The 41921-nt window shown below is 67.8% G+C and carries 49 protein-coding genes and 1 tRNA gene; 17 read left to right on the top strand and 33 right to left on the bottom strand.

Translation table 11 applies throughout. The features are described from left to right. Nucleotides 1-219, top strand: a 219-nt coding sequence (locus B3D50_RS12140; RefSeq protein WP_286951464.1) for an SPOR domain-containing protein, incomplete at its 5' end; no start/stop codon positions are given. 2 nt (nucleotides 220-221) lie between these two features. On the opposite strand, the gene B3D50_RS12135 is transcribed toward B3D50_RS12140, so the two are convergent. Then, complete coding sequence (locus B3D50_RS12135) at nucleotides 222-794, bottom strand: DUF2239 family protein (protein ID WP_286951463.1); 573 nt, start codon at nucleotides 792-794, stop codon at nucleotides 222-224. A gap of 73 nt (nucleotides 795-867) precedes the next feature. Then, nucleotides 868-1224: a phage holin family protein gene (locus B3D50_RS12130; RefSeq protein WP_088411423.1), complete on the bottom strand. Its 357-nt coding sequence runs from the start codon at nucleotides 1222-1224 to the stop codon at nucleotides 868-870. A gap of 113 nt (nucleotides 1225-1337) precedes the next feature. Between B3D50_RS12130 and B3D50_RS12125 the strand changes: the two genes are divergently transcribed. Next, nucleotides 1338-1775, top strand: a complete 438-nt coding sequence (locus B3D50_RS12125; protein ID WP_269300191.1) for an HIT family protein — start codon at nucleotides 1338-1340, stop codon at nucleotides 1773-1775. A 4-nt stretch (nucleotides 1776-1779) separates the two neighbouring features. Here the strand turns inward: B3D50_RS12125 and B3D50_RS12120 are convergent, their stop codons facing one another. Beyond that, a complete protein-coding gene (locus B3D50_RS12120) occupies nucleotides 1780-2130 on the bottom strand; it encodes a DMT family protein (protein ID WP_269300190.1) in 351 nt (116 codons plus the stop codon). Between the two features lie 51 nt (nucleotides 2131-2181). Here B3D50_RS12120 and B3D50_RS12115 point away from each other — a divergent pair. The 4 genes from B3D50_RS12115 to B3D50_RS12100 all read left to right on the top strand — a co-directional run bounded on the left by B3D50_RS12115 (nucleotide 2182) and on the right by B3D50_RS12100 (nucleotide 4259). Further along, nucleotides 2182-2257, top strand: a tRNA-Thr gene (locus tag B3D50_RS12115). 245 nt (nucleotides 2258-2502) lie between these two features. Next, nucleotides 2503-2907 (top strand): GNAT family N-acetyltransferase, encoded by a 405-nt coding sequence (locus B3D50_RS12110; RefSeq protein WP_286951457.1) that lies wholly within the window; start codon nucleotides 2503-2505, stop codon nucleotides 2905-2907. Nucleotides 2908-3014: 107 nt separating this feature from the next. Then, nucleotides 3015-3641 carry a TetR family transcriptional regulator gene (locus tag B3D50_RS12105; protein WP_286951455.1) on the top strand — a complete coding sequence of 209 codons (627 nt, stop codon included), beginning with the start codon at nucleotides 3015-3017 and terminating at the stop codon, nucleotides 3639-3641. 78 nt (nucleotides 3642-3719) lie between these two features. Further along, nucleotides 3720-4259 (top strand): c-type cytochrome, encoded by a 540-nt coding sequence (locus B3D50_RS12100; protein WP_286951453.1) that lies wholly within the window; start codon nucleotides 3720-3722, stop codon nucleotides 4257-4259. 162 nt (nucleotides 4260-4421) lie between these two features. Here the strand turns inward: B3D50_RS12100 and B3D50_RS12095 are convergent, their stop codons facing one another. The 4 genes from B3D50_RS12095 to B3D50_RS12080 form a co-directional block, all read right to left on the bottom strand. After that, on the bottom strand, nucleotides 4422-7658 hold the full coding sequence (locus B3D50_RS12095; RefSeq protein WP_286951467.1) for an efflux RND transporter permease subunit: 3237 nt from the start codon (nucleotides 7656-7658) through the stop codon (nucleotides 4422-4424). Next, the gene (locus B3D50_RS12090; protein WP_286951451.1) at nucleotides 7658-8806 is read right to left on the bottom strand and encodes an efflux RND transporter periplasmic adaptor subunit; all 1149 of its coding nucleotides are present in this window, start codon (nucleotides 8804-8806) and stop codon (nucleotides 7658-7660) included. Before B3D50_RS12090 ends, B3D50_RS12095 begins: the two co-directional genes overlap by 1 nt. 110 nt (nucleotides 8807-8916) lie before the next feature. Next, a complete protein-coding gene (locus B3D50_RS12085; protein WP_286951449.1) occupies nucleotides 8917-9642 on the bottom strand; it encodes a hypothetical protein in 726 nt (241 codons plus the stop codon). Nucleotides 9643-9692: 50 nt separating this feature from the next. After that, nucleotides 9693-10454, bottom strand: coding sequence for a class II aldolase/adducin family protein (locus B3D50_RS12080; protein WP_269300184.1), 762 nt, complete (start codon nucleotides 10452-10454; stop codon nucleotides 9693-9695). Between the two features lie 171 nt (nucleotides 10455-10625). Between B3D50_RS12080 and B3D50_RS12075 the strand changes: the two genes are divergently transcribed. The 3 genes from B3D50_RS12075 to B3D50_RS12065 are packed head-to-tail and all read left to right on the top strand — an operon-like array spanning nucleotide 10626 to nucleotide 13094. After that, complete coding sequence (locus B3D50_RS12075; protein WP_269300183.1) at nucleotides 10626-11732, top strand: DUF2336 domain-containing protein; 1107 nt, start codon at nucleotides 10626-10628, stop codon at nucleotides 11730-11732. Between the two features lie 31 nt (nucleotides 11733-11763). Continuing rightward, nucleotides 11764-12543, top strand: coding sequence for an NAD kinase (locus tag B3D50_RS12070; protein ID WP_003164423.1), 780 nt, complete (start codon nucleotides 11764-11766; stop codon nucleotides 12541-12543). A gap of 53 nt (nucleotides 12544-12596) precedes the next feature. Further along, nucleotides 12597-13094 carry a hypothetical protein gene (locus B3D50_RS12065; RefSeq protein WP_003164422.1) on the top strand — a complete coding sequence of 166 codons (498 nt, stop codon included), beginning with the start codon at nucleotides 12597-12599 and terminating at the stop codon, nucleotides 13092-13094. Nucleotides 13095-13119: 25 nt separating this feature from the next. Here B3D50_RS12065 and B3D50_RS12060 read toward each other — a convergent pair whose 3' ends face one another. Beyond that, a complete protein-coding gene (locus B3D50_RS12060) occupies nucleotides 13120-14262 on the bottom strand; it encodes a DUF2336 domain-containing protein (RefSeq protein ID WP_286951444.1) in 1143 nt (380 codons plus the stop codon). 89 nt (nucleotides 14263-14351) lie between these two features. Beyond that, entirely contained in the window at nucleotides 14352-15158 is an 807-nt protein-coding gene (locus tag B3D50_RS12055; protein ID WP_286951442.1) for a transglycosylase SLT domain-containing protein, read from the bottom strand. 149 nt (nucleotides 15159-15307) lie between these two features. Here B3D50_RS12055 and B3D50_RS12050 point away from each other — a divergent pair, with 149 nt between their 5' ends. Next, a complete protein-coding gene (locus B3D50_RS12050) occupies nucleotides 15308-16039 on the top strand; it encodes an energy transducer TonB family protein (RefSeq protein ID WP_286951440.1) in 732 nt (243 codons plus the stop codon). On the opposite strand, the gene B3D50_RS12045 is transcribed toward B3D50_RS12050, so the two are convergent. Both B3D50_RS12045 and B3D50_RS12040 read right to left on the bottom strand, forming a co-directional pair. Beyond that, entirely contained in the window at nucleotides 16036-17058 is a 1023-nt protein-coding gene (locus tag B3D50_RS12045; protein WP_286951438.1) for an NAD(P)/FAD-dependent oxidoreductase, read from the bottom strand. The genes B3D50_RS12050 and B3D50_RS12045 overlap by 4 nt on opposite strands. A gap of 52 nt (nucleotides 17059-17110) precedes the next feature. After that, nucleotides 17111-18955 carry a phosphoenolpyruvate carboxykinase (GTP) gene (locus B3D50_RS12040; RefSeq protein WP_286951436.1) on the bottom strand — a complete coding sequence of 615 codons (1845 nt, stop codon included), beginning with the start codon at nucleotides 18953-18955 and terminating at the stop codon, nucleotides 17111-17113. Between the two features lie 210 nt (nucleotides 18956-19165). Here B3D50_RS12040 and B3D50_RS12035 point away from each other — a divergent pair, with 210 nt between their 5' ends. After that, on the top strand, nucleotides 19166-19801 hold the full coding sequence (locus B3D50_RS12035) for a DUF938 domain-containing protein (protein ID WP_286951434.1): 636 nt from the start codon (nucleotides 19166-19168) through the stop codon (nucleotides 19799-19801). Here the strand turns inward: B3D50_RS12035 and B3D50_RS12030 are convergent. Further along, the gene (locus B3D50_RS12030; RefSeq protein ID WP_286951432.1) at nucleotides 19798-20289 is read right to left on the bottom strand and encodes a hypothetical protein; all 492 of its coding nucleotides are present in this window, start codon (nucleotides 20287-20289) and stop codon (nucleotides 19798-19800) included. The genes B3D50_RS12035 and B3D50_RS12030 overlap by 4 nt on opposite strands. Before the next feature lie 309 nt (nucleotides 20290-20598). Here B3D50_RS12030 and B3D50_RS12025 point away from each other — a divergent pair, with 309 nt between their 5' ends. Continuing rightward, nucleotides 20599-21357, top strand: a complete 759-nt coding sequence (locus B3D50_RS12025) for a pseudouridine synthase (protein WP_286951431.1) — start codon at nucleotides 20599-20601, stop codon at nucleotides 21355-21357. A gap of 6 nt (nucleotides 21358-21363) precedes the next feature. On the opposite strand, the gene B3D50_RS12020 is transcribed toward B3D50_RS12025, so the two are convergent. Genes B3D50_RS12020 through crcB form a run of 5 tightly spaced genes read right to left on the bottom strand, consistent with a single transcriptional unit; the run spans nucleotide 21364 to nucleotide 25715 of the window. After that, the gene (locus tag B3D50_RS12020; protein ID WP_286951428.1) at nucleotides 21364-22125 is read right to left on the bottom strand and encodes an ATP12 family chaperone protein; all 762 of its coding nucleotides are present in this window, start codon (nucleotides 22123-22125) and stop codon (nucleotides 21364-21366) included. A gap of 9 nt (nucleotides 22126-22134) precedes the next feature. Continuing rightward, the gene (locus B3D50_RS12015) at nucleotides 22135-22821 is read right to left on the bottom strand and encodes an HAD-IA family hydrolase (protein WP_286951426.1); all 687 of its coding nucleotides are present in this window, start codon (nucleotides 22819-22821) and stop codon (nucleotides 22135-22137) included. 1 nt (nucleotide 22822) lies between these two features. Next, nucleotides 22823-24328, bottom strand: a complete 1506-nt coding sequence (locus B3D50_RS12010) for a putative 2OG-Fe(II) oxygenase (RefSeq protein WP_286951425.1) — start codon at nucleotides 24326-24328, stop codon at nucleotides 22823-22825. Continuing rightward, the gene (locus B3D50_RS12005; protein WP_286951423.1) at nucleotides 24325-25320 is read right to left on the bottom strand and encodes an RluA family pseudouridine synthase; all 996 of its coding nucleotides are present in this window, start codon (nucleotides 25318-25320) and stop codon (nucleotides 24325-24327) included. Before B3D50_RS12005 ends, B3D50_RS12010 begins: the two co-directional genes overlap by 4 nt. Next, nucleotides 25317-25715 (bottom strand): fluoride efflux transporter CrcB, encoded by a 399-nt coding sequence (gene crcB, locus B3D50_RS12000; RefSeq protein WP_269300172.1) that lies wholly within the window; start codon nucleotides 25713-25715, stop codon nucleotides 25317-25319. Before crcB ends, B3D50_RS12005 begins: the two co-directional genes overlap by 4 nt. A gap of 43 nt (nucleotides 25716-25758) precedes the next feature. Here crcB and B3D50_RS11995 point away from each other — a divergent pair, with 43 nt between their 5' ends. Next, nucleotides 25759-26196 carry a DUF2214 family protein gene (locus B3D50_RS11995; RefSeq protein WP_286951421.1) on the top strand — a complete coding sequence of 146 codons (438 nt, stop codon included), beginning with the start codon at nucleotides 25759-25761 and terminating at the stop codon, nucleotides 26194-26196. A gap of 3 nt (nucleotides 26197-26199) precedes the next feature. Here the strand turns inward: B3D50_RS11995 and B3D50_RS11990 are convergent, their stop codons facing one another. From B3D50_RS11990 to B3D50_RS11975, 4 genes are all read right to left on the bottom strand, one after another. Beyond that, a complete protein-coding gene (locus tag B3D50_RS11990) occupies nucleotides 26200-26694 on the bottom strand; it encodes a CC0125/CC1285 family lipoprotein (protein ID WP_040345024.1) in 495 nt (164 codons plus the stop codon). Nucleotides 26695-26772: 78 nt separating this feature from the next. Next, nucleotides 26773-27498, bottom strand: a complete 726-nt coding sequence (locus B3D50_RS11985) for an RluA family pseudouridine synthase (protein WP_286951418.1) — start codon at nucleotides 27496-27498, stop codon at nucleotides 26773-26775. A 57-nt stretch (nucleotides 27499-27555) separates the two neighbouring features. Continuing rightward, nucleotides 27556-27996, bottom strand: a complete 441-nt coding sequence (locus tag B3D50_RS11980) for a hypothetical protein (RefSeq protein WP_286951416.1) — start codon at nucleotides 27994-27996, stop codon at nucleotides 27556-27558. Nucleotides 27997-28057: 61 nt separating this feature from the next. Continuing rightward, on the bottom strand, nucleotides 28058-29368 hold the full coding sequence (locus B3D50_RS11975) for a replication-associated recombination protein A (RefSeq protein WP_286951414.1): 1311 nt from the start codon (nucleotides 29366-29368) through the stop codon (nucleotides 28058-28060). 69 nt (nucleotides 29369-29437) lie between these two features. On the opposite strand from B3D50_RS11975, the gene B3D50_RS11970 reads away from it, so the two are divergent. Next, nucleotides 29438-29857 carry a VOC family protein gene (locus B3D50_RS11970; RefSeq protein WP_003164400.1) on the top strand — a complete coding sequence of 140 codons (420 nt, stop codon included), beginning with the start codon at nucleotides 29438-29440 and terminating at the stop codon, nucleotides 29855-29857. Nucleotides 29858-29884: 27 nt separating this feature from the next. On the opposite strand, the gene B3D50_RS11965 is transcribed toward B3D50_RS11970, so the two are convergent. Together B3D50_RS11965 and B3D50_RS11960 are read right to left on the bottom strand one after the other, a co-directional pair. Then, on the bottom strand, nucleotides 29885-31273 hold the full coding sequence (locus B3D50_RS11965) for a Do family serine endopeptidase (protein WP_286951411.1): 1389 nt from the start codon (nucleotides 31271-31273) through the stop codon (nucleotides 29885-29887). Between the two features lie 95 nt (nucleotides 31274-31368). Continuing rightward, entirely contained in the window at nucleotides 31369-32673 is a 1305-nt protein-coding gene (locus B3D50_RS11960) for a TCR/Tet family MFS transporter (protein ID WP_286951409.1), read from the bottom strand. A 99-nt stretch (nucleotides 32674-32772) separates the two neighbouring features. On the opposite strand from B3D50_RS11960, the gene B3D50_RS11955 reads away from it, so the two are divergent. Further along, entirely contained in the window at nucleotides 32773-33099 is a 327-nt protein-coding gene (locus B3D50_RS11955) for a GIY-YIG nuclease family protein (RefSeq protein WP_286951406.1), read from the top strand. A gap of 66 nt (nucleotides 33100-33165) precedes the next feature. On the opposite strand, the gene B3D50_RS11950 is transcribed toward B3D50_RS11955, so the two are convergent. After that, nucleotides 33166-34401, bottom strand: coding sequence for an ectonucleotide pyrophosphatase/phosphodiesterase (locus B3D50_RS11950; protein ID WP_286951404.1), 1236 nt, complete (start codon nucleotides 34399-34401; stop codon nucleotides 33166-33168). A gap of 103 nt (nucleotides 34402-34504) precedes the next feature. On the opposite strand from B3D50_RS11950, the gene B3D50_RS11945 reads away from it, so the two are divergent. Both B3D50_RS11945 and B3D50_RS11940 read left to right on the top strand, forming a co-directional pair. Continuing rightward, the gene (locus tag B3D50_RS11945; protein WP_088411402.1) at nucleotides 34505-35404 is read left to right on the top strand and encodes an ABC transporter ATP-binding protein; all 900 of its coding nucleotides are present in this window, start codon (nucleotides 34505-34507) and stop codon (nucleotides 35402-35404) included. Next, on the top strand, nucleotides 35401-36264 hold the full coding sequence (locus B3D50_RS11940; RefSeq protein WP_286951401.1) for a hypothetical protein: 864 nt from the start codon (nucleotides 35401-35403) through the stop codon (nucleotides 36262-36264). Before B3D50_RS11945 ends, B3D50_RS11940 begins: the two co-directional genes overlap by 4 nt. 7 nt (nucleotides 36265-36271) lie before the next feature. Here the strand turns inward: B3D50_RS11940 and B3D50_RS11935 are convergent, their stop codons facing one another. The 9 genes from B3D50_RS11935 to B3D50_RS11895 all read right to left on the bottom strand — a co-directional run. Next, a complete protein-coding gene (locus B3D50_RS11935) occupies nucleotides 36272-36751 on the bottom strand; it encodes a GNAT family N-acetyltransferase (RefSeq protein ID WP_286951399.1) in 480 nt (159 codons plus the stop codon). Continuing rightward, a complete protein-coding gene (locus B3D50_RS11930; RefSeq protein ID WP_286951397.1) occupies nucleotides 36748-37125 on the bottom strand; it encodes a DUF4180 domain-containing protein in 378 nt (125 codons plus the stop codon). The genes B3D50_RS11935 and B3D50_RS11930 overlap by 4 nt, the downstream gene beginning before the upstream one ends. Before the next feature lie 85 nt (nucleotides 37126-37210). Next, nucleotides 37211-37630, bottom strand: a complete 420-nt coding sequence (gene rplQ, locus B3D50_RS11925; RefSeq protein ID WP_003164392.1) for a 50S ribosomal protein L17 — start codon at nucleotides 37628-37630, stop codon at nucleotides 37211-37213. A gap of 114 nt (nucleotides 37631-37744) precedes the next feature. After that, entirely contained in the window at nucleotides 37745-38764 is a 1020-nt protein-coding gene (locus B3D50_RS11920; RefSeq protein ID WP_003164391.1) for a DNA-directed RNA polymerase subunit alpha, read from the bottom strand. Nucleotides 38765-38852: 88 nt separating this feature from the next. Further along, the gene (rpsK, locus tag B3D50_RS11915; RefSeq protein WP_003164390.1) at nucleotides 38853-39242 is read right to left on the bottom strand and encodes a 30S ribosomal protein S11; all 390 of its coding nucleotides are present in this window, start codon (nucleotides 39240-39242) and stop codon (nucleotides 38853-38855) included. A 16-nt stretch (nucleotides 39243-39258) separates the two neighbouring features. Continuing rightward, nucleotides 39259-39627, bottom strand: a complete 369-nt coding sequence (rpsM, locus tag B3D50_RS11910; RefSeq protein WP_003164389.1) for a 30S ribosomal protein S13 — start codon at nucleotides 39625-39627, stop codon at nucleotides 39259-39261. A gap of 141 nt (nucleotides 39628-39768) precedes the next feature. Continuing rightward, nucleotides 39769-40461 carry an energy transducer TonB gene (locus tag B3D50_RS11905; RefSeq protein WP_286951392.1) on the bottom strand — a complete coding sequence of 231 codons (693 nt, stop codon included), beginning with the start codon at nucleotides 40459-40461 and terminating at the stop codon, nucleotides 39769-39771. Nucleotides 40462-40545: 84 nt separating this feature from the next. Continuing rightward, on the bottom strand, nucleotides 40546-41109 hold the full coding sequence (locus B3D50_RS11900) for an adenylate kinase (RefSeq protein WP_003164388.1): 564 nt from the start codon (nucleotides 41107-41109) through the stop codon (nucleotides 40546-40548). Between the two features lie 26 nt (nucleotides 41110-41135). Then, nucleotides 41136-41921, bottom strand: a 786-nt coding sequence (locus tag B3D50_RS11895) for a preprotein translocase subunit SecY (RefSeq protein WP_286951389.1), incomplete at its 5' end; no start/stop codon positions are given.

Raw genomic sequence — 41921 nt, 5'->3', positions numbered from 1 at the left:
CAGGTCGGCGCCTTCCGCGAGGAAGCCGTCGCCCGCGACTGGCTGAACGACATCAGCCGCCGCTTCCGCACCCAGTTCTCAAGCGCCCAGCGCGACGTGCAGACGGCGAACGGCTGGTATCGGTCGCGCTTCACCGGCATGAGCCAGCAGTCGGCCGAGGCGGCGTGCGAGGCCCTGTCAGAGCGTCGCGTCACCTGCATGGTGATCCGCCCCAGCTGACCTCAGCGTCCCTGGCCGTTGCGCCAGCCAGGCTCGGCCAGACGCCGAGCGTAATCACGCACGTCCACGGGCCAGGCTTCCGTCCGGGCGTCGAACGCCGTCCAGTCGCCTGCGAACAGCATCCGCACGGCCTCTTCATAGTCCGGCAGATCGCCCGCCACGGCGGTCATGAAGCGATAGGCAGCCTCACGGCTGCGACGCATCCGATCCGGCGCCTCCGCCTCGCGAAGGGCGGTTTCGACCAGTTTGCGCAAGGCGACCGACGCCCCGCCCGGCTGGGACGCCAGCCAGTCCCAATGGCGAGGCAGCAGGGTGACTTCCCGCGCGGTCACGCCCAGCTTGGGCCGCCCCGGCCCGCGCTTCTCAGGTTCGGGCTGCGACGGCTCGGGCGGCAGTCGCGCCAGCACCGCCGCAAGATCGCCGCGCAAATCCAGGTCCACCGGCTGCGCATCCTCATCCCGAAAGACCAGAACCGCTCGTCCGGAATCGTGCGCGGCCTTCACCGCACCTGCGACCTGAGCCAACGGCCCAGTCGTGATCATCGTATGGCCGTCGAAGGCCGTGCACAGAGTCATAATCCGTCCTCGCTTTGTTGAGGACGGAATTACCCGGATGATATTATCGCGTCAATATCATCCGGGTAATTTATTATCTCCGCTCGTCCATGCCGCCGAACAGGGCGCCGGCGATCCAGCTGACCACGCCGGTGACGATGGCCGCGCCGATCCCCGCCCACAGGCCATCGACGACGAAGCCGCCCAGGAACATGGCCGTCAGCCCGATCATGGCGGCGTTCACCACCAGCAGAAACAGGCCGAAGGTGACGATGGTCAAAGGCAGCGTCAGGATCACCATCAGCGGCCGCACGAAGGCGTTGACCACGCCCAGGATGACCGCCGCCGCGATCAGCGAGCCGGTCGAGGTGAACTCCACCCCCGGCACCAGCTTGGCCGAGGCCCACAGACCGATCGCCGTGACCACGGCCTGAACAATGAAACCCAGCATGACGCCTCCAACTGAAGAACCTTGACCATATAAGCGCATATCGCGGCGTTCCGCTCCGTGCGCCGCACGAGATCGCCTGCTAGGCTGGCCGCCCTACCCCGAAGGAGACCCCCATGAGCCTTCACGGCGCCTACGACCCGGACAACATCTTCGCCAAGATCCTGCGCGGCGACATGCCCAGCGTGAAGGTGTGGGAGGACGACGACGTCCTGGCCTTCATGGACGTCTTTCCCCAGTCCGAGGGGCACGTCCTGGTCGTGTCCAAGACCTCGACCGCCCGCAACATCCTGGAGATCGAACCCGAAACCCTGGCCAAGCTGACCGCCGCCGTCCAGCGCACGGCCCGGGCGGTCGAAAAGGCGCTGAAGCCCGAAGGCCTCAGCCTGATGCAGTTCAACGGCGACGCGGGCGGCCAGACGGTCTTCCACCTGCATTTCCACATCGTGCCGCGCTGGGCCGATCGCCCGATGAAGGGCCATGGCCACGCCCCCATGGCCGACGCCGAACAGCTGAAAGCCCTGGCCCAGAAGATCGCGGCAGCCCTGGACTGACCGCCTACAGCGGTCCCTTGAAGATGAAGAAGGCGCCGCCGGCGATCAGGGCGAAGCCGATCAGGTGGTTCACCGTCAGCTTCTCCCCCAGATACATCACCGAGAAGATCGCGAAGACCAGCAGAGTGATCACCTCCTGCATGGTCTTCAACTCGGCCGCCGAATAGACCTGATGGCCGATGCGATTGGCGGGCACGGCCAGCCAGTATTCGAAGAAGGCGATCCCCCAACTGATCAGGACCACGATCCACAGCGGCTTGGCCCCGAATTTCAGGTGGCCGTACCAGGCGAAGGTCATGAAGACGTTGGACAGCGCCAGCATGACGACGGGCGCGAGATAGGGCAGCGAGGGCATTCGATCAGTGTGCTTGCGTCAAAGAGATTCCGCCAGCATAAGGCGGGCCACGCCGGTTTAGCTCAGCTGGTAGAGCAGCGGTTTTGTAAACCGAAGGTCGCGGGTTCGATCCCTGCAACCGGCACCACCCTCTCCCGATCAGACCGGGAATGGTCAGGCCCGCGCGTCGCGAGATGCGACGCCGTTATCCGCATCAACAGATCGCGGTTCCTTACGCCGTCATCCGCCGGCCTGCCCGGGCTCTCAAGCGTTCGGCGTCCATACGTCGCAGGGCGAAGCAAGGAGAGGCTTTGCAATATGCCGCTCATGTCTCCTGAAAATGAAATCTCTTTCCGCCGCATCACCTCTGAAAATGTCAGCGAAGTCTGCGAGTTGAGCGAAACCTTGTCGCCGGCGCAGCGCGCTGTAGTCGCCGACAACGGCGTGTCCATCGCCGAGGGTTTCTGTTCCGAAGCGACATGGCTTCGGGCGATCTACCTGGACGAAACCCTCGTCGGCCTGGTCATGGTCAACGACGGCGACGAGTGGGACGACGGCATCGACTGCGACGGCCCCTATCTGTGGCGTCTGATGATCGCAGGCCCGCACCAGGGCGCGGGCGTCGGCCGCCGGGTCGTCGAACTGGTGAAGCAGCGCCTGCGCCGACGCGGCTATGCCACCCTCTACACCAGCTACGGCCTGGGCGAAGGCAGTCCCCAGGGCTTCTATAGCCGCCTGGGGTTCGTACCCACGGGCGGATATTTCGGCGACGAGGTCGAGGTCTGCGCTACCCTTTAGGGCCCCTCGCGCCCCGAGTCGCGCTTGTCGCAGAGGATGGAAGCCGCTAGGCCTTCGCCTTCTCCCCTTTCCGGCCCGTAGCCACCGCAACTTCGGCCGCCTCCCTCATGTCCGAGACGACCAACAAGCTGGGTCACAGGATCCGCACACGGGGCGCCCGCACCCGGCGCGCCCTGCTGGACGCTCTGCGCAGACTGCTGAACAGCAAGCATCTGGGCGAAATCCGTCCCGCAGACGTGGCGGCGGCGGCGGGGGTGTCGGCGCCGACCTTCTACACCTACTTCGCTTCGGTCGAGGAAGGCCTGCTGCTGCTGTGCGAAGAGGCGGGCGAGGACTTTCAGCGGCTGGCTGCGCACATCCACGCCGACTGGTCCGGCGAGCGCGCCTTCGAGGCCGCCCGCGCCTATGTGCTGGAGGTTCTGGGCCTGTGGAGCGACCACGGACCGGTGCTGCGGGTCGAGCACATGCTGGCCGACATGGGCGAGCCCGCCTTCGCCGAGAGCCGCATCCGCCGCCTGCGTCGCCTGCACCTGGCGCTGGAGCGTCGCATCGCCCAGGCCCACGCCGGCGGCCTGCATCCCGAGGGGCTCAATCCCCGCCTGACCTCCTATGAGACAGCGAACCTGGTGGAATCCGTCGCGGCGGGTTTCGAACTGATGCGCCGCGCCGATACGCCGGAAGCCATCATCGACACCACCGCCCACATCGTGGTGAAGCTGACCACCGGGCGCTGACGCCCTCGCTTGGACAAGCTGTCCATTGCGACGGGGCCCTCATGGGCTAAAGCATGACCGTCGGCCAAGGAGTGCGTCATGTTCCGTCTTTCGTCCTTCCCCACGATCCGCCGCGCGTCCGGTCCGGCCGTCGTGCTGGCCGCCGCGCTAACAGGCTCTCTGGGCCTCACAGCCTGCGGCCAGGGCGCCGAAGGTTCGGGAACGGGCGCGGCCGAAGCCCCCAAGCCCCCCGCGCCGACCGAGGCCGAGAAAGCGGCCCTGCTGGCCTCCCTGCCCGCCCCTTATGACCAGGCGGATCTGGAGAACGGCCGCCGCGCCTTCGCCCGCTGTCGTTCGTGCCACACCATCACGCCGGGCGGGCCGAACATGACGGGCCCCAACCTCTATGGCGTGTTCGGCAGCGAGGCGGGCGCGCGGGATAAGTACAGCTATTCCCACGCCATGCGGACGGCGGACTTCACCTGGGACGCCGAAACCCTGGACCATTGGCTGCAGAACCCGCGCACCTTCCTGCCCGGCAATAAGATGAGCTTCGCCGGCCTGCCCGACGCCACGGACCGTCGCGACGTGATCGCCTTCCTGAAGGTCGAGACCGGGTTCAAGCCGACTGGCGAATGAGCAACGCCTAGCCTTCTCCCCTTGCGGGAGAAGGTGGCCGAGCGGAGCGAGGTCGGATGAGGGGTTGCGGGACGTCTGACGCGCGTCCCTTCATCTGAGGTCGCAAGACCCCTCATCCGTCTGCCTTCGGTAGCCACCTTCTCCCACAAGGGGAGAAGGAAACTACTCCGCCGGGCTCATGTCCGGTTCGAGGCCGTCGCGCTTCTCCTGCGCTTCCCACTCCTCGATCTTGCGGGCGGTGTATTCCGGCGACTTGGTGAAGCGCGCCAGCACGCCGTAGATCACCGGCACCACGAACAGAGTCAGCACCGTCGCGAACATCGCGCCGGTAAAGATCACCACGCCGATGGTCTGACGGCTGCCCGCCCCCGCCCCTTGCCACAGCACCAGCGGCAGGGCGCCGAAGGCGGTGGCGATCGAGGTCATGATGATCGGCCGCAGACGCAGCGACGAGGACTCGATGATCGCCTCGCGGATGGTCCGGCCCTGGTCGCGCAGCTGGTTGGCGAACTCGACGATCAGGATGCCGTTCTTGGCGGCCACGCCGATCAGGATGATCAGGCCGATCTGGCTGTAGATGTTCAGGCTGGAACCCGCCATCAACAGACCGAACAGCCCGCCCGCCGCCGCCAGCGGCACCGTCAGCATGATGACCGCCGGGGTGATCCAGCTCTCGAACTGGGCCGCCAGCACCAAGAAGACCAGCAGCAAGGCCAGGGCGAAGGCCCAGCCCACGGCGCTGCCCGCCTCCTGCTGGTCGCGGGCGGCGCCGCCCCAGCGGATATTGGTCACGCCCTGCGGCTGCTTGGCGACCTCGGCGTTCAGGAACTGCACCGCGTCGTCAATGGTCATGCCGGGATTAAGGTCGGCCGCCAGGGTGATCGCCCGCTGGCGATCCAAACGACGACGGTCCGGCGTATCGCCCGAAGTCTTGGTCGAGACCACGGCGGACAACGGCACCAGCTGGGCCGTGCCGGTCGAGACATAGAGCGACTCCAGGTCCGTCACTTCGCGGCGATTGTCGCGCTCGGTCTGCAGAATGACGTCGTATTCCTGACCGCCCTTGATGTAGGTTGTGGCGCGACGCGAACCGAACATGGTTTCCAGCGTGCGGCCGATCTGTTGCGAGGAGACGCCCAGGGCGGCCGCCTTCTGCGGATCGACATCGACCAGCAGACGCGGCGCGTTCGGCTCATAGTTCAAGCGCGGACGCGAGAAGCCGGGGTTCTCCTGCGCCGCCGCCAGGATGGGCTGCAGCCAGTTGTAGATGGCGGCGTATTCCGAACCCGTGACGACCATCTCGACCGAGTTGGAGTTGCCGCCGCCGCGCTGGAAGGCGCCGGGCGTCGAGGCGTTGACCTGGGCGCCGGTCTGGTTGCGCAGCTTGCCGTTCAGCTCCTGGGCGATCTGGTCGGCCGAGCGGTCGCGCTCGGACCAGTCGGACAGGTTCAGGATGGCGCTGCCCGAGCTGAAGCCGGAACCGCCGAAACCGGGCGAGGACACCAGGAAGTTGGCCGCCTCGCCGTTCTCACGATACTCGGCTAGGATCGGCTCCAGCCCCAGCATGATCTCGCGCGTGTAGTCGAAGCCCGTGCCCTCAGGCCCGGCGATCCGAAGCGTCACGCGCCCGCGGTCCTCGTTCGGCACCAGCTCGTTCGGCAGGTGCAGGAAAATGCCTGTAGCCCCCGCCGCGACCAGCACGATGACGGCCGCCACCCCGCCGACAGCGATGCGTCGGCCCAGCAGGGCGTCAAGCGATGCCGCATAGGACCGCTTCAGGGCGTCCATGCCCGCATCCACGCGCCGCGCCACCCAGCCGCCGGTCTGCGCCGGCTTCAGAATCTTGGACGCCAGCATGGGCGACAGGCTGAGCGCCAGGAAGGCCGAGAAGGCCACGGCCGCGGCGATGGCCGCCGCCAGCTCCACGAACAGACGGCCGACATAGCCCGGCAGGAACAGCAGAGGCGCGAACACGGACAGCAGCACGATCGTCGTCGCCACGACGGCGAAGAAGACCTGACGCGCGCCGCGCTCGGCGGCCACCAACGGCGGCTCGCCGTGATCCAGACGGCGCTGGATGTTCTCGACCACGACGATGGCGTCATCGACGACCAGGCCGATGGCCAGCACCAGGGCCAGCAGGGTCAGCAGGTTCAGCGAGAAGCCCAGCGGCGCCAGGACGATGAAGGTCGCCAGCAGGCAGATGGGCGCCACCACCGACGGGATGATCGCCGCCCGCAGGCTGCCCAGGAAGATGAAGTTGACCAGCGCCACCAGGGCCATGGAGATGCCGATGGTGATCCACACCTCGTCGATGGCGTGCGAGGTGAAGACCGAGTTGTCCGAGCCGACTTCCAACGTCGTGCCGGGCGGCAGGCTGGAGGACACCTCCTCCATCAACTTGCGCGCGCCTTCGGAGATCTGCAGGTCGTTCGACTGGGCCTGGCGGGTGACGGCCAGACCAATCTGATCGACGCCGTTGCCGCGGAACAGACGGCGCGCCTCGGCGGGCGCCTCTTCGATGCGGGCGATGTCGCCCAGGCGGGTGACGTAGGCGGCGTTGCCGATCAGGGCGCCGGTGACGCCGTTGGTCATGGCCGCCGAGGCCGCGCCCAGGGTGCCCGACGCTTGCGCGCCCGTGGCGGTCGAGGCCGAGCCGCGCGTGCCGATGGGCAGTTGGGCGAAGTCAGCCGGATCGGCGTAGTTGCGCGCCACGCGGACGGTGTAGTCCTTCTGCGCCGACTCCAATGCGCCTGCGGGCAGTTCGACGTTCTGGCTGTTCAGCGCATTCTCGACGTCGGTGACGATCAGCCCCCGCGCCGCCATGGCCCCGGCGTCCAGCCAGATGCGCATGGCGTAGCGTTGCTCGCCGAAGATGTTGACCTGGGCCACCCCTGGCACGGTGGCGAAGCGATCCACCAGATAGCGGCGGGCGTAGTCGGTCAGCTCCATGCGGTCCATCGTCGTGGAGCGCAGGAACATGATCATGATCGGCTGGCTGTCGGAATCGGCCTTGGCCACTTCCGGCGGATCGGCCTGGTCCGGCAAGCGGCCCAGCACGCGCGAGATGCGGTCGCGCACGTCATTGGCCGCGTCGTCGATGTTGCGGTCCAGCGAGAACTCGATGTTCACGTTGGAGCGGCCGTCGCGGCTGGTCGAGTTGATGCGCTCAACGCCCTGGATGCCGGCGATCTGCTGCTCGATCGGCTCGGTGATCCGGCTCTCGATCACCTCGGCCGAGGCGCCGGCGTAGTTGGTGCTGACCGACACGACCGGCGGGTCCACGTCCGGCAGTTCGCGCACGGGCAGAAAAAAGAAAGCCGCGGCGCCGATGACGCACAGGACGATGGCCGCCACCGCCGCAAAGACGGGGCGCCGGACCGAAACATCGGACAGCATCATGGGCGGGCCGCCTGCGACGCCCGGGTGCCGCCCTTGGCTGGAGCGCCGCGCTGCTGACCTTCGGCGCCTTCGACGGTGACGGGGGCGCCCGGCTGGATGCGGTTCAAGCCGGACGCGACGATGCGGTCGTTGTTGCCCAGGCCCGAGACGATCTCGACATAGCCGTTCTCGACGGCGCCGGTCTGGACCTCGACGCGCTGGGCGGTCGTGCCCGTTTCGCCACGCGCGATGCGATAGACGAAGGCGCCCTGGCCCTCATACTGAACAGCCGCCTCAGGCACGGCCAGGCTCTGGCGACGCCCCTGGTGGACGGCGACGCGCATCATCATGCCCGGGCGGATGCGGTTTCCGGGGTTGGGGAATTCGGCGCGGGCGATGACGGCGCGGGTCTGTTCATTGACCCGCGTATCCAGCAAGGCGATGCGGCCGTTGAACTCTTCGCCGGGGAAGGCGTCCGTGGTCGCCGTGATCGGCGCGCCCACGGGCAGGACGCCCAGATAGCGTTCCGGCATGGGGAAGTCGACGCGAACGCCGCTGGTGTCGTCCAGGGTGGTGATGACCGCGCCCGGCGAGATCAGGGTGCCCGGCGTGACCGACGTCAGGCCCAGCACGCCGGCGAAGGGCGCGCGCAGGATACGGTCTCCGCGACGCGCTTCCGACGCCGCCATGGCCGCCTGGGCCGTTTTCAGCGCCGTCTCGGCCGTTTCGGCCATGACGCGCGGCGCCACGCCGCGCTCCGCCAGGATGCGATAGCGGTCATATTCGCGCTGAGCGTTCTCCAGCTGGGCGCGCGCGCGGATCAGATCGGCGTCTTCCTCACGCGCCTGCAACTCGACCAGAGGCGCCCCTGCGGCCACGGCCTGACCGTCGGTGAACATGACCTTGGTCACCAGTTCCGTCGTGTTGGAGGTGATGTTGACCGAGCGGCGGCTGCGGGCCACGCCCAGCACGCGGATCTGGTCGGCGAATTCGCGGCGCCCCGCCACCACCTCCGCGACGATCTGGCCGCGTCCGGCGCCCGGTCCCCCCGGACCGCGCTGCTGGCCTGCGTCGCCGCCGCCGGCCGCGATCTTGATGATCGCCGCCACGACCATCAGCCCCAATACGCAGGCTGCGCCGATAATGAAAAAATGGCGTTTGAACACGCGACGCAGTCTCCCCGACAACAAGCGCCCCCGCTTAACGGGTCACCGCCGTTACGCAAATAACGTATCTGTAACGTGGCGAACCTCGGATTCCGTCGCGGAAATCGGGACTAAAATCGACGCCAGATTCCGATGATCGGCCCTCTGCCCGCAGGAATTTCGCGACCCGAAACGGCCTGTCGCCAGCCGGCCTGCAGCCGCCAGTCCCCGAACCGACGCACCACCGAAGCCTCCAGCGACAGCCAGCGCGCCGCACCCTCGCCATCCGCCGCCCCGCCGAAGGCCTGCGCCATCACCATCCAGTCCTGGTTGAGGTGCGCCCCGACCGTCGCATCCGCGCGCGTCTCGTCGGGCAAACCCGACCGCCAGCGCCGCGCCGCTTGGAGATCAATAAACCCGCGATCAAAGGATCGCCCCGCCAGAAGCCGCACCTCGACGTCGCTGTCTCCTGCGCCCGGCGGAGCGTAGCCGGCGTTGCGTCCCGCCCCGCCCTCGGCGTAGCCGACATAGACGGCCGCGACGTTGCGATCGTCGCGATAGGCCTGCCAGCGCACGCCCATCTCGATCGGCCCCGGCCCCTGATAGTCGAGGAACTCGTCGCGCCCGTCCTGCCATTCGCCCTTGGCTTGAAGAGTGAAGCGGTCGCTCAAGCCATATTCGACGAACACGCTGGCCGCGATGTCGCGCCGCCCGCCCGGCAAGTCGGCCCGCCCGCCGTCGGAGGTGAAATAGTCCTCGGCGCGGATATTCTCGTATTTGACGATGATCTCGCCCTGCCCCTTCGGCAGGTTCCAGGCGCCGGCATGGGCCGCCTCAGCGCCGGACAGCGCAACCAATCCGACCCAAAGGCCGACGCCTCCCCTCCCTCGCACGGCCCCACCCTTTGCTAGATGTCGTAACCGGGCGATTTTCGTTGCAACTGGCGCAAGGCGCCGGGCCAGGCCAGGGAGGAGATAAAGCCGATCCCCCGGCCCTGCTCCTTCGTTTCCGCCTGGGCGGCGTCAGGCGCGATCAGAACGTTGTCGCGTCCCGCCGACAGGGCCGCGACCTGCTGGGCGCAAGCGCGTTCCAGGAAGAAGATCCCGACCCAGGCCTCCGCCGCCGTGTTCCCGACCGCCAGGGTGCCGTGATTGCGCAGCAGCATCAGCGGCTTGTCGCCCAGGTCCGCCACCAACCGCTCGCGCTCGTCGTGGTTCAGGGCCAGGCCTTCATAGCCGTGATAGGCGACCTGATGCTGCAGCAGGCAGGCGTTCTGGCTGATCGGCAGCAGGCCGTCCTTCTGCGCCGCGACGCCCACGCCGTTCACCGTATGCAGGTGGATGACGAAATGCGCCTCTTCGCGCGCCGCATGGACCGCCGAATGGATGGTGAAGCCCGCCGGATTGATGAAGCTGGTCGTCTCCTGAACTACATTGCCTTCCAGATCGACCTTCACCAGGGAAGAGGCTGTAATTTCATCGAAATACCAGCCGTATGGATTGATGAGGAAGTGATGCTCCGGTCCCGGCACGCGGGCCGAGATATGGGTGAAGATCATGTCGTCCCACCCGTTCAGCGCCACCAGGCGGTAAAGCGCGGCCAGTTCGACCCGCACCTGCCACTCCGCCTCGGAAACCTGGGATTTGAGCGACCGCGCCGCGTCCGTCATCGACCTTCCCCTTATCAGCGTTCAGATGAGCCTCTCTCCGCTCCGGCCCGGCGTCAAGTCTCCGACCGCCTCCGAAAGGCTCGAAACGGAAGACTTCATTAACCCTGTTTTCATCGACACAAGCGAACACTGTCCGCCGGCGGCGCGGCCGCATCGTCAGGGGGATGTTTCGTGGACTCAATCGAGGCGTTCGCGCCTTCCCCGCGTAGCGAGCCCCTGCCGCTGGCCAGCCTTCACCAACTGATCGATTTGGCCGCCGGACGTCCGCCGGAAGAACAGCAACGCCTGTTGCTGGGCGTGGCGGACCTCTACTGCTCGGTCGGCGGCCAGGCTGGCGCGCCGCCTGCCCTGACCGAGGTCTTCGTGGCCATGGTCCGCGCCGCCGAGCAGGATATCCGACGTATCCTGGCCGAACGACTGGCCGACGCCGCCTGGGCGCCGACGGACCTGGTGCGCCTGCTGGCCGCCGACGCCATCGAAATCGCCCGCCCGGTGATCGCCGCCAGCCCCCTGCTGCTCGACGCCGACCTGCTGACCCTTCTGGAGGAAGCCTCGCTGGACCATCAGGTCCAGGTGGCCCTGCGCCCCGATCTCGGCCCCCTGCCCGCCCGCGCCATCCTCGACCGCGGCGAGCCGGCCGTCCTGACCGCCCTGGCCGTCAACCGGACGGCGCGGCTGGAAGCCGCCGACATGGCTCGATTGGTGGAGCAGGCGCGGTCCGTCGCCGCCCTGCGCGCGCCGCTGACACGGCACCCCCGGTTGAACGAGGATCTGGCCCTGCGTCTCTATCAGTGGGTCGGCGAGGCCCTGAAGCAGGCCATCTCCCAGCGCTTCAGCCTGGACGCCGCCGCCCTGGCGACGGCGGTCGCCGCAGCGGCCCAGCAAGCGGCCGAGACCACGCCCGATCACGCCGCCGCTCAGTTGGCCGCCAAGCTGCATGCGGCGGGACAACTGCGCCCCGCCACCCTGATGCGGGCGCTGCGGGAAGAGAAACTCGACCTCTTCGTCCACGCCCTGACCATGCTGAGCGGTCTGGAGACCGAAGCTTTACGGCGCGCCCTGCGCGGCGACACCGCCCGACCGCTGTTTCTGGCCTGCACCGCTGCGGGGCTGGATCGCGCCGCCTTCCCCGCCCTGCTGCGCGAGGTTCGTCGGTTGAACCACGGCCTGCCGCATGATCCTGACGGCGAGGCCTGGCGCCCGGCGCAGCGGTCGACCACGCAGGCGGCCTATGAATTTCGCCTGCTGATGGCGCCTGAAGGCGGGTCAACCGTTTGACAGCGCGCCTCCGCTCCGCTTGCGTAGCGCCGTGACTCAGTCGTTCCACCCCACCGCCATCACCTTCGTCGCCAGCGACCGGCCCGAGGCCGAAGCCGCCCGCCAGCGGTTGAGCGAACGCTATGGCTCGGTTCCCGCCGCCGAGGCCGAGGTCATCGTCGCCCTGGGCGGCGACGGCTTCATGCTGGAGACCCTGCACAACAATCTGCAGCTTCGCACCCCCGTCTATGGGATGAACCGCGGCTCCGTCGGCTTCCTGATGAACGACTATGAGGAAGACGACCTTCTGGATCGCCTGGCCCAGGCCGACCGCACGGTGCTGCATCCGCTGCAGATGGACGCCTGGGTCGAGAGCGGCCAGGTCCACAGCGGCCTGGCCATCAATGAAGTCTCCCTGCTGCGCCAGACGCGCCAGAGCGCCAAGCTGCGCATCAGCATCAACGACAAGGTGCGGCTGGAGGAGTTGACCTGCGACGGCTGCCTGGTGGCGACGCCGGCAGGGTCGACCGCCTATAATCTGTCGGCGCACGGGCCGATCATCCCGCTGGACGCGCCCAGCCTGGCGCTGACGCCGATCAGCGCCTTCCGCCCCCGGCGCTGGCGCGGCGCCCTGCTGTCGCACACGGCGCGGGTGCGCTTCGACGTACTAGAGCCGGACAAGCGGCCGGTCAGCGCCACCGCCGACAATTTCGAGGTGCGCCGCGTCTCGCGCGTCGAGGTGCGGGAACGGCGCGACATCACCCTGACCATGCTGTTCGATTCAGGCCGCTCCTATGAAGAGCGCGTCATGGCCGAACAATTCGCCGCCTGAACTGTAAAATAGTCGAGGCGCCGTCACCGGATTTTAAGCCTCTGCGCGACAAAATGGCCGCTGTTGTTGAGGAGCCGCCCGTGACCAACCAAGTCATCCGCCCGCCCAATCCCCTGCGCGCCAAGGTCGGCGGCGGCTTCGGCGGCATTGACGCCAACGCCATCGCCAGGGCCGAGGAGGCGCTGAAGGCCATGTCGGCTCAGTTCGGCCAGTGGTTGAACGACGAGGTGGTCAGGCTGGACAAGGCTCAGTCCGACATCCGCAGCCAGGGCTACACGCCCGAAACGGCTGAGGCCCTCTATTTCCGGGCCCACGACCTCAAGGGACTGGGGACCACATACGAATACCCGCTGGTCACGCGCATCGCCGCCTCGCTTTGCCGGATGCTGGACGACGCCGACAAGCGGATGCAGGCTCCCCTGGCCGTGGTCGACGCCCACATCGACGCCATCAAGGCAGTGGTCCGCGACAAGATCCAAACCGACGACCATCCCGTCGGACGCGATCTGGTTGAAACCCTGGAAGCCCGTGCGGCGGAGCACCTGGGCTAAAGCCGACTGATGGATCAGGCGCGGCTCAGGCCGCGCTGACGGCGCCGCGCCAGCCGTCGTCAGCCGGACGATCCAACCGCTCCAGCAGATAGGCCAGATCCTCACGCGCGGCGTCGGGACGCTGACTCAGGAACCGCTCCAGCATCCGTTGACGGAAGACGGCGCTGCCGGTGTCCCCGCCTTCGGCCTGGAGCGCCCGCCAGGTGTCGACCCCGGCGCGGAAGGCCTGGAACAGGCGCGGCGGCATGCCGGCACGGTCGTAGATGGCCTTGAGGCCCAAAGGCCCGGCGTCATGCACCATCAGCCAGGCGCGATGATGCGGCGTACCCGCCAACTCGGCCAGGGCGTGCTCGAACAGGCCGATCTGCCCCCGCGCCAAGGACCGGAGCAGCAGAGACGGCGTCAGCACGCGGCGGCTGTTCAATCCCGCCACAAAGGTCGGCAGATCATCCGTCACACGGGCCTGGTCCACCAGGTCGATCGTGGCCCGCTCCCGCGCGAAGTCGGCGAACTGGATGGCTGTCTCGGGCGTCAGGGCGTGGCGGGTGATCAGGTGTTCGCGCACAGCCTCGCTGGCCAGAACCACCAGCCGCTCCGTCACGGACAGCGGCAGAACCTGACGATAGGCCAGGGCCGAAATCACCTCCGGCGCATCGCTGAATCGATCGAGGGCCACGCTCAGCGCAGCCTCGGACAGATCGGCGTTGTCATTTGCAGCCAGGGCGGCCACCGCCTCCTGCTTGCCTTCGGCAACCAGAACCGACGCCACATCGCGCGGCACGCGCGGGCGGGACGCCACCGCCACCTGGCGCAGCGCCGTCCCGGCGCGCACGATCTCGATCAGATCGTCGTCCGTGAAGGCCGGGCAGCTGTTGATGATGGGCAGGGCCACGCTGTCCACGTCGCCGGCCAGCCGACGCGCCGCCTCGCGCGGCATGATGTCCGAGGACTTCAGCGTCACCGCCACGGCCCGTCGCACCAGTTCGGCCGCATCGGCCGCCAGCACGCTCAGAATCTTTTGCGCCGCCTCGCGCTCCACGTCATCCAACGCCATGCGGTCGATGCTGCGGCACAGTTTATGTGCGGCGGCTGCGCGTTCGTCCTCCAGATCAGACTTGATCAGGCGCCGTATGTCGCTTTCCGTCAGTCTGGCGCGGTAGGCGGTCATGGCTCGAAGGCTCAGGGTTGGCGAGGAATCAATCGTCACCCCTAGCGTTACATAGTTAACACCCTCTTAGGAATAAGGCGGAAGCGTGGTCACGCCACCTTATCCGGCGGCGGAGCGAATGCGCCTCCGAATCCGCCGCCTGATCCCTGCCCGTCCTGGCCCAGCAACAGCGCCAGAAGGCTCTGATCCTGCTTCAAGCGGTCCATGCGCGCAGCCAGCATCCGGTCCTTCTCGCTCAGTTCCGGCGCCGCCTTGGCCGCGCCGCCGCTGCCGACGCCGACCGCCGGGAAGGCCTCGCCCGCCGTGCGCTGCAGATTGGCGTGCACCTCGGCCGCCGTGGCCGGACGGCCGTTGCGATAGAAGATCGAACGGTTGGCCGACGCCGCTTCGGGGAACAGGGCCACCGCGCTGGTCTGGGGCCGCGCCTGCACCGCCTCCAGCAATTTGGCTGCGCCTGCTGGCCCCAGGAAGTGCGCCGCATAGAGATCGCCCGCTCCCGGCTCGCGTCCCGTGCGGCCGCGCAGATAGGCGGCGTTGGACGCCGTCAACTCCCCCGCCATGGTCGAAGCGGCCTGAGGATCGAAACGCAGGTCCAGCACGACGTTGCGAGCCGAGCCGCGCACCTGCCAGCGCCCGTCGCCGCCCTGATAGATCAGGTCGGCGTACTGGCCGTAGCCGTGCTTGGCGCCGTGCCGCTTCACCGTGCCCAGCCAGGTCTGCTCGATGAATTGGAACAGGCCCGAGGCCGAGGACGTGGGCGCCCGCGCATTGGGATTCATCGCGCTTTCGCGACGCGCGGTCTTCATCAGGAAATCGAAGTCCACGCCGGTCGAGGTCGAGGCGCGCCGGATCGCCGCCTCCACGCCGCCAGATGATGGAATCGCTTTCACGGTCATGTGTGAACGGTCGCTAACCTCGGTAAACGAAAGCTTAACGCAACACCCCTGCCGTTAACAATTCCAAGCGCCACAATAAGGCCGCAAGCGAAGCGCGAACTCTGTTCCGTGGGTGCTGGGGAGGGCCTGCGACAGGAGGCGCGTAAGTCATGATGATGCGTATCGCCGGGGGCCACGGCGTGGTCAGCCCCCTCGACTTCCAGCAACGCAAGAAGCCCCTACCCCGATGGGTGTGGGCGATGATCACCGCCTCGGCTCTGGTGCATGTCGGCGCCGGCGTCTGGCTGTATCAGCAACGCTTCGAACTGGCCGACGCCCCTGCGTCCTTGGAAGACCTGCCCACGACGATCGTGGAGCTGGCGCCCAGGGTCAAACCGCCCGAGCCGAAGACGGCCTCGCCCGCGCCGACCCCGCCGATCCATCGGCCGACGCAGGTCATGCCCAGCGACGTCGCCCCGTTGGAGGTTCCGGTCGCCCCCGTGGTCAGCCATGACGCCGGGCCGGTCATCAACCTGACCGAACCCGCGACCGAGCCCGCAGCCGGAACGACGATCACGCCCGAACCGCCCAAGCCGGTTCCCGTCATCACCCAGCCCGACTGGGTGCGGAAGCCGACGGCGGATCAGCTGATGCGGGCCTATCCGTCCGCTGCCGAGGCGCGTGGGATCGGCGGGGTGGCCGAACTGTCCTGCCTGGTGCGGGTGGACGGCAGCCTGACCGGCTGCTCGGTCACATCCGAGACGCCCGGCAATCAGGGCTTCGGTCGGGCGGCGGTGAGCCTGAGCCGCTACTTCCGCCTCAGCCCGCGCACAGTGGACGGTCAGGCCGTCGACGGCGCCCGCGTCACCATGGCCATCCGCTTCGACCTGCCCAAGGACTAAACGAACCGCGAGGGATGGAGGGTCGGCTCGGCGACGGGCTGACCCTCTGTCGCATCGGCGACGACGGAGCCGATCAGCGGACCCAACAGCCAGCCGTTGCGGCGCGGCCCCAGCGCGACATGAAGACCCGGCGCAACCTGCCCGGCCATCGGCAGACCGTCCGGCGTCGTCCCCCGCACCCCCGCACGCCAGTCGATCGTCAGAGGACGCGGCGTCTGATCCAGCACCTTCCATGCGGCCATCAACATAGCCTCGCAACGCGCCGCGTCAGGAACCACCGAACGCTCGCCCGGCTCCATCGTCGCCCCGATCACGCTGCCTTCGCCCATCGGCGCGACATAGGCGCCCGGCCCGCGCACGACGTGATCGACCAGCTTCTCCTTCACCAGACCGATCTGGCCGCGAATGGGGGTGATGCAGGCGACCGTCGCGCGCGCTTCGGGCGGCAGGCCCTCCAGAGCCGGGTCGGCGCCCGTGGCCAGGATCAGATGATCGGCGCGCACGGCGCCCGCCGTCGTCTTGACCCGCCAGCCCTGCCCGTCCAGCGACACGCCTTGCGCCTGCGCCTCGATCACCGTCAGCCCCCGCGCCAGAGCCGCCAGGGCCTGAGGCGGATCGACCTTCGCATCCTCATGCGTCGTGAGGCTGGCCGAGGCGGCGTCGTAGTGATGCTGAAAGCCCAACGCCTTCATCCGCGCCGCCAGTTCGGCGACGTCGCCGCCGCGCCATTCCGCCAGATCGCCATACAGGCGCACGCCCGTCGCTTCGGCGAAGGCGGGCCATAGGTCGCGCGCGCGGCGCAGCACTTGCGCCGCCTCGGGCGACAGATCGTCTATGGCGCATTCCATGGCCGGCGCGATCATGCCTGCCGCTACGGCCGAGGCGTTGACGCCGCCGGGGTCCACCACCGCAACGCGGCGTCCACGTCGCCTCAGTTCGGCCGCCGCGCACAGGCCCAGCGCACCCGCGCCGATGACCACAGCGTCGAAGGAAGGTTCGGGAGAATTAAAAAGGGGCACGGGATGTCCTTCGACCTCCCGCGCCCCGATTTCAACCGTTGAGGACGGTCTTTTATTCAGCCGCCAGCTTGGCCGCGCGCGCCTCTTCCAGACGCTTGGTCAGGGCGGCGTGCTGGCCCCACAGGGCCTTGGGCAGACGATCGCCGAACTTCTCGTAGAAGGCGGGGATCAGGGCGGCTTCCTCGGTCCAGACGTCGGCGTCGACGTCCAGCAGGATCTGCAGGTCGGCGTCGGTCAGCGTCAGGCCCGACAGGTCCAGCGCAGACTTGGACGGCACGCGGCCGACCGGGGTGTCCACGGCTTCGGCCTGGCCTTCCAGACGCTCGACGATCCACTTTAGCACGCGGGCGTTGTCGCCGAATCCCGGCCAGACGAACTGGCCGTCCTCGTTCTTGCGGAACCAGTTGACGAAGAACAGGCGCGGCAGCTTCGACGCGTCCGACTTCTCGCCCATCTTCAGCCAGTGGCCGAAATAGTCGCCCATGTTGTAGCCGCAGAAGGGCAGCATGGCGAAGGGGTCGCGGCGCAGTTCGCCCACCTTGTTCTCGGCTGCGGCGGTGCCTTCCGAGGCCACGGTCGAGCCCATGAAGACGCCGTGCTCCCAGTCGAAAGCTTCCGTCACCAGAGGCACGGCCGAGGCGCGGCGGCCGCCGAACAGGATGGCGTCAATCGGCACGCCTGCGGGGTCTTCCCACTCCGGCGCGATGGACGGGCACTGACCGGCCCAGACGGCGAAGCGCGAGTTCGGGTGTGCGGCAGGCTCGCCCGAGGCCGGATCGTGCGGCTGGCCCTTCCAGTTGGTCAGGCCTTCCGGCGCTTCCTTCGACAGGCCTTCCCACCAGACGTCGCCGTCAGCGGTCAGGGCCACGTTGGTGAAGATGGTGTCGCGCGTCAGGGTCTCGAGCGCGTTCTTGTTGGTGTTGCGGCTGGTGCCCGGCGCCACGCCGAAGAAGCCCGCTTCCGGGTTCACGGCATACAGACGGCCGTCGTCGCCGAAGCGCATCCAGGCGATGTCGTCGCCGACCGTCTCGGCCTTCCAGCCGTCCAGCGCCGGTTGCAGCATGGCCAGGTTGGTCTTGCCGCAGGCGCTCGGGAAGGCGGCCGCCACGTATTTCGACACGCCTTCGGGGTTGGTCAACTTGAGGATCAGCATGTGCTCGGCCAGCCACCCCTCGTCGCGGGCCATGATCGAGGCGATGCGCAGGGCGTAGCACTTCTTGCCCAGCAGGGCGTTGCCGCCGTAGCCCGAGCCGTAGGACCAGATTTCGCGCGTCTCGGGGAAGTGGACGATCCACTTGTCGTCGTTGCAGGGCCAGGCCACGTCGGCCTGACCTTCGGCCAGGGGCGCGCCCAGGGTGTGAACGGCGGGGACGAAGACGCCGTCGGCGCCCAGCATGTCCAGCGCGCCCTTGCCCATGCGGGTCATGACGCCCATCGACACGGCGACATAGCCGCTGTCGGTGATCTCGACGCCCAGGGCGGAGATCTTGGAGCCCAGCGGGCCCATGCAGAACGGAACGACGTACATCGTCCGGCCCTTCATGCAGCCGTCGAACAGGCCGTCCAGACGGGCGCGCATTTCAACCGGATCAGACCAGTTGTTGGTCGGACCGGCGTCGGCCTCGTCCTGCGAGCAGATGAAGGTGCGGCTTTCGACGCGGGCCACGTCCTTGGGGTCCGAGGCGGCGTAGTAGCAGCCGGGGCGCTTGGTCTGATCCAGCTCCTTCAGCGTGCCCTTGCCGATCAGATCGGCGACAATTGCGGACTTCTCGGCGGCCGAGCCGTCGCACCAGTGAACACGGTCAGGCTTGGTCAGGGCGGCGATCTGCTCCACCCAGGCGACGAGGCCCTTGTGTTCGGTGGGCGCCGGATGGAGACCGGGAATCGATTGCGTCACGTCTTGCTCTCCTGAAGCTGCGCGCAGCGATCTGTCGTCGCCGTCACGCAATAAGCTGATCACGCTGTGTAACGGGGGCCAATGAACCCCGAAGGACGTGAGGTCAACCGCTGCACGTTTCATTCCCCCGTTATCCGGGTCGGATCACTCACACGCACATTTAAATCGTCAGAGCGCGTCTCAAGGGCTATCTCCTTCGGCGTGAAGACGATGGATTCTGTAAAGTCGCCGCCGGACGGCTTCCCGAGCGCCCTGATCTCGCCTGCGGCCGAGCGCAACAGCGCGGCCATACTGGAGGTGCTGCGCGCTCATCTGCCCGCTCAGGGCCGGGTGCTTGAGATCGCCGCCGGATCGGGCCAGCACGCCGCCCTCTTCGCCACCGCCCTGCCCGGCCTGGACTGGACGCCCAGCGATCCCAGCGCGGAGGCGCGGGCCAGCATCGAGGCTTGGCGAATGAAGGCGGGCGCGGCGAACCTGCGCCCCGCCCAGGCGGTCGACATGCTGGATGACGCCACCTGGCCGAGCGCGCCGTTGGACGCCGTCGTCTGCATCAATATGATCCACATCAGCCCGTGGTCGGCGGCCGAAGGCCTGATGCGGCTGGCGGATCGGTCGCTGACGCGCCCCGGCGGTCTGCTGTATCTCTACGGCCCCTATCGCGAGGCCGAGGTTCCGCTGGCCCCGTCCAACGCCGCCTTCGAGGACAGCCTGAAGGCGCGCGATCCCGCATGGGGCCTGCGCGACCGGGGCGAGGTCGAAACACTCGCCCGGTCGCATGGCCTGGCCCTGACGCTGCGACGGGCCATGCCCGCCAACAACCTGAGCCTGATCTTCCGCCGGGTTTAGATGGCGGCGACCACAGCCGTCAGTTCGGCGCGGTCGTTCAGCAAGGCCACCTTGCCGTCGCGGAAGGCCGCGCCCGGCGCATCGGCCGGTTGGCCAAAGATTTCAGCCGCCACAGCCACGCCGTCAGCGAAGGCCAGAACCGGCAGGCCCTGCGCCATGGCCAGGTTCACCAGCGCCTTGACCTGAGCCAGACCGGCTTCATCCGCCATGCCGCCCGGAACCACCACGCCCTGAACACGGCCGCCGCTGATGTCGTCGGCCGTCGCCGTGGCCAGAACTGTCAGCCCGCCGGACATCAGGCTGCCCTCGCCCGTCGAGATTGGGGCCAGCGACACGCCCTCAAAGCGCAGGGCGGTCTCCATGTCGCCCAGTTCGCCGAAATCCATGCCCTTGCGCATGATCAGGCCGAAGCGCAGGCGGACGGGCGCGGGGCGATTGCCGTATTGGCGGGAACGAGGGGCGGCCGTGGTCTTGCGTTGAGCGTACAAAACGTCTCCTTCGAAGGTTATCGATCAATATTCGTGGACGATTACAAGAAACCATCCCGCCCTGTACGCCGCAACCGGATCAAACACGGCAAACGTCGCAATCCGAATCAATCGGAAGCGAATGCGGCAAAAACATCAGGGTGACTGCTGATATAGGCTTATGATGCTCAAGGTCAACTTGACGACGCAAAAGTGAACTCAACCGGACCCAAGAACACCTGGACCGCCCAGCCGCAGCGGCGCCCTTGCCTCCATGCGCGAGCGGGCCCTACACAGCCGGTCGCACCGCTGGAGATCTCAAGTCAGGCCATGGCCTTCACCCGCACCTATGACGGCCCAGAGCCCGTCCGCATCAACAAGTGGCTGGGCCAGAGCGGCGTCTGCTCGCGCCGCGAGGCCGAGGGCCTGATCGCCGAGGGGCTGGTCAGCATCGACGGCGAGGTTGTGCGCGACGCGGGCCGCAAGATCGAGCCGGGCCAGACCCTGACCCTGAACGACACGGGCGAGGCCGCCCTGGCGGCGGGCGTCGCCATCCTGCTGCACAAGCCGGTCGGCTATGTCTCGGGCCAGCCCGAGCCGGGCAAGATTCCCGCCGTGCGCCTGCTGACCACGGCCAACAGGATCGGCGAGGGCGAGACCCCCGCCCGCGACGCCTCCCTGCCCCCCGTCGGGCGGCTGGACGAGGATTCGCGCGGTCTGCTGATGCTGTCGTCGGACGGCGTGGTGGCCAAGGCGGTGATCGGCCCACAGTCCGATCTGGACAAGGAATATCTAGTCCGCGTCGCCGGCGCCGTGACGGAAGCCAAGCTGACCAAACTGCGCCACGGCCTGGAGCTGGACGGGCGCCAGTTGAAGCCCGCCCGCGTCACCCAGATGGAGCCGCAGCGCCTGCGTTTCATCCTGCGCGAAGGCCGCAACCGCCAGATTCGCCGCATGTGCGAACTGGTCGGACTGGAGGTCGTCGACCTCTATCGCGTCCGTATCGGCCCGGTGAAGCTGGGCGACCTGCCGGAAGGCCGTTGGCGGATGCTGACGGCGGACGAGCGCGCGGCGCTGATCAAGGGCTGAGCCGCCTCAGCGCAACGCCTCAAACCACCGTTGCAGCAGGAACGCTTCAGCGCGGTGGGCGGCCGTGCGGACAGCCGCCTCCTCGTCCACGCCCCACCGCTCTTCGGTGAAGGCTTCGTCCAAACGCGACAGGTCCAACGCCGCCTCGCCCGCCAGCGCTCCGCGCTGCACCGCCAGCCCCAGCACCGCCGAGCCGAACAGCGGAACCGCCGTCGCCAGCCCGGTCAGGGCGAAGTCGTCCATCTCCAGCGCCAGCGCCTCGACCCGCGCCAGAGCTTCCGGCGCCTGCGGCCGATGGATGATCCCCTCGACCGTGTGCAGTTCGACGCCCAGTTCGCGCGCCGCCCAGTCGCGCCACGGCCCCCATTCCGCCTGCTGGCGTTCGATCAGGCCCGACGGCGTCTCGGCCAGGTAGCAGAGCACGTCCGAGCCGGCGTAGCGGGCGATCTCTTCGGCCACCGGGCCACGCGTCTGGCTGACCCGGTCGACGGCGGTCGAGGCTAGACGGGTGGCGGGCATGGTCGCGGGCGTCAGATGCTCGCCCTGGGCGTTCCACTCGTCGGCCACGAGGCGAGCCGCCGCCTCGGTCGGCAGGACGATGGCGTTTCCGGCGGGCGTCTTCGGCGCGCGGCCGTCCAGCAGGATGATCCAGCCGCCATCGCGCGCCTCGACCCCGGCGGCCTTCCAGAAGCGTTTGATGCGCTCCTCGGACTCGCGAAAGCCCTTCTGGGCGGCGACATTGGGATCAAGCGAAGGAATATGGGACATGCTGAACTTCTAGGCGAAAAGCTTGGTCGAGGCGAAACGATCGAGCGCCGCCTCAAGGTCAGGAAAATCGTCGGCGATGTGCAGCGCGCCTGCGGCCGCCTGTTCCTCCACCGTATGGAAGCCCCAGCCGACGCCCAGCGGATGCACGCCCGCCGCCACGGCCATGGCGATGTCGTGGCTGGTGTCGCCGATCATGACGGTCGAGGCGATCTCGGCCCCGCAGGCGGCCATGGCGGCGCGCAGCATGGCCGGGTCCGGCTTGCCCGGCCCGTCCTCGGCGCAGTGGCTGGAAAGGAACAGATCGCTCCATTTGGGTCGCGCCAGATTGCGGGCCACGCCGCGCCGGTTCTGGCCGGTCGCCAACGACAGCCGCCAGCCGTCGCGCTTCAGCCGCCTCAGGGTCTGCATCACGCCGGGATAGAGCGGCTCCTCATGGCCCGCCTCATACATGGCGCGGAAGCTGGCCTGAAACGCGGCGACGAAGTCGGCCAGTTCGGCGTCGGTCAGCGACGGCTCCAGCACGTGCAGGGCGTGATGCAGGCTGAGGCCCACGATCTGACGCACCCGATCATATTCCGGCTCGGGCAGGCCCAGAGCCTGCGCCGCCTCGCAGGCCGCGCGATGGATGGAGGCCCGGCTGTCGACCAGGGTGCCGTCGATGTCGAAGACGGCGAGCGGAGCGTCGGAAGCGGTCATGTCAGGCTGGCGCGATGTCAAAGGCGACGGACAGACGCGGCTGGTCGCCGCTGAAGGGCACGGTGCCGTGCCACAGGCAGGACGGGAACAGCACCAGCTTGCCCGGCTCCGGTTTCTCGTACCGCAGCGGCTCCAGCGACGGCGAGGTCGGGAACGGCGGCTGGGCCAGGGCCAGCCAGCCTTCGCGCCCGCCCGCCTCGACCACCGGCGGCACGTCAATGTAGCAGGCCGAGGAATACCAGCCCTTTGGGTGAATATGGTGCTCGTGGAAACCGCCCGGCGCCAGCCGCACCGACCAGCAGCCCTTCAGTCGATAGTTTCCAGAGTTTCGGGCGCGAACAGGATCCTCGCCCTGCCCCAGCCGCGCCAGATGCCGACGGATCGGCCCGTCGATGGCGGTGAAGAAGGCGCGAATGGCCGGATCGTCGACCAGCGTCAGGTCCACCGGCGTCTGCGTCCCGTGCCGCAGGCTCTGGCCCAGCGGGTGGTTCTGATAGGCGTGTTGCGCCAGCAGCGCCGCCTTGAGGTCGGCAAGATAGGCGGAGAGGTCGCTCCAGCCGGGCGGCGTATCGATGGTCAGGGCGCCGACCAGCCCCTCCAAGTCATCCAGCCCCAGGGCGTCCGTCTGCCCCTTCAGGCGGCTGGCCGTGGCGTGCAGGGCCAGAACCTTCTGATCCGGGATGGGTGCGGCCAATAATTGGCGCAGGATCTCCATAGCCCCATCGGGGTCGCCAGAGGCGATCATGGCCTCGGCCAGACTGGTCCAGGGCTCGAGCGTGTTCGGCGCCGCCTGCGTCGCCGCGCGCGCATGATCCACAGCCAGCGCCGGATCGAACTTCAACGCCAGTTGGCCCGCCGCCATCTCGACCGTGGCGGCCCGTACGCCGCCCTCGCGCACCCGACGGGTCAACTCGCCCCAGGCCTCGCGCGGATCGGCGCCGCCATACATCAGGACCACCGCCAGACAGGTCAGCAGTTCGGCGTCGCCAGGCGCGGCCTTCAGCGCATCCAGCACCGGCGTCGTCGCCGCCTCACGACCTCCGCCGCGCATCCAGATCAGTTGCGCCAACTCCCGCACGGCGTCGCCATAGACGGGCCGACGCTTCAAAGCCTGGCGATAGGCGTCCTCCGCCTCATCATGACGCGCGCAAGCAGACAGGGCGCGGGCCAGAACCAACCAGGTCTCAGGCGCATCGCCGCCATTGGCGAAAGCCCGCCGCGCCGCCTCGACGGCCTCGACGTTGCGGCCAGTGTCGCCTAGAGAACTGGCCAGATTATGCTGTGCGACGACGCTGCCGGGCATGGCGGCCGCCTGGGCGCGGCGGATGACCAGGGCCTCCTCCTTGCGATCCAGCGCCTTCAGCAGATCGACCTGAAACGACTGAACCCCGGCCCGTTCGCCCGGCGTCGCCTGCTCCAGCACGGCCAGGGCGCCCGGCAGGTCGCCCTGCTGGGCCAGCGCCTGGGCGCGCTGAAGCCGCATCTGGACCGCCGCGCCTGTGTTCATCGCATCCGCCGCACGCCCTCGAAGGGATCTTCGTCGGCCTCGTCCTCAGAGAAGCCGAAATGGTTGAAACCGGCCTTCATCTCGGGGCTGAGCGGGGCCTCGACGATCAGCTTGCCGCCGCCGGGGTGATCCAGTTCGATGCGGCGGGCGTGAAGCTGCAGCTTCAGCGGGCCGGACAGTTCGCGCGATTTGTCGTCGCCGTATTTGGGATCGCCCAGGATGGGGTGGCCGATGGCGGCCATGTGGGCGCGCAGCTGGTGCGTCCGACCCGTGAAGGGGCGCAGCGCCATCCACGCCGCGCGGTGGGCGGCGCGGCTGATGGTGGCGAAGGCGGTCTCGGCCGGTTCGCCCTTGGGATCCTTAGGCTCGGCCGGGCGCATCATCTCGAAATCGTTGATGCCGGTCTTCTTCAGCGCCATGTCGATCTGACCGGCCGAAGGCTTGGGGTTGCCGATGACAATGGCCCAATAGGTCTTCTTGGCCTGACGGCGGGCGAAGGCCCCGGCCAGACGCTTGGCCGCCTCCGGCCCCTTGCCCAGCAGCAGCACGCCCGAGGTGTCGCGGTCCAGACGGTGGACCAGACGCGGCCGGTCCATCCCCTCACCCCAGGCCGACAGCAGGCGGTCGACGTGCTTGGTCGTCTTGGTGCCGCCCTGCACGGCCAGGCCGTGCGGCTTGTTCAGGGCGATGACCATGTGATCTTCATAAAGCACCAGCGACTTGGCGTAGGCCACGTCGCGCTCGGTCAGTTCATGCAGGTCGCCGGGCTTGCGCGGATTGGCGTCCGGCAGGGGCGGCACGCGCACGGCGGCGCCCGCGGTCAGGCGGTCCTGCGGCTTGACCCGCGAGCCGTCGACGCGGATCTGGCCGCTGCGAGCCATCTTCTCGACCTGGATGTGGGTCAGGTGCGGCCAGCGGCGCTTGAACCAGCGATCCAGGCGGATGTCGTCTTCATCCTCGGCGACATAGAGGGTCTGGACTTCGCGGCTCATGCGCCCACTCCGGTAAACAGTTTGCGCGCGATCATCAGGCCGACGAACAGAGCGGCGATGGCGAGAACCACCGAACCCGCCGCATAGACGAAAGCCGAGACGATTTCACGGCGTTCGATCATCAGGGCCGCTTCCAGTGAAAAGGCCGAAAAGGTCGTGAAGCCGCCCAGGACGCCGACGGCGGCGAACAGGCGGATATTCTCCTGTCCCGCGCCCGCCCTCAACGCCAGCCAGCCGACCAGCAGCCCCATCAGAAGGCCGCCCGCGACATTGGCGGTCAGGGTCGCCCACGGCCAGGCCGCGCCCGGCGCCAGACGGCCCACGGCCAGCCCCAGCCCATAGCGCGCCATCGCCCCCAGGCCGCCGCCGATCGCAACCAGCAAGAAACGTGTCATGCTGGCGGCATATACTGTTCCGACCTCATTTGCGAAGGCCGCCATGCACGACCTTGTCCTCGCCATCCTGCATCACCTGCTGTTCCTGGGCCTGATCGTCATGCTGGCGTCGGAGCTGGCGCTGCTGCGCACGGCGGAACCGTCGGTGAAGCGACTGGCCGGACTGGACGCGGGTTATGGCGTCACGGCCCTGCTGATCCTTCTGGTCGGTGTCGGACGGGTGATGGGCGGCAAGGGCTGGGCCTTTTATGAGGCCAACCCCTTCTTCTGGGCCAAGATCGCGACCTTCGCCCTGATCGGCCTGATCTCGATCCGGCCGACGCTGGCGATCCTGAAGTGGCGCAAGGCGGAGGGGGCCGCGCCCGGCTATGTCCCGCCCCAGGCCGAGCTGACTGCGGCGCGACGCGCGGTCGGGCTGGAGCTTCTGCTGCTGGTTCCGCTGCTGGCCTTCGCGGCGGCAATGGCGCGTTGGCCGTTCTAGGCCCTACAGGCGCGGGCGGATGGCGTCCTGAACCCCGCGCGCGTCATAGGCCCCAGGGCGATCCGGGCGCTGGCCGCGCCCCATGACGATCTCCAGCGTGGTCGAGGTCGGCTGCGGCCCGCTGAGGTCGAATCCCAGCCCGACGCCGACGCCCGACGTCGACCAGCCGCCGTAGCGGCCCGTGCCCGCGCCGATGGAGACGCTGGGCCGCACCCCGCCCGCGCTGTCGGGGCGGCCGTCGATCCAACGCTGCGTCACCTCGAACCAGTCATAGCCCTGCTCGGTCGTCAGTTGAGCCGCACGGAACAGAGCCATGTCCGCCACCGGACCAGGGGCGCCGACGCCGTTGTAGCTGACACGGAAACGGTCGCGCTCGATCTGCTGTTCGGAATAGCCCTGTCCGTTCGGGCCCATCTGACGGCCGTAGGGCGCCAGGCTGGCGCAGGCCGTAAGCGCCAGGGCCGAGGCGGCGATCGTGACGATGGCGAGGCGTTTCATGCGCGTATCTCCCACGCCCGAACAGCGCACGGGCGAGCCGGATTGTTCCGCGGTGAAGCTGAACAGGGGATGAAGCTTCTACAGCCCCGCCGCCGCGCGCAGGACCGCGAAATCCTCCGGTTCCGGCGCCTCGACCGTCACACGGCCGCCGTCGGGATGAGGAAAGCTCAGCTTCGCCGCGTGCAGCATCAGGCGCGGCGCGGCGCGCCCGGCGAAGGTCAGGGCGCCGCCATAACGGACATCGCCGACCAGAGGACGACCGATGGAGGCCATGTGGACTCGAAGCTGATGCATCCGCCCCGTCTCAGGCGACAGATCAACCACCGCCCCGTCTTCACTAGAAGCCAGGGTGCGATAGCCGCTGGCGGCGCCTTGCGCGCCCGGCGCATCGAAATCCACGACGCGCATATAACTTTCACGACCGATCTCTTCGCGACGCAGGGCCGAGGTGATCCGGCCGGCCTTGGGCTCCGGCGCGGCCGCGACCAGCGCCAGATAGGTCTTCTGGAACTTGCGCATCTGCATCGCCTTGCCGAAGAAACCGGCGGCGGGCTTGGTCTTGGCGGCCAGGATGACGCCCGAGGTGTCGCGGTCCAGCCGATGCACCAGTTCCGGGCGCTTGCCGTTCGATCGAGCGAAGGCCCACAGCAGATCGTCCAGAGTGTTCGCCTGGATGCGGCCGCCCTGGCTGGACAGGCCCGACGGCTTGTTGAAGGCGATCAGGTGCGCGTCTTCATGCACCACCCAAGAACGGACGGCGGCAATTTCATCTTCGGTCAGGGATACGGGCTGGCGGGTTTTCACCCGCCGAGCCTTTAGCCGAGCGCGCCCCGCTTCGCCATGCCCATCAGGCCTTGGCGATCAGCGGATCAGGCCCTTGCGGCGCGCCCAGTGGGCATAGGCGATCTGGATGACGAAGATCAGGGTGACGACCAGGGTGAAAGCCACGCCGCCCGCGCCGATGACTTCACGCCCGTTGCTGAGCGCCAGCACATAGACGGCGTGCGCCAGCATGGCGATCAGACCCGCGACGAAGGCGTTGAACGCCAACTTGCGCCGAAGCAGCAGCATCAGCGCCCCCAGCAGGCCGCACCACACCGCCACGCCAAAGGCCACATCGGTCCACATCGGCGCGCCGCGCAGATAGGCCACCTGCTCCATCGTCAGCGCGCTCCAATAGGCGGCGGCTCCCGTCACCTTCTGATACCACTGCCAGACGCCGACGCCGTTCCAGACCACCGAGACTGCGGCGATGGCCCACAGATGCCACGGTGCCGCTGGACGCTTCGAAATATCGACCATGGCTCGCTCCTCTACCTTTTCGCGAGGGTAGCCAGAACAGCCGCGCTTGCCAATGAGAGCGTCAGCCGTCCTTGATCTGAGCACGCGCCCGCATCGCCGCCCAGCGCTCCAGGCGCGCCTTGACCTTCTCCTCATGCCCCTCGCCCTTGGGCTTGTAGAAGGTGCGGCGCTCCATCTCGTCGGGAAAGAAGTTCGCGCCGGAGAAGCCCTCGGGCGTGTCGGGGTCGTATTGATAGCCCTTGCCGTAGCCGAGTTGCTTCATCAGCTTGGTCGGGGCGTTGCGGATATGGGCGGGCGGCATCAGGGAGCCGGTCTCATGCGCCGCGCGCTTGGCCGCCTTGAAGGCTTCATAGACGCCGACCGACTTGGGCGCGGTGGCCAGATGGACCACGGCCTGGGCTAGCGCCAGCTCTCCCTCCGGCGAGCCGAGGAAGTCGTAGGTGTCTTTGGCCGCATTGGCGACCAGAATGGACAGAGGATCGGCCTGGCCGATGTCCTCGACCGCCATGCGCACGATGCGGCGCGCCAGATAGAGGGGGTCTTCGCCCCCGTTCAGCATTCGCGCCAGCCAGTAGAGCGCCGCGTCCGGGTCCGATCCGCGCACCGACTTATGCAGGGCCGAGATGAGGTTGTAGTGCTCCTCGCGCGACTTGTCGTAGGCGGGGGCGCGCTTCTGAAGCACGCCCGCCAGCGCCTGCACGTCCAGCGGCGCGACATCCGTCAAATCGAACAGCACCTCGGACATGGTCAGCAGATAGCGGCCGTCGCCATCCGCCAGCGCCAGCATGGCCTGCCGCGCCTCGGGCGTCAGCGGCAGGGGCTTGCCCATCAGCGCCTCGGCCCGATCCAGCAACAAGTCCAGCGAGGCGTCGTCCAGCCGTTTCAGCACATAGACCTGGCTACGCGACAGCAGGGCGCCGTTCAGCTCGAAGCTGGGGTTTTCGGTCGTGGCGCCGACCAGGGTGACGATCCCCTCCTCCACGAAGGGCAGGAAGCCGTCCTGCTGGGCGCGGTTGAAGCGGTGAATCTCGTCGACGAACAGCAGGGTCTGCTGGCCCGCCGCCCGGCGCATCCGCGCGGCCTCGAACGCCTTCTTCAGGTCTGCGACGCCCGAAAAGACGGCGCTGATCGACTGGTATTCATAGCCCGCCGCTTTGGCCAGCAGGCGGGCGATCGTCGTCTTGCCCGTGCCCGGCGGCCCCCACAGGATCATGGAGCCCAGGCGCCCGGCCTCGATCATGCGGCGGATCGGCCCGCCCTCGCCCAGCAGATGGTCCTGGCCCACCACCTGGTCCAGCGCCTGCGGGCGCAGACGGTCGGCCAGAGGGGCGTCGGGGGGATGGATGCCGGAGGCTTCGAACAAATCAGTCATGGAACGCTCTAGATAGGCGTTCGTTCGGGCGACTGCACCCGCTACAACGCCTCGCTGAGGAGGAATCGCATGACTGAAGCCAAGCCTGACCAGGGACCGCGCGGCGGGGTGACGCCCCACTTGACCATTCCCTCGCGCGGGGCCGCCGCAGCGATCGAATTCTACGCCCGCGCCTTCGGGGCCGAGGAAGTCATGCGGATGCCGGCCGAGGACGGCGAGCGCCTGTTGCACGCCCATCTGCGCATCAACGGCGGCAGCGTCATGCTGGCCGACGAATTCCCCGAATGGACCGGCGAGGCCGATATCAAGCCGGTGGGCGTCAGCCTGCATCTTCAGGTCGACGACGCCGATGAATGGTGGGGCCGCGCCCTGGTCAACGGCGCCATTCCGGTCATGCCGCTGGAGAACCAGTTCTGGGGCGACCGCTACGGCCAGCTCCGCGACCCGTTCGGCCACCTGTGGAGCATCGGCGGACCGCAGAAGGGCTAACCGCCCCTCTGCGGCGGGCGCCGCGCCTCAGGGCAGGCGCCCCGTCAAGCGGCGGCCGTTGCGGACGATGGTCAGTTCCGAGCCGCGTTGCGCCCGCCCCAGGGCGGCGACCGTGGTGACGGCGCGGCCGTCGATCTGCACCACCAGATCGTTGGGACGCAGACCGATGCGGGCCGGGATGCTGTTGCGCTGCAGGCCCGTGACCACCACGCCGCTGGTGAAGGGATCCCCGCCCAGTCGGTCGGCCAGCGCCGGATTCAGCGCCACGCCCTGAAGCCCAGCCAGAGCGCCCTGCCCCACGACCGAGCCCTGCCCCGGATCGGCGTCGCCCGGCAGGGTCGAGACGCGCGCGTTCAGCGTCCGCGTCTGTCCGTCGCGCAGGACGGTCACGGCCACGGTGTCGTTCGGCGAGCGCGTGCCGACGCGGAAGTTCAGGCCGCCCTGGTCGTTGACCTCGGCGCCGTCGATGGCGGTGATGACGTCGCCCTGTTCGATGCCCGCGCGAGCGCCGGGGCCTCCGGCGTAGACGTCTGTGACCATCAGGCCCTGCGGCCGATCCAGCCCCAGGCTGCGGGCCATGTCGGAGCTGACCGTATCGCCCTTGACGCCCAGCCAGGCGCGCTCGACCGACTTGGCGCCGCCGATGGCGGAATCCACTACCCGCTTGACCATGGTGGCCGGCACGGCGAAGCCCACGCCCGTCGAGGATCCTGTGCGCGAGAAGATGGCCGTGTTGATGCCGATCAGGTCGCCGTCCATGTCGACCAGGGCGCCGCCCGAGTTGCCGGGATTGATCGGCGCGTCGGTCTGGATGAAGGAGCCGGAATCGCTGATGCCCGTCTCGGTCCGGTTCAGCGCCGAAATGATGCCGTTGGTCACGGTCTGGCCGACGCCGAACGGGTTGCCGATGGCCAGGACCAGGTCGCCGACCTGTTGCTGCTCCTGATCATCGATGCGCAGGACCGGCAGGTCGCCGTCCAGGTTCTCCAGTTGCAGCACGGCGATGTCGGACCGTTCGTCGGCCAGCAACACCTTGGCCGGATACTCGCGTCGGTCGTTCAGGGTGACGCGGATTTCCTGCATGTTCTGGATGACGTGGTTGTTGGTCACGACGATCCCATCCGGGCGCACGATGACGCCCGAACCGATGGAGCCGGTCACGCGCGACTGCGGCCCCCCGCCGAACAGTTCGAAGAAGGGATCGCGCACGCGCTGGACGCCCCGCGCCGAAATATTCACCACGGCGGGCGCGGCCTCGCGCACCACGGGGGCGAAGCTGGTCTTCAGCGAGCCGGCGTCGCGCGGGGCGACGCGGGGCTGTTCGGCGAAGACGCCTTCCTGCGCCTTGGAGGGCTGCGGCTGGCCGCAGGCGGACAGGATCAGGGCGGCGGCGATGGCCAGTCTGGAAGTCTTCATCTCGTCCCGGTTCTACAAGCTTGGGCGTTGCACCCATTCCGCCTCGGCTTTTCGACAGGATCAAGGCCGTCTTTCAGTCCGGGGCGCGGCGGCGATCAAACGGACGTGACCTCGTCCCGTTCCGCCCGACGCGCGGTCCGAAAGCCGATCAGGGCGCCCAGCGCCAGCACGGCGGAGGCCAGGTAGAACGCCAGCCCCGACTCGGACAGCAAGGCGTCCGCTGCAGCGGACACTGCGGGCAGCCCCCGCTCGGACAGCCAGGCGGCGGCCTGAGCCCCGCCCTCGCCCACCGAAACCGAATAGATCCAGCCGAAGAACAGGGGCGAGGCCACGCCGGCGATGGAGGCGACGCTCATGTTCGCGCCCTGCAACTGGCCCTGCTCGCTCTCGCCGACGCGGCGGGTCATCAGGGACTGAAGCGTCGGCATGGCCAGGCCCCACAGGGCATTGGGGAACATGGCGACGATGAAGGCGACGCCCGTCGGCGCCCAGCCCATCAGGGCGATGCCGACCGCCCCGCCGCACAGGCCGAAGATCATGGTCGCCCGGTCGCCGAACCGCTTGGACGCCGGTCCGACCAGCACGCCCTGAACAATCATGTCCAGCACCCCGACCATGGCCAGCAAGGCCCCGACCTGCCACGGCCCCCAGCCGTAGCGAAGCCCGGCGTAAAGGACGAAGACCGCCGAAAAGACGTGGTGGGCGAAGTAGAGCAGGAAGTTCACAACCGCGAGGCCCGCCAGCTCGGCGTGGCGCTTCAGCAGGATCATGGCCCCGACCGGGTTGGCGCGGCGCCAGCTGAAGGGCATCCGCTTCTCCAGCGGCAGGCTCTCCGGCAGGATGAACAGGCCGTACAGGAAGGCCACGCCCGACAGGGCGCCCGCCACCCAGAAGGGCACGCGCGGCCCGAACTCGCCCAGGAAACCGCCCAGAACCGGCCCCAGCACGAATCCACCCGAGAAGGCCGCGCCGATTAGGCCATAGGCGCGAGCGCGTTTCTCAGGCTCGGTGATGTCGGCCATATAGGCGTAGATGGTGGTGAAGCTGGACGAGGTGACGCCCGCCACCAACCGCCCGACCGCCAGCCACCACAGGTTCGGCGCCAGCGCCATCAGCACATAGTCCGCCGCCAGCCCGGCGCAGCTCAGCAGGATGACCGGGCGGCGCCCATATTGATCCGACAGCGAACCGATCACCGGCGAGGCCAGGAACTGCATCCCCGCCCACAGGGCCACGAACACCCCGTTCAGCAGGCCGGCGCGCGCGTTCGACCCGACGAACTCCTCGATCAGATGCGGCAGGACCGGAATGACAATCCCCATGGCCACGATGTCCAGCACCGCGGTCACGAGGATGAAGGCGATCGCCGCGCGGCGGACCTTGGGCTGATGCAGGGACATGAAGGCTCGCGGAGGTGGAACGTCGTTTTAGAGGGCGGCCTACTATTCGTCACCCTCGGGCTTGTCCCGAGGGCCCATGCCGCAGCAAGCTCGACCTCAATGTCGAACGAACGCCCTTTCATCGCCGCCTACATGATGGCCAACCGGCCTCAAGGGACACTGTATGTCGGCTTGACCAGCAATCTCGTTCAGCGCGTTCAGCAGCACAGGGACGGGACATTTCCCGGCTTCACCAGAGAGCACGGGCTGAAGCGGCTAGTCTGGTACGAGCCTTTTGAGGCGATCACAGATGCAATCCACCGGGAAAAGGCGCTGAAACGTTACCTGCGCGACTGGAAGATCAATCTTATTGAGCGAGAGAACCCGCACTGGGAAGACCTGGCTGAATCGTGGTTCGCGCCGCCCGTGTGGAGGCACGATCCTTAATCCGCGCGCACGCCGCCCGCATGGGCCCTCGGGACAAGCCCGAGGGTGACGAGTTTACTAGCTAGCTCAGCGCTGCGTCACTGGCAGGGTGTCGCTCGGGTCACCGTCGCCGTGCGGGGCGGAAACGCCCAGAAGGCGGGCCAGGAAAGGCTGGACGTCGACGCTGTCCAGCTTCTCCAGCCGCCGTCCGGTGATGACGCCGGGACCGTGGGCGATGAAGATGGCCTGCATTTCAGGCGCGGCGTTGTCATAGCCATGCGCCCCGCCCGGCTTGTTCGGCATACGGTCGCGCGTCGCCAGCAGCCAGCCCGGCTCGGAGGCGCAGACGATGGCCGAGACGCGCGGGTTGGAGCCCAGGACAAGGCGCGCCGGGATCTCGCTCTTGCGCCAGCAGTCCAGGTGCGGGCGCGAGCCCAGCAAGGCCTGCTCCACCTCAGCCTCGCGGCCAGCGACAGGGTTCAGGAAGGTGACGGCGCCCGAATAGATGATCTGCACCGCCTCCGGATCGACGATGTCGTCCAGCACCGTCACGCGGTCGGGCGAGGTCGCCGCCATGCCGTGATCCGACACCACGACCAGCACGGTGTTCTCATACAGGCCCCGCGCCTTCAGCCCATCGACCAGGCGGCCGATGGAGGCGTCGACGGAAGCCATGGCCTCCAGCGTCTCGGCGCCGTCCGGGCCGTGGTGGTGGCCCATAGTGTCCACAATGTCGAAATAGAGGGTGGTCAACGCCGGGCGCTGGGCGGCGGGCAGGTCCAGCCACGTCAGCACCTGATCCACGCGCGCGTCGCCGGGCATCGACTGGTCGAAGGGCGTCCAGTAGCTGGGCCGCACGCCGCGGATGTCGGCCTCCGACCCCGGCCAGAACATGGTGGCGGTCTTCACGCCTTGCCGCTCGGCCGAGACCCAGATCGGCTCACCCTGATCCCACCAGCGACGATCGGTGACGGCCTGCTTGTTGCCAAGCGAGAAGCGCCCCAGTTCGGCGTCGACCATGTTGTTGCCGACGATGCCGTGATGATCGGGGTGCAGGCCCGTAACCAGGGTGTAGTGGTTGGGGAAGGTCACGCTGGGGAAGGACGGCTTCATCGGCCCCGACGCGCCCTCGGCCGCCAGTTGCGCCAGCACCGGCGTCGCCCCGCGCTCCAGATAGTCGGCGCGGAAACCGTCAATGGAGATCAGGATGACGTTCGGCGCCTGAACCGTCTCGACCGGCGGCGCGGGCGGCGTGGCGGCGCAGGCGGCGACGACCAGCGTCAGGACGGCGACGCGCGCCAGCCCGAACAGACGATCAAACATGAGAGGCTCCCGAAATCGACTTTCGGGAATGTTGCCTAAGCTTAATCCGCGACAGACAGAAGACGGCTTGCCGGTTTTCCACTGTCAGGCCACGCTGTGATTCATGACCAGCGTTATCGAAACGAACGGCCTGACCAAGACCTATGGCGCGGTGCGCGCCCTGGACGGCCTCAGTCTCAGCATACCGCGCGGCGGGGTCTATGGCGTGCTGGGGCCGAACGGCGCGGGCAAGTCGACCCTGTTCCGCATCCTGCTGGGCCTGATCCGGCCCACGGCGGGCGAAGTGCGGGTGATGGGCCAGCACACCGGCGACCCGGCCGTGACCCGACGCATGGGCTCGATGATCGAAACGCCGCGCTATCCGCCCTATCTGACCGCGCGACAGGCGTTGCGCTGGCTGGCGCTGGCGCATGGGATGGGCGCCGAGGCCGAGACCGACCGATGGCTGGCGCGCGTCGGCCTGACCGAGGCGGCGGACCGCAAGGTGCGCGGCTTCTCGGTCGGCATGATGCAAAGGCTGGGCGTCGCCGCCGCCCTGATGACCCGGCCCGATCTGGTCATCCTGGATGAACCGACCAGCGGCATGGACCCGCCCGGCATCCAGGAGATGCGCGCCCTGATCCGCAGCCTGGCCGACGACGACGGCGTGACCATCATCCTGGCCAGCCACCAGTTGCTTGAGGTCCAGCGCGTCTGCGACCGCGTCGCCATCCTCAATCGAGGCAAGCTGGCGGCCGAGGGCAAGGTCAGCGACCTGACCGCCTCAGGCGAGCGCCTGCGCCTGTCGGCCACGCCCCTGGCCAAGGTCATGGCCGTGCTGGGCGAGCGCGGCAGCGTTCAGGACGACGCCGTCATGGCCGCCGTGCCGCGCGCCGAGGCCCCTGCCCTGCTGCGCGCCCTGATCGAACAGGGCGTCGACATCGACGAGGCCCGCTGGGTCGGCGCCGATCTGGAAAGCGTCTTCATGACCGAAACCTCTTCGCCTGCAGGAGGCCGCGCATGATGCTGGCCGACGCCATCCGTTCCGAAACCTGGCGCCTGTTGCAGAACCGCACGGCCATGTTCTGGAGCATCGTCTTCGTGCCCGTGATCTCGCTCGTGCTGGCGATCGGGGGCTTTCTGTTCCTCCAGTCCAAGATGGACGGAGCGATGCAAACCCTGCCGCCCGAGCTGAAGCTGAACGCCCGCGCCGTCGACCTGGGTCAGTCGCTGATCGATGCGGCCGGCGCCTTGGCCCATCCAGCCGTGCTGGCCTTCCTGCTGATCGGCGCCGCCACCGTTTTCGCCGGCGACTATCGCTGGGAGACCTGGCGCCTGATCACGGCGCGCAACAGCCGCCCCAACCTGATCATGGGCAAGGCGGGCGCCGTCAAACTGCTGACCCTCGCCGGGCTGGCGCTCCTGCTGGTCGCCAGCATGGGCGCCGATGTCGCCAAGGGGCTGATCTTCGGGCGCAGCTTCGCCTTCGGTTTCGGCGGAGACGAGGCGCGGAGCTTCGGCCTGCTGGCCCTGCTGTCCTATGTGCGGGCGGTGCAGTTCTTGCTGCTCAGCCTGCTGGCGGCCACGGTGACGCGCTCCCTGCTGGCGGCGCTGTTCGTGCCCCTGGTCATCGGCGTCGGTCAGTTCTTCCTGGCCAAGATGAGCCCTCTGTTCGGCTGGCAGATGGGCGACTGGGCGACCATGCTGCTGTTTCCCGGCGAGGGCTATGAGCTGCTGAAGGTTCTGGTCCAGGGCGGGATGGAGGCTGCGCTGATCCCGGCAGGCGCCGCCTGGCGCGCCCTCACAGGACTGGCGCTGTGGAGCTTCACGCCCTTCTTCCTGGCCCTATGGTGGTTCCAGCGGCAGGATCTGTCGAAGGAATAGGGTCAGATCAGCCCAGCGTCTTCTCCATGAAGACATCGGCGCGGACATAGGGCGTCTCGCGCGGCGGCAAGCGCACGAAGCCGAAGCTGTCATAGAGGGCCAGCGCCGGGCCCAGCGTGGAGCTGGTCTCCAGATAGAGTCGCGGCGAGTTCGTCTCGCGCGCCGCCGACTCGCACGCTTCCAGCAGGCGCCGTGACAGGCCCTGCCCGCGCGCGACAGGCGCAATCGTCATCTTGGCGACCTCGAACCCGCCGTCTTCCATCGCCATCAGGGCGCAGCAGCCCACAGCCTCGCCCGCCCGCTCGATGAAGAAGATGCGCCCCCCCAACGCCAGGATTTGACCCTGCGGATCGTCCAGCACCTTGCGGTCCTTGGCCTCGATGGCGAAGCCGCCCTCGGCCAGCCAGGCCTCGTTTAGGGTGCGCCAGGCTACGCTGTCCGACGCCGAAGACGGATCGAAAGCCCGTATCCCGTGAGTCGTCGTCATGCCTCGTTCCGTCCCGTTTCGAGCTTCAACTTCAGGGCTGTCAGATCGGGCAGAAACCATACGGATCGGCCCCGATTGCACTCCCTCACATAGTCCGTCAGCGCCTCGGATTCGGCCGCCTCGGCGCTGATATCGCCGATAATCGCTAGGCCGACCCGGTAGTTGACGAACTTCTGCGTGGTCTCGCCCGCCAACCGGCTGCGAAGACGCAGAAAGTCCTCGCCCAGGCGCGTTACCGGCATGGCCAGCCAATCGGCATTCGCTTCGAAAGCCAGCGACAGGAAGTCATTGATGTCGGCCACGCACGCCAGCAGGGCGCCGTCCGGCTCGCACACGGCCACGACGAGCCCGTTCCAGGTCTCCACGCGGGTCATCGAGCCCTCCCTTCAGCGGTTTGCAAAGAAAAAGGGCGGCAGGATTGCTCCAGCCGCCCTCTCAATACAGTCCATGAAGCCGAAATCAGGCTTCGTCGTCGCCCTCGATGGCGAAGACCGGCCCGGAGTCCTGGCCCTTGGCGGCCACGTCGCGATCGACGAACTCGATGACGGCCATCGCGGCGTTGTCGCCGTGACGGAAGCCAGCCTTCATGATGCGGATGTAGCCGCCGTTACGCTCGGCGTAACGCGGAGCCAGCGTGTCGAACAGCTTGCCGACTTGCGGCACGTCGCGAACGGCGCTGATGGCCTGACGACGAGCGTGCAGGTCGCCCTTCTTGGCGAGGGTGACCAGCTTCTCGACGAAGGGACGCAGTTCCTTCGCCTTCGGCAGGGTGGTCGTGATCTGCTCGTGCTTGATCAGCGAAGCGGCCATGTTGGCGAACATGGCCTGGCGGTGGCTGACCGTGCGGCCGAGCTTACGATAGGCGGCGCCGTGGCGCATCGGGGTCTCTCCTACTCAACCCTGGTTTCCCGTCCCTACTTGCCGGACGAGACCTGGGGCCTCTCATTCTAACCGCCCCAACCGATCCAACGGACCTGGGCGGAGGGTTGATGATCAGATCTGGTCGTCGAACTTCTTGGCCAGATCTTCGATGTTTTCCGGCGGCCAGTTCGGCACGTCCATGCCGAGGCTCAGGCCCATGGACGCCAGAACTTCCTTGATTTCGTTCAGCGACTTGCGGCCGAAGTTCGGGGTGCGAAGCATTTCGCCCTCGGTCTTCTGGATCAGGTCGCCGATGTAGACGATGTTGTCGTTCTTCAGGCAGTTGGCCGAACGGACCGACAGCTCCAGCTCGTCCACCTTCTTCAGCAGCGACGGGTTGAAGGGCAGTTCGGGCTTGCCGTCCGACTGCTCGACAGCCTTGGTCGGCTCATCGAAGGTGATGAAGATCTGCAGCTGGTCTTGCAGGATGCGCGCGGCGTAAGCCACAGCGTCAACCGGCGAGACGGCGCCGTTGGTTTCGACTTCCAGGATCAGCTTGTCGTAGTCCAGCGACTGGCCCTGACGGGTCGGCTCGACGCGATAGGCGACGCGCTTCACCGGCGAATACAGGGCGTCGACGGCGATCAGGCCGATCGGAGCGTCTTCCGGGCGGTTCAGTTCGGCGGCGACGTAGCCCTTGCCGTTCTGCACCGTCAGTTCCATGCGGACCGAGGCGCCGTCGTCCAGGGTGCAGATCACGTGATCCGGGTTCAGCACCTCGATGTCGGCCGGCAGGTCGATCTGAGCCGCGGTCACCGGGCCAGGGCCCGTGGCGCGCAGCGTCATCCTCTTCGGGCCTTCCGCGTGCATGCGCAGGGCCAGTTGCTTGATGTTCAGAACGATGTCGACGACGTCCTCGCGAACGCCTTCCAGCGACGAGAACTCGTGAACAACGCCGTCGATCTGAATGGCCGTGACCGCCGCGCCTTGAAGCGAAGACAGCAGAACGCGACGAAGCGCGTTGCCGAGCGTCACACCGAAACCGCGCTCGAGAGGCTCGGCGATCAGACGCGCCTTGTGCTGCGGGTCAGACCCGCCCTCGACTTGCGGTTTCTCGGGACGGATCAGCTCTTGCCAGTTTCTTTCGATCATAAAGTCCCTCGAACGGGTTTCGACGGCTCCGTGTTCTCACGTTCAGAACAACAGGAGCCGCCGGGAGAAGGGGTAGGCGGCGTGAACCTTAGACGCGACGGCGCTTCGGCGGACGGCAGCCGTTGTGCGGCATCGGCGTCACGTCGCGGATGGTCGTGATCGTCATGCCGACGGCCTGCAGGGCGCGCAGGGCCGACTCGCGGCCCGAACCCGGCCCCGAGACGTTCACTTCCAGCGTCTTGACGCCGTGCTCGGCGGCCTTCTTGCCAGCGTCTTCCGCAGCCATCTGAGCGGCGTACGGCGTCGACTTGCGCGAGCCCTTGAAGCCCATGTGGCCGGCCGACGACCAGGAAATCGCGTTCCCTTGAGCGTCGGTGATGGTCACCATGGTGTTGTTGAACGAAGCGTTCACGTGGGCCACGCCCGAGGTGATGTTCTTGCGTTCGCGGCGCTTAACGCGACCCGGTTCCTTAGCCATCGGTCAGGCCTCTCTCTTACTTCTTCTTGCCGGCGATCGGCTTGGCCGGACCCTTGCGGGTGCGAGCGTTGGTGTGGGTGCGCTGGCCGCGGACCGGCAGGCCCTTGCGGTGACGCAGGCCGCGATAGCAGGCCAGGTCCATCAGACGCTTGATGTTCATCGACGTCTCGCGGCGCAGGTCGCCTTCGACGGTGTAGTCGCGGTCGATGGTTTCGCGGATCTGCAGGATCTCCGCGTCGGTCAGCTGGTTCACGCGGCGAGCCGGCTCGATGCCGATCTTGGCCGTGATTTCCTTGGCGTTGTGCGCGCCAATGCCGTGGATGTACTGAAGCGCGATTTCAACGCGCTTGTTGGTCGGAATGTTGACGCCTGCGATACGGGCCACGAAATTCTCCAAGTACGCGTTAATCAGACGCAGAAACCGCTCCGGTCAACAGACCAGGAGCGTGTACGCCCTTCGCGGAAGGCCGCCCTTATACAGGGGATTCCCGATGCGTCAACGGGCAAGCGCCGTGAGCAGGCTGGCTCAGGGCCATTCGACCCCCACCCGGACCTCTCGACCATCAATCGGCGCTCCGTTCTGCGTCGCAGGACGAAAGCGGAAATAACGCGAGGCCGCAAGGGCCGCCTGACCGAATCCCATCCCCGGCGGCGATTCGTCGACCAGGCGGCAGTCACTGAGCGTGGTGTCGAGGCGAACGCGGCAGGCCAGCGTCGCCTGGCCGCCTCGCCGCTGGCGGAAGGCCTCGCGCGGATGCAGCGTGCGCAGCTCCCCCACCGTGGGGCCGCGAATGATGCGCGGCGGGCCGTCTCCCACGCCAGGGCCGACGCCCGAGCCGCTGCCGCCCCCGCTGCCGGTCCCCTGCCCGCCCTGCCCCTGACCAGGCGTCGGGCCAGGTTCGGGCGCAACGCCGATCACCAGTGGTTGCTCCGGGGCAGGACGCAGCGGCGGGGTGACTTCCGGCTTGGGCGGTTCAGGACGAGGACGCGCCGGGCGCACGACGGATGGCGCGGCCGGGGCGCCGCCGCCCTGGGACGCCGCTGGCTCTGGAGGCGGCGGAGGCGGCAGTGCGATCGGCTCAGGCCGGACCAGATCGACAATGATGAGCGGCTGTGGCGGCGCGAAGGTCGCCTCGGGCCGCCCTACGCCCAAAAGCACAAAGGCGCCGAGGTGCAGCAGAGCCACAAGCCCCGCCGCGCCCCAGCGCCATTGCTTCATTCGTTTCGGCCGCAACCATCTCTCCCGCGCAGGCTTCCGAACGCTAACGCTTCAGAAGTCGAGGGGATCAGACCGCGTGTCCGTTCAGGCGTCCAGCGCCGCGTCGATAGCGGCGGCCACGGAGGCGATGTCGCCCATGCCGTCGACCTCGGTCAGCTTGCCCTGGTCTGTATAATAGGGAAGCAACGGCGCGGTCTGGCGGTTGTACACGGCCAGGCGGTCCTTGAAGGTCTCGGGGTTGTCGTCCGCCCGGCCCTGCTCGGCGAAACGTTTGCCGATACGGTCGGTCAGGGCGGCGTCGTCCACCTTCAGGCGGATGACGCTGTCGATCTGGGCGCCGCGCTTGGCCAGCATGGCGTCCAGGGCTTCAGCCTGGGCCACCGTGCGGGGGAAGCCGTCGAAGATGGCGCCGCCGGCGGCCTCGGCCTCCGGCAGGCGGGCTTCGATCAGGGCGATGACGATCTCGTCGGTGACGAGGTCGCCGCGCGCCAGCACGTCCTTGACCTTCAGTCCCAGCTCCGAGCCGGAAGCGATCGCCGCGCGCAGCATGTCGCCGGTCGAAAGCTGGACCATGCCCCGCTCTTCGACCAGCCGCTTGGCCTGGGTGCCCTTGCCGGCCGCAGGCGGCCCGAACAGGATCAGGTTCATTTTATATTCCGGGCTCCCCTACCCGATCAGCGACGGACAGGAGCGGAACCGCCCCGGCCACGGCCGCGCAACTTGGCCTTCTTGATCAGTCCTTCGTACTGGTGCGCCAGCAGGTGCGACTGGATCTGGGCGACAGTGTCCATCGTCACCGAGACCACGATCAAGATAGACGTTCCGCCAAAGTACAGGCTGTTGCCCAGGCTGCTGACCAGGAACTCCGGCAGCAGACAGACGGCGGTGATGTAGGCGGCGCCGATCACCGTCAGGCGCGTCAGGACATAGTCCAGATACTCGGCCGTGCGCTTGCCCGGACGTATGCCCGGCAGGAAGCCGCCGTACTTGCGCAGGTTCTCGGCCGTGTCCTCGGGGTTGAAGGTGATCGAGGTGTAGAAGAAGCAGAAGAAGACGATCAGGACGGCGTACAGGATCATGAACACCGGCTGGCCGTGCGTCAGCTGGGCCGTCACCAGGGGCAGCCAGCTCATCCAGTCCGGCAGGTTCGCATTGGCGGTGAACTGGGCCACCGTCGTCGGCAGCATCAGCAGCGACGAGGCGAAGATGGCCGGGATCACGCCCGCGGTGTTGACCTTCAGCGGCAGGAAGCTGCGCTCGCCGCCGGTCATGCGGTTGCCTTCCTGGCGCTTCGGATACTGGATCAGAAGGCGGCGCTGGGCGCGTTCCATGAAGACGATGAAGACGATGACCGCCACCGCCATGATGGCGATGAACAGCAGGGTGAAGGCCGACATCTGACCCTGCTGGGCCAGGCCAAGCATCCGCGCCACCGTCGACGGCAGAACCGCCACGATGCC

It is taken from the genome of Brevundimonas sp. UBA7507 (genome assembly GCF_002478355.1).
GTDB classification, from domain to species: Bacteria; Pseudomonadota; Alphaproteobacteria; order Caulobacterales; family Caulobacteraceae; genus Brevundimonas; species Brevundimonas diminuta_D.
Note: the sequence above shows the minus strand (reverse complement) of the source record. Positions and strands in the feature narration are given on the sequence as shown.

Excerpts from the sequence above, each read along its gene's own strand:
- B3D50_RS11955 (WP_286951406.1), top strand. The coding sequence starts at position 32,773 with ATGTCGAACGAACGCCCTTTCATCGCCGCCTACATGATGGCCAACCGG.
- B3D50_RS12055 (WP_286951442.1), bottom strand. The coding sequence starts at position 15,158 with ATGACCGTGAAAGCGATTCCATCATCTGGCGGCGTGGAGGCGGCGATC.
- B3D50_RS12105 (WP_286951455.1), top strand. The coding sequence starts at position 3,015 with ATGTCCGAGACGACCAACAAGCTGGGTCACAGGATCCGCACACGGGGC.
- B3D50_RS12120 (WP_269300190.1), bottom strand. The coding sequence starts at position 2,130 with ATGCCCTCGCTGCCCTATCTCGCGCCCGTCGTCATGCTGGCGCTGTCC.
- B3D50_RS12005 (WP_286951423.1), bottom strand. The coding sequence starts at position 25,320 with ATGAGCCGCGAAGTCCAGACCCTCTATGTCGCCGAGGATGAAGACGAC.
- B3D50_RS12020 (WP_286951428.1), bottom strand. The coding sequence starts at position 22,125 with ATGTCCCATATTCCTTCGCTTGATCCCAATGTCGCCGCCCAGAAGGGC.
- B3D50_RS11945 (WP_088411402.1), top strand. The coding sequence starts at position 34,505 with ATGACCAGCGTTATCGAAACGAACGGCCTGACCAAGACCTATGGCGCG.
- B3D50_RS12025 (WP_286951431.1), top strand. The coding sequence starts at position 20,599 with ATGGCCTTCACCCGCACCTATGACGGCCCAGAGCCCGTCCGCATCAAC.
- B3D50_RS12060 (WP_286951444.1), bottom strand. The coding sequence starts at position 14,262 with ATGACCGCCTACCGCGCCAGACTGACGGAAAGCGACATACGGCGCCTG.
- B3D50_RS11965 (WP_286951411.1), bottom strand. The coding sequence starts at position 31,273 with ATGAAGACTTCCAGACTGGCCATCGCCGCCGCCCTGATCCTGTCCGCC.
- B3D50_RS12080 (WP_269300184.1), bottom strand. The coding sequence starts at position 10,454 with ATGACGGACGCGGCGCGGTCGCTCAAATCCCAGGTTTCCGAGGCGGAG.
- crcB (WP_269300172.1), bottom strand. The coding sequence starts at position 25,715 with ATGACACGTTTCTTGCTGGTTGCGATCGGCGGCGGCCTGGGGGCGATG.
- B3D50_RS11900 (WP_003164388.1), bottom strand. The coding sequence starts at position 41,109 with ATGAACCTGATCCTGTTCGGGCCGCCTGCGGCCGGCAAGGGCACCCAG.
- B3D50_RS11950 (WP_286951404.1), bottom strand. The coding sequence starts at position 34,401 with ATGTTTGATCGTCTGTTCGGGCTGGCGCGCGTCGCCGTCCTGACGCTG.
- B3D50_RS12035 (WP_286951434.1), top strand. The coding sequence starts at position 19,166 with ATGGATTCTGTAAAGTCGCCGCCGGACGGCTTCCCGAGCGCCCTGATC.
- B3D50_RS11990 (WP_040345024.1), bottom strand. The coding sequence starts at position 26,694 with ATGAAACGCCTCGCCATCGTCACGATCGCCGCCTCGGCCCTGGCGCTT.
- B3D50_RS11935 (WP_286951399.1), bottom strand. The coding sequence starts at position 36,751 with ATGACGACGACTCACGGGATACGGGCTTTCGATCCGTCTTCGGCGTCG.
- B3D50_RS12065 (WP_003164422.1), top strand. The coding sequence starts at position 12,597 with ATGGCCGCTGTTGTTGAGGAGCCGCCCGTGACCAACCAAGTCATCCGC.
- B3D50_RS11970 (WP_003164400.1), top strand. The coding sequence starts at position 29,438 with ATGACTGAAGCCAAGCCTGACCAGGGACCGCGCGGCGGGGTGACGCCC.
- B3D50_RS11920 (WP_003164391.1), bottom strand. The coding sequence starts at position 38,764 with ATGATCGAAAGAAACTGGCAAGAGCTGATCCGTCCCGAGAAACCGCAA.
- B3D50_RS11940 (WP_286951401.1), top strand. The coding sequence starts at position 35,401 with ATGATGCTGGCCGACGCCATCCGTTCCGAAACCTGGCGCCTGTTGCAG.
- B3D50_RS12095 (WP_286951467.1), bottom strand. The coding sequence starts at position 7,658 with ATGCTGTCCGATGTTTCGGTCCGGCGCCCCGTCTTTGCGGCGGTGGCG.
- B3D50_RS11995 (WP_286951421.1), top strand. The coding sequence starts at position 25,759 with ATGCACGACCTTGTCCTCGCCATCCTGCATCACCTGCTGTTCCTGGGC.
- B3D50_RS11930 (WP_286951397.1), bottom strand. The coding sequence starts at position 37,125 with ATGACCCGCGTGGAGACCTGGAACGGGCTCGTCGTGGCCGTGTGCGAG.
- B3D50_RS12125 (WP_269300191.1), top strand. The coding sequence starts at position 1,338 with ATGAGCCTTCACGGCGCCTACGACCCGGACAACATCTTCGCCAAGATC.
- rpsK (WP_003164390.1), bottom strand. The coding sequence starts at position 39,242 with ATGGCTAAGGAACCGGGTCGCGTTAAGCGCCGCGAACGCAAGAACATC.
- B3D50_RS12010 (WP_286951425.1), bottom strand. The coding sequence starts at position 24,328 with ATGAACACAGGCGCGGCGGTCCAGATGCGGCTTCAGCGCGCCCAGGCG.
- B3D50_RS12135 (WP_286951463.1), bottom strand. The coding sequence starts at position 794 with ATGACTCTGTGCACGGCCTTCGACGGCCATACGATGATCACGACTGGG.
- B3D50_RS11975 (WP_286951414.1), bottom strand. The coding sequence starts at position 29,368 with ATGACTGATTTGTTCGAAGCCTCCGGCATCCATCCCCCCGACGCCCCT.
- B3D50_RS11905 (WP_286951392.1), bottom strand. The coding sequence starts at position 40,461 with ATGAAGCAATGGCGCTGGGGCGCGGCGGGGCTTGTGGCTCTGCTGCAC.
- rplQ (WP_003164392.1), bottom strand. The coding sequence starts at position 37,630 with ATGCGCCACGGCGCCGCCTATCGTAAGCTCGGCCGCACGGTCAGCCAC.
- B3D50_RS12100 (WP_286951453.1), top strand. The coding sequence starts at position 3,720 with ATGTTCCGTCTTTCGTCCTTCCCCACGATCCGCCGCGCGTCCGGTCCG.
- B3D50_RS12130 (WP_088411423.1), bottom strand. The coding sequence starts at position 1,224 with ATGCTGGGTTTCATTGTTCAGGCCGTGGTCACGGCGATCGGTCTGTGG.
- B3D50_RS11960 (WP_286951409.1), bottom strand. The coding sequence starts at position 32,673 with ATGTCCCTGCATCAGCCCAAGGTCCGCCGCGCGGCGATCGCCTTCATC.
- B3D50_RS12015 (WP_286951426.1), bottom strand. The coding sequence starts at position 22,821 with ATGACCGCTTCCGACGCTCCGCTCGCCGTCTTCGACATCGACGGCACC.
- B3D50_RS12050 (WP_286951440.1), top strand. The coding sequence starts at position 15,308 with ATGATGATGCGTATCGCCGGGGGCCACGGCGTGGTCAGCCCCCTCGAC.
- B3D50_RS11980 (WP_286951416.1), bottom strand. The coding sequence starts at position 27,996 with ATGGTCGATATTTCGAAGCGTCCAGCGGCACCGTGGCATCTGTGGGCC.